The sequence below is a fragment of the Pandoraea pnomenusa genome, from assembly GCF_040391475.1.
Lineage (GTDB): Bacteria > Pseudomonadota > Gammaproteobacteria > Burkholderiales > Burkholderiaceae > Pandoraea > Pandoraea pnomenusa_C.
Map to the genome: position 1 here is coordinate 1 of NZ_JBEBXS010000029.1, position 57,671 is coordinate 57,671.

Here is a 57,671-nt window from a genome sequence, read left to right on the forward strand (position 1 = left end):
CCGAACGCACGATCGGCAGGTTCGCCTCGAAGTCGAGTTCGAACACGCGCAGCGGGGCCTTCACGTAGGTGGCCGGCGTGGCGATGGCGACGAGCGGCAGAATCACATCGCACTTGCGAATGTGGTACTCGACCCATTCCTTGTTGATCGTGATGTCGCCTTCGAAGAAGTGCATGCGCTCATGGTTGACCAGATCGCCGAGGCGATCGGTGAGCATGTCCATGCCATAAACTTCCCAGTCGGTCGTCTCCAGGATGCGCTTCGACAGATGGTGGCCGATGAACCCGTTGACACCGAGAATCAGGACTTTTTTCATATTGCGGTCAGTGATTGAGCTGGGAAAACTGTGCCGGCGTGACAGACTCGCCGTCCAGCGTTAGTTCATGAATGACAATGGCATTTCCGTCGCCGCAAATGCCGAGGAGCGCATTATCCACTACTTGCAGTCCGCAGGGCAAACCTGCGGGCGCGGGCGAGCGCGACAGGCGGGCCTGTTCTACGACCCAGCGGCGGCCGGCGGCGTCGGTGAATGCACCCGGATAGGGCGGGGCGACAGCCCGAATCAGGTTGTAGACGGCCTGTGCCGGCTGTGTCCAGTCGATCCGGCCGTCTTCCGGCTTGCGTCCGCCGAAGTAACTGCCGGCGGCCAGGTCGTTGACATGACGCGGCGCAGTGCCGGCAATCAGGCCCGGCAAGCAGCGCCAGAGCGTCTGTTCGGCCGCGACGGTCACTTTCTCGAACACCATGCCTGCCGTGTCGTCCGGCAGGATCGGGACGACTGTCTGGTCGATGATCGCGCCGGCATCCGGCTTGAGCGCCATTTCGTGCAGGGTAGCGCCCGTTTCCGTTTCGCCTCGCAAAACCGCCCAATTGACCGGCACGCGACCACGGTACTTGGGCAGCAGCGAGCCGTGCATGTTGAACGCGCCTTTCGGGGCGATCTCCAGCACCGGCACCGGAATCATGTGGCGGTAGTAGAACGAGAAGATGTAATCGGGTGCGACCGCGCGAATGCGCTCGGCAAGCGCGGGATCGGCCGGATCGTCGGGCGTGATGACGGGGATGCCGTGCTCGGCGGCCACGCCGGCCACACTGCCGAACCAGATGTTCTCGTTCGGATTGTCCTGATGCGTCACCACGAGCGCGACGTCGACGCCGCGCGCGAGCAGCACCTGGAGGCAACGCACACCGACGTTGTGATAGGCGAAGACGACGGCCTTGGCCGTGGAGGCGCTGGTGCTCATGACGCGTGCGACCCCAGTTCGGTGGCGCCGGTCGCGCGGCTGGCGGACGCGGTATCGGCGCCGGGCTTGCCCGGGTTGCCGGACGTCTGGTCTTCCAGCACGGCCTGCACCAGATAGCGCGGACGCTGACGAACCTGTTGGTAAATACGGCCGATGTACTCGCCGAGCAGGCCCATGCCGAACAGGATCACGCCAAGCAGGCAGAACGTGACGGCGAAGAGGGTGAACACCCCCTGGACTTCCGAGCCGAACAGGAAGCGTCGCGCGATCAGCACGACGAACAGCAGGCCGGACGCCACGGACAACGTGATGCCCACGCCCGAGAGCCATTGCAGCGGCACTACCGAGAAGCCGGTGACGAGGTCGAAATTCAGACGAATCAGGCTATAGAGCGAGTACTTCGACTCGCCGGCAAAGCGTTCTTCGTGCGCGACGTCGACTTCGATCGGGTTTTGCGCGAACGTGAAGGCCAGCGCAGGAATGAACGTATTGATTTCGCGGCACTGATTGACGGTGTCGACGATATGGCGACTATAGCCGCGCAGCATGCAGCCCTGATCGGTCATGCGAATGCGCGTGATGCGCTCGCGCAGGCGGTTCATGGCGCGCGACGCATGGCGGCGGAACCACGTGTCCTGACGGTTCATGCGCACCGTGCCCACGTAGTCATGTCCGGCGGCGAGCTGTTCCACCAGCTTGCCGATCTCTTCGGGCGGGTTCTGCAGGTCGGCGTCGAGCGTGATGACCCACTCGCCACGCGTGTGCTCGAAGCCGGCAAGGATGGCCATGTGCTGGCCATAGTTGCCGTTGAACAGTACGACACGCGTCACATCGGGGCGCGCGCGGAACTGTTCGGCCAGGATGGCGGCCGAGCGGTCGCGGCTGCCGTCGTTGACGAACACCACTTCGTAAGTCACACCCAACTTGTCGAGTGCCGGGTACAGCCGGGCGAACAGGGCGGCGAGGCCGGCCTCTTCGTTATAAACCGGGATGACGACGGAGAGTTGTGGACAATTCATTTTTGATGATCAGCGCAAATGGCGTTAACGGCTTCGCAGACGCGCGCAACGTCGGCATTCGCCATGGCAGGGAAGAGCGGCAGCGTGAGAATGGCGCGGCCGAGACGTTCCGTATGCGGGAACTGCCCCTCATGGAAGCCGAGCGCACGGTACATTGTAAACAGATGGATGGCCGGGTAGTGCACACCGGTGCCGATGCCGCGGGCCTTGAGCTTCTCCATGAAGCCGGCGCGGTCGATCGTGAGCTTGTCCAGCGGCAGTTCGACCTGGAACATGTGCCAGTTCGAATTCGTGAAGTCGGCGCGCGGCAGGCCCATGCCCAGCGCCACGGCAGGACCGCCTGCAAACGTGTCGAAATACAGGCGGGCGAGCTCGGTGCGGCGGCGGTTGAATTCCGCCAGATGGGGCATCTGGCCCAGGCCCACGCGGGCGGCGACGTCCGTCAGGTTGTATTTGCCGCCGAGCACGTCGACATCCATGCCGTCGAAGCCGGTGCGTGTCACGCCCTGCAGACGGTACTTTTCCGCCAGACGCGCTTCGTCTTCGTTGTTGAAGACAAGGGCGCCACCCTCGATCGAGGTCAGATTCTTGTTGGCGTGGAAGCTGAACGACACCAGATCGCCGAAGGCCCCGATGCGCTTGCCACCCCACGTCGAGCCCATCGCCTGCGCAGCGTCTTCGATCACGCGCAGGTTGTGGCGGCGCGCAATGTCGTACAGCCGGTCCATGTCGAGCGGCAAGCCGGCGAGATAGACGGGGATGATCGCGCGCGTCTTGGGCGTGATCGCCTTTTCGAGCAGATCGAGATCGATATTGCGCGTGGCCGGGTCGACATCGACGAACACGGGCGTTGCGCCGACTTCCAGAATGACGTTGGACGTGGCGACCCACGACAGCGGCGTGGTGATGACTTCGTCACCGCCTTGCACGCCGGCGATGCGCAGGCCGATTTCGAGCGTGGCGGTGCCCGAGTTGAAGCATCGCACCGGACGATTGCCGAAATATTCGGACAGTGCCTTCTCGAAGGCCTGCACTTGCGGGCCCGAAGTGATCCAGCCGGAGCGCAACACTTCGGTCACGCCGGCAATGGTGGCGTCGTCGATGCTCGGGCGCGTGAACGGCAGGAACGGTTGGTTCGATTGGGAGGTTGCCGAGTCGCTCATGATGTAGGACAAAGCCTCAGGTAAGCATTGAACAGGGGCGGGCGCCGGGGGAGGCGTCTGCCGTCAGCCAACGACAGCCACGCAGTCTTAGCTGCGGGCCAGAATATAAACACCGACCAGAATGATGCCGATGGCCACGATTCGCTGCATCGACAGCGTTTCGCCGAAGAGGTACCACGCGGCGAACGCGTTCACGACGTAGCCGAGCGAGAGCATCGGATAGGCGATCGAGACCTCGACGCGCGAGAGGGCGAGAATCCACACGACCACACTGATCGCATAGCAGACGAGCCCGCCCATGATCGGCACCTGCGTGGCGAGCTTGATACCGATGGGCACGATATTGGCGCGAGTGAATTCCAGCGCACCGATGGCGTTCGCCCCGGCCTTGAGCAGCAACTGCGCGCAGGCGTTAAGCAGCACGCCCGTGAGAATAAGTGAAAACGTAGCGAGATTCATGGAACGTTTGTGAACGTTTGTGAATAATTATGGACGCGGTAAATTGGATGGCGCTTAGCGCCGTCTGTCGGCGCGGCGCGTTATTTTACGTCGTCTTCGGGCTGAGGCTTCGAGATCACGATCCGTCGCGCGTCACGGGCAATGATGCGCATCGGCAAATGTTCGGCTTCGAGCTTGTCGAACGTTCCCGGATCGACCAGCGCAAGGGCCTTGGGAGCGGCCCGCCATTGTACGTAGAACTCTTCCAGCGTTGGTACCCACTTTTGCGGTTCCTGCTTCACGCCGAACTCGAGCTCGTCCGGGTGCTGCACCATGATCATGGTGTGCCCGAGGTAGAACGGCATGGTGTGGTCGAGCACGTTCACCGAATAGAACGGCACATCCGGACCGAGCCGCGCCATCTCGGCCTTGATGGCCGGCACGAGCAGCACCCCTGAACTCTGGCGGCCGAAGACTTCGTGTCCCATGCCGCCCACGGTCACGAGCAGCAGCATGGCGCCGGAGAACGTCAGCAAGGCGCGCCGCACGCTGTGGCGCGCCAGCCGCCAGGCGATCAATGTCCCCACCAGGCCGAAACCCACGGCGAAGTACAGCCAGATCTGGAAGGCCTTGTAGAGCTCGTTCGGATTTCGCACGCTGCCCGCGCGTCCGACGAAGATGGCCACCATCACCAGCGCGGCAATGAAGAGGATCGCGTAGCCGGCCAGGTGCAGGCGCACCGTATCGCGCCGCAGTTGTGCCAGGTACAGGCCGAAGAGCAGGGCCATCGCCGGCGCAATCGGCAGGATGTACGAGATCAGCTTCGAGTGCGACGCGCTGAAGAACACGAAGATGAACACCGACCAGACCCACAGCATGAGTGCCGGGGCGAAACCATTGGGCTGGCGGGGCATGCGCAGCGTGGTGCGCACCGTGCCCGGCAGAACCGACAGCCAGGGCAGGAAGCCGACGATGAACACGGGCACGAAGTACCAGGGGGCGCCGTCGCGGTTGTGGCCCTCCATCGCAAAGCGGCGGAAGTGCTCGTTGATGAAGAAGAAATCGAAGAATTCCGGGTTGCGCATCTGTACGAGCACGAACCACGGCGCGGCGATGATCAGAAAGACGATCAGCCCGCTGCCCAGATACAGGCGCCGCCACAATGCCCAGTCGCGGGCCACCAGCGTGTAGAGCACGAGCACGGCGCCCGGCAGCACGATGCCGACGAGGCCCTTGCTCAGCACGGCCAGCGCCATCGCCGCCCAGCATAGCCACATCCAGCCGCGCACGGCGGGGCGGGCGAGGCCCGGGCGCTGCGCCAGCAGGAGTGCGCACAGCGACAGCCCCATGAAGAACGACAGGCCCATGTCGAGCACGTTGAAGTGCCCGAGCAGCGACCACAGCGGGGCGCCGGCCAGCGCGGCGGCCGAGAACAGGCCGACACGGGCGTTGAACACCCGCCGCCCGGTGTAGCCGACCATGAGCACGCCCGCAAAGCCGGTCAGCGCTGTCCACAGACGTGCCTGCCACTCGCCCAGCCCGAAGACGGCGAACGTGAGGGCATTCATCCAGGTTTGCAGCGGCGGCTTCTCGAAATACTTGTAGCCGTTGTAGCGCGGGGTGATCCAGTCCCCGGTCATCCACATTTCGCGCGCCATTTCGGCGTAGCGACCTTCGTCGCTTGCGATCAGGTGACGATAGTCGAGCGTGCCGAACCACACCAGCGCGAACGCCAGGAGCAGCAGCCAGAAGGCGGCGGGCGACAGGGGATAGGACGCGTGAGCGCCATCGGGTGTCGACAAGGGGGGAGGTGTGGGGGGCAAAGGGGTAGGCGTGAGCGGATCGGCGCCCGGCAAGCCGGAGGCGAGGACGCGGCGGCTCACTCAGCCGCCTCGGTTTCGATGAGCAGGGCCAGCACGACGCGGCGCCCCTCGCTCATCAGGATGTTGTAGGTCCGGCAGGCGGCCTGGCTGTCCATCGAGTCCACGCCGATGCGCGCGCTCGTGAGCGAGGTCGTCAGGCGGGGATGCGCGAAACGCAGGCGCCCGCCGCTGCCGAAGATCACGACTTCGGGGTCGAGTTCGCGCAGCATTTCGAAGTCGGTCGGACTGAGCGCGTCGAAGCGCGATACCGGCCAGCCTTGTATCTCGCCCTCGGGGGCAATGATCACGCTCTTGTCGTGACGAATCTTGTTGACTTCGACATAGCCCGGGCCGTAGCCGGTGACTGTGTTCAGTGCTTGCGACGGGTCTTGATGCAGTTTCACTATCGAAAGGTTCCCTACCCGGCGATTACCGAGTGGTGGATGAGCGTCGGCGGGGTGTGCAACGGGCGGGCATCTTGCCTCGCGTGGCGCAAACCGTCAATGATGCATTGCCGAACTCTGTCATAATTGGCTAAATTATAGCTTTTTGCCGTACGCAGCACGGCAAAACCGTTGCAGTGCGGCATTTGCCACGCCGAAACCGGGGAAAACGCGGTGTCCTGTGCGCTTCGCGCGCAGTGCCGTGGGGTCGCCGGAACCGTCGTGCGTCCCGCCTGTTCCGCCTGTTGCCGGCCCGACCGGCCCCTGCGTCGCCCGCCAAGACCACAACCGCCGTGAAACCGATCCTCAAATCGCAGAAATTGCAGAATGTCTGCTACGACATTCGTGGGCCCGTGCTCGAACATGCCAAGCGCATGGAAGACGAAGGGCATCGCATCATCAAGCTGAACATCGGCAATCTGGCGCCGTTCGGCTTCGAGCCGCCTGACGAGATCGTACAGGACATGATCCGCAACCTGCCGAACTCGGCCGGTTACTCGGATTCGCGGGGTGTCTTCGCGGCGCGCAAGGCGATCATGCACTACTGCCAGCAAAAGCGCATCAAGGACGTGCAGCTCGACGACATCTACCTCGGCAACGGGGCGTCCGAGCTGATCGTGATGGCCATGCAGGCGCTGCTCAACGACGGCGACGAAGTGCTCGTGCCCGCGCCCGACTACCCGCTCTGGACTGCGGCCGTGAGCCTCTCGGGCGGTACTCCGGTGCACTACGTCTGCGACGAGCAGGCCGACTGGCAGCCGGACCTGGCGGACATCCGCAAGAAGATCACGCCGAACACGCGCGCGATCGTCATCATCAACCCGAACAACCCGACCGGCGCGCTGTACTCCGACGAGCTCCTCAAGGACATCGTCGCCCTCGCGCGCGAGCACAAGCTCATCATCTACGCCGACGAGATCTACGACAAGATCATCTATGACGGCGCCGAGCATACGTCGATCGCCTCGTTGTCCGAGGACGTGCTGACCATCACCTTCAACGGCCTGTCCAAGAGCTACCGCGCGTGCGGCTACCGCGCCGGCTGGATGATCGTGTCCGGCGACAAGCGCCCGGCGCGCGACTACATCGAAGGGCTGAACATTCTGGCTTCGATGCGCCTGTGCCCGAATGTGCCGGGCCAGTACGCGATCCAGACGGCCCTGGGCGGTTACCAGAGCATCAAGGACCTGATCGTGCCGGGCGGACGCCTGTACGAGCAGCGCGAGATCGCGCACCGCATGCTCACCGCCATTCCCGGCGTGACGTGCGTGAAGCCGAAGGCGGCGCTGTACCTGTTCCCGCGTCTGGATCCGGCGATCTATCCCATCGCCAACGACCAGGATTTCATCCTCCAGTTGCTGCTCGAAGAGAAGGTCCTGCTGGTGCAGGGCAGCGGCTTCAACTGGATGCACCCCGACCATTTCCGCGTAGTGTTCCTGCCTCACGAGGGCGACCTGGAAGACGCCATCAGTCGCATTGCCCGCTTCCTTGACGGTTATCGCCGTCGCCACGGCAAGTGATGCGCGCCAACCGATTTCGACTTTTGAGTAAAACTGCATGAATCCGATCAAAGTGGGCCTCCTCGGCCTTGGCACGGTAGGCTTTGGCGCCTTCCAGGTACTGGCTCGCAACCAGGAAGAAATTCAACGTCGTGCCGGCCGGGGTATCGAGATTACGAAGATCGCGGTGCGCAACGTCGAACGCGCACGCGGCCTCGTGGGCGATGCGGCCGTCGTGACGGGCGACCCGTTCGAAGTGGTCAACGATCCGGCCATCGACGTGGTGGTCGAGACCATCGGCGGCTACGACCTCACGAAGGAGCTGGTCCTCAAGGCGATCGAGAACGGCAAGCATGTGGTCACCGCCAACAAGGCGCTGCTCGCCGTGTATGGCAACGAGATCTTCGCCGCCGCCCGCAAGGCCAACGTGATGGTTGCCTTCGAAGCGGCCGTCGCCGGTGGTATCCCCATCATCAAGGCGCTGCGCGAAGGCCTGACGGCCAACCGTATTCAGTGGATCGCCGGCATCATCAACGGCACCACCAACTTCATCCTGTCCGAGATGCGCGACAAGGGCATCGACTTCGACGTGGCGCTCGCCGACGCGCAGCGTCTGGGCTACGCCGAAGCCGATCCGACGTTCGACATCGAAGGCGTCGACGCCGCGCACAAGCTCACGCTCATGAGCGCCATCGCATTCGGCGTGCCGGTGCAGTTCGATCGCGCTTACATCGAAGGCATCACCAAGCTCTCGGCGCTCGACATCAAGTACGCGGAAGAACTCGGCTATCGCATCAAGCTGCTGGGCATCACGCGCCGTGCGGAAGCCGGCATCGAATTGCGCGTTCACCCGACGCTCATTCCGGCCAAGCGCCTGATCGCGAACGTGGAAGGCGCGATGAACGCCGTACTGGTGCAGGGCGATGCCGTGGGTGCCACGCTGTACTACGGCAAGGGCGCGGGCGCCGAGCCGACGGCTTCGGCCGTGGTCGCCGATATCGTGGACGTGACGCGTCTGCAGACGGCCGATCCGGAGCATCGCGTACCGCACCTGGCGTTCCAGCACGATGCACTGTCGAACACGCCGGTGTTGCCGATCGACGAAGTCACGACGAGCTACTACCTGCGCCTGCGCGTGGTCGACCGTGCCGGCGTGATGGCCGAACTCACGCGCATTCTCGCGGACCTCGACATCTCCATCGACGCGCTGCTGCAAAAGGAATCGCGCGAGGGTGAGCATCAGACCGACATCATCATCCTGACGCATCAGACCAAGGAAAAGCACATCAACTCGGCTATCGCGAAGATCGAAGCCATGGGGACGGTGCTCTCGAAGGTCACGCGCATCCGCATGGAGGCGCTGAGCTGAGCCAGCCGTGCAGCGCCCCCGGCGAACCCGCCGGTGAGGCGCGCAGGCGATCCGCTTCACGAACCCATCCGACAGGACACGACCCCATGAAATACATCTCCACGCGCGGCGCGGGCCTGACCTCGGGCGAGCCGCAATCGTTCTCCAGCATTCTGCTCGGTGGCCTGGCCCCGGACGGTGGCCTGTACCTGCCCACGGAATACCCGCAGGTGACGGCTGACGAATTGCGCGCCTGGCGCCAGTTGTCCTACGCCGAACTCGCCGCCAGCGTGCTGGCCAAGTTCGCGGGCGACATTCCGGCCGAGATCCTGGCGGACCTGACCAAGCGCACCTACACCGCCGAGGTGTATCGCAACGTGCGTCCGGGCGAGGACGCCGCCGAGATCACGCCGCTGCTGCCGCTCGGCGTCGAGAAAGACACGCAGCTTTCGTTGCTGGCCCTCTCGAACGGGCCGACGCTGGCGTTCAAGGACATGGCCATGCAGTTGCTCGGCAACCTGTTCGAATACGCCCTCGCGCAGCACGGCGACGCGCTGAACATTCTGGGCGCGACGTCGGGCGACACCGGCAGTGCGGCCGAATACGCCATGCGCGGCAAGGAAGGCATTCGCGTGTTCATGCTCTCGCCGGCCGGCAAGATGAGCGCGTTCCAGACCGCACAGATGTACAGCCTGCAAGACCCGAACATCTTCAACCTCGCGGTCGAAGGCGTGTTCGACGATGCGCAGGATATCGTCAAGGCGGTGTCGAACGACCACGCGTACAAGGCGCGCTACAAGATCGGCACCGTCAACTCGATCAACTGGGCGCGCGTCGTGGCGCAGGTTGTTTACTACTTCAAGGGCTACTTTGCCGCCACGGGCGGCAAGTCGGGCCAGGACGGCGAAGTGTCGTTCACGGTGCCCTCGGGCAACTTCGGCAACGTATGCGCAGGACACATCGCGCGCATGATGGGCCTGCCGATCCGCAAGCTGGTCGTGGCCACCAACGAGAACGACGTGCTCGACGAGTTCTTCCGCACCGGTCGCTACCGCGTGCGCAAGTCCGCGGAGACGTTCCACACGAGCAGCCCGAGCATGGATATTTCGAAGGCGTCGAACTTCGAGCGCTTCCTGTTCGACCTGCTGGGCCGCGATGCGAAGGCGACGGCCGATCTGCTGGCGAAGGTCGAGCGCGAAGGCGGCTTCGACCTGTCCGGCACCGAAGCCTTTGCCCGCGTGGCAGAGTTCGGTTTCGTCTCGGGCCGCAGCACGCACGACGACCGTGTCGCGACGATTCAGGACGTGGCCAAGCGCTATGACGTGGTCATCGATACCCACACGGCCGACGGCGTGAAGGTGGCGCGCGAGGCGCTGGAGCCGGGCGTGCCGATGGTGGTGCTCGAGACTGCGCAGCCGGCGAAGTTCGCGGAGACGATCCGTGAGGCGCTGCATCGCGAGCCGCCGCGTCCGGCCGGTTTCGAGCAACTCGAATCGCTGCCGCAGCGCTTCGAGACCGTGCCGAACGATGTCGCCCGTGTGAAGGCCTATATCGCCGAGCACACCGGCCTGTAAGCCGGGGTGCCCGGTTCTCTGACCTTACCTGCTGCCATGCTGAGTACTCAGGAAGCTCTCGACGCCGTACTGGGCGCCGCGCGTGCGCTCGACCAGCACGAAACCGTCGACACGCTCGCGGCCAACGGCCGTGTGCTGACGGCCGACGTGATCGCCACGCTCGACGTCCCGCCGATGGACACGAGCGCGATGGACGGCTATGCCGTGCGCCGCGCCGATCTGCGGGGCGACGAAACGGTGTTGCCCGTCTCCCAGCGCATTCCCGCCGGTCATGCGCCCGACCCGCTCGCCGCCGGCACGGCGGCACGCATCTTTACCGGTGCGCCGGTGCCTCCGGGCGCCGACGCCATCGTGATGCAGGAGCAATGCGAGGCGCGCGACGACGGCACGGTCGTCATTCGCCATACCCCGACCGAGGGCGAGTTCATCAATCGGCAGGGTGCCGATATTCGTCGTGACAGCGTGGTGCTGGCGGCGGGCACGCGCCTGCGCGCCCCGGCACTGGGGCTGGCGGCGTCGGTCGGCATCGCGAAGTTGCAGGTGGCGCGTCGGCTGCGTGTGGCGGTGTTTTTCACCGGCGACGAGCTCACCATGCCTGGCGAAACGTTGCGTGAGGGCAGCATCTACAACTCCAACCGGTTCGTGCTGCGCGGCCTGCTGGAGAACCTGGGCTGCCAGATGACCGATTACGGCATCGTCCCGGACAACCTGGCCGCCACGCGCGCGATTCTGCGCGACGCCGCACGGGCCAACGACCTGATCATTACGTCGGGCGGCGTGTCGGTGGGCGAGGAAGACCACGTCAAACCCGCCGTGGAAGCCGAGGGGCGTCTGAATCTTTGGCAGATCGCGCTCAAGCCGGGCAAGCCGCTGGCTTACGGCGAGGTGAATCGACCGAACGGCCAGAGCGGCGAGACCGCACACTTCATCGGCCTGCCGGGCAATCCGGTGTCGAGTTTCGTGACGTTCCTGCTGTTCGTGCGGCCGTTCATCCTGCGCTTGCAGGGCGCAGCGAACGTGACACCGCGCCGGATTGCCATGCGTGCCGACTTCACCCAGAAGAAGGCCGACCGTCGCAACGAATTCGTGCGTGCCCGGGTGAACGATCAGGGCGGTCTGGAAGCCTTCCCGAACCAGAGTTCGGCGGTGCTGACGTCGACCGTCTGGGGCGACGGCCTCATCGACAACCCGCCGGGCCATCGCATCGAGGCAGGGCAGACGGTGGCGTTCCTGCCGTTCTCCGACCTTCTATATTGAGAAACGGGTGCGTCGCCCGCGCGGCGCTCCGGCCAGACTATGCACATCGATCTCCGTTTTTTCGCCAGCGTCCGTGAGGCGCTCAACGTTGCCGAGGAACCGAACGTGGAAGTCCCCGACGGGATTGCTACGGTGGGAGACGTGCGCCAATGGCTGTGCACGCGTGGCCCGGTCTGGGCCGAGACGCTCGGCGCGCAGCGCGCGTTGCGCATGGCGCTGAACCACGAGATGGTGCCGGCCAGCAAGCGCCTGACCGAAGGCTGCGAAGTCGCGTTCTTCCCGCCCGTGACGGGCGGTTGAGCGAAGGCCCGACCGAGGAGACCCTATGCCGATCCGCGTACAGACCGAAGATTTCGACCTCTCGACGGAAATCCGCCAGTTGCGGGCGAACGACCTGCGCGTGGGCGCCATCGCCAGTTTCGTGGGCACCGTGCGCGACCTGAACGACGGCAAGGATGTCTCGCGCATGACCCTGGAGCACTATCCGGGCATGACGGAGAAGGCGCTGGAAGCCATCGTTGCGCAGGCTCGCGAGCGTTGGCGCCTGTTCGACGCGCTGGTGATCCACCGTTACGGCGAGCTGGGGCCGGGCGATCAGATCGTGCTGGTGGCTGTGACCTCGGCCCACCGGGGCGACGCATTCGCCGCGTGCGAGTTCATCATGGACTATCTGAAGACCGAAGCGCCGTTCTGGAAGAAGGAAGCGACGCCGCAGGGTGAGCGCTGGGTCGACGCCCGCGAGACCGATACGGCCGCGCGCGAGCGCTGGACGACCGGCGACGGTGCGTCGAAGTAGTCTTTAGACGTCTTTCGGCGTCAAATCCCTTGCATTTTCAGGAAACATTGGCGAATTTTCGATAAATTCGCCGATTTCTTTTGCCTGCTTCGCTGGGTGGCCTCAGTCGCGAGGCCGCGACGGTTTCGCCTGCTTCACGCTGTCGAGCAGCGCCCGTTGCGCCGGTGGCAGCGCGTATTCCCATCCGAACAGATTCAATTGGAGGCTCTCCGCGATCCGGATGGCCGGCTCGGCAAACGCGAATGCGGCCTGCGGTTCGAACAGCTTGTCCAACGTATCGAAGAACAGGGCGAGCCAGCGGCTGAAGTGCTCTCCGCTCAGGTGGCCGAAGGGCTGATGCGCCTGTGTCACATTGCCACGGTAGCGTTTGGCCCCGAGCACGATGCTGGCCCAGAACGACACCATTTTCTCCAGGTGCATGTCCCAGCGGCCTTCGAGCGCGTCGCGGAAGACAGGCCCGAGCAGGTCGTCGTCGCGAATGCGCCCATAGAACGTATGCACGAGCAGGCGCACGGCGTCTTCGTCGATGTCGGCGAGGCGCGTCGCGGGCCATTCGGTGAGGGATTGCGGCGAAACTTCCGCCAGCATGTCCCGCGATGCCCGTTCGGGCGACGTGGTTCCGGCCGACGTTGGCGTGTCAGGATGACTCATGGTGCGGCATGCTAAAAATAGCTATTATGAGCTTCAAACCCGGGCGTGTCCCACACGTTCCCAGCGGTTGTCCTGCGGCCCCGAATGCCTGCGCCGCAAGCCACGAATCCGGCCCTCGTCGGGCCTCGCGCGAAAAGTCAATCGTCGCGCTGTAATGCCCCTTGAAACCACAGGGGATTGTCCGCACATCCGATCCAGAATGATTTCTTACCGGAGCACTAGATGCGACAAGACAAATTCACCACGCAATTCCTGGAAGCGCTGGCTGATGCCCAAAGCATGGCAGTCGGTCGCGACCAGCAATACATCGAGCCGCTGCATCTCCTCGCCGCGCTGATCGCCCAACCCGAAGGCGCCGCGCGTTCGTTGCTGCAACGCGCCGGTGTGCAGGTCCAACCGCTGGCGCATGACCTCGAGACGGCCATCGCGAAGCTCCCGCAGGTGCAGGGCACCGACGGCAACGTGCAGGTCAGCCGCGAACTCGCGGGCCTGCTCAATCAGGCCGACAAGGAAGCGCAGAAGCATGGCGACAGCTATATCGCCAGCGAAATGTTCCTGCTGGCGCTTGCCGACGACAAGAGCGAGACGGGCAAGATCGCCCGCGCCCGAGGCCTCACGCGTAAAGCGCTCGAAGCGGCCATTGAAGGTGTGCGCGGCGGCCAGTCCGTCAACAGCCAGGACGCTGAAGGCCAGCGCGAAGCCCTCAAGAAATACACGCTCGATCTGACCGAACGCGCCGCGCTCGGCAAGCTCGATCCGGTGATCGGGCGCGACGACGAAATTCGCCGCACGATCCAGATCCTGCAACGCCGCACCAAGAACAACCCCGTGTTGATTGGTGAGCCGGGGGTGGGCAAGACCGCCATCGTGGAAGGTCTTGCGCAGCGTATCGTCAACGGCGAAGTGCCTGAGTCGCTCAAGAACAAGCGCGTGCTCGCGCTCGACATGGCCGGGCTGCTGGCCGGTGCGAAGTTCCGCGGCGAGTTCGAAGAGCGTCTGAAGAGCGTGCTCAACGACATTGCCAAGGACGAAGGTCGCACCATCCTGTTCATCGACGAGATTCACACGATGGTCGGTGCGGGCAAGGCCGAAGGGGCGATGGACGCGGGCAACATGCTCAAGCCGGCGCTCGCGCGCGGCGAGCTGCATTGCATCGGCGCGACCACGCTCGACGAATATCGCAAGTACATCGAGAAGGATGCCGCGCTGGAGCGCCGCTTCCAGAAGGTGCTCGTCGACGAGCCGAGCGTCGAGGCGACCATCGCCATCCTGCGTGGCTTGCAGGAAAAGTACGAACTGCACCACGGCGTGGAGATCACCGACCCGGCGATTGTGGCGGCGGCGGAACTCAGCCAGCGCTACATCACCGATCGCTTCCTGCCGGACAAGGCCATCGACCTGATCGATGAAGCCGCGTCGAAGATCAAGATGGAAATCGACTCGAAGCCGGAAGTGATGGACAAGCTCGACCGTCGTCTGATCCAGTTGAAGATCGAGCGCGAAGCCGTCAAGAAGGAAACCGACGAAGCGTCGCAGAAACGCCTGGCACTGATCGAGGAAGAGATCTCGCGTCTGGAGCGCGAGTATGCCGACCTCGAGGAAGTCTGGACGGCCGAAAAAGCCGCCGTGCAGGGCAGCGCACAGGTCAAGGAAGAGATCGACCGCGTACGTGCCGAGATCGCGAAGCTGCAACGCGAAGGCAAGCTCGACAAGGTGGCGGAGTTGCAATACGGCAAGCTGCCGCAACTCGAAGCCCAGTTGAAGGATGCCGACGCGGCCGAAGCGGCCGGTCAGCAGGCGCATCCGCGCTTGTTGCGCACGCAGGTGGGCACGGAAGAGATCGCCGAAGTCGTCTCGCGAGCCACGGGGATTCCGGTCTCGAAGATGATGCAGGGCGAGCGCGAGAAGCTGCTCAACATGGAAGCCAAGCTGCACGAGCGTGTGGTGGGGCAGGACGAGGCGATTACCGCCGTGGCCGACGCCATCCGCCGTTCGCGTGCGGGCCTGTCCGATCCGAACCGTCCGTATGGTTCGTTCCTGTTCCTCGGGCCGACCGGTGTGGGCAAGACCGAGCTGTGCAAGGCGCTCGCGATGTTCCTGTTCGACTCGGAAGAGCATCTCATCCGCATCGACATGAGCGAGTTCATGGAGAAGCACAGCGTGGCGCGTCTGATCGGCGCGCCTCCGGGCTACGTCGGCTATGAGGAAGGCGGTTATCTGACCGAAGCCGTGCGCCGCAAGCCGTATAGCGTGATCCTGCTCGACGAAGTCGAGAAGGCGCACCCGGATGTGTTCAACGTACTGCTGCAAGTGCTCGACGACGGTCGCATGACCGACGGGCAGGGGCGCACCGTGGACTTCAAGAACACGGTGATCGTGATGACGTCGAACCTCGGGTCGTCGATGATCCAGTCGATGGTCGGCGAGCCGCAGGACCGGATCAAGGACGCCGTGTGGTCGGAGATCAAGGAGCATTTCCGTCCGGAATTCCTGAACCGGATCGACGAAGTCGTGGTGTTCCACGGGCTCGATCAGAAGCACATCGAGTCGATTGCCACGATCCAGATCGAGATCCTGCGTCAGCGTCTGGCCAAGCTCGACATGTATCTCGAGGTCACCAAGGCGGCGCTCGGCCATGTGGCGCGCGAGGGCTTCGATCCGATCTACGGCGCGCGTCCGCTCAAGCGGGCCATCCAGCAGGAGATCGAAAACCCGGTCGCCAAGCTGGTGCTGGCAGGCAAGTTCGGGCCGAAGGACACGATCCCGGTCGACTGGCGCAACGGACGCTTCACCTTCGAGGGCGAATCGGCCCAGCAGGTGAGCAAGGAGACCCAGGCGGCGGCCGAGTAAGGATGTGGACGCCGGTGACTGACCCGGGTGGTCGGTCCCCGGTGGCCAGGTCCGACACACGGATCGCGCTGCCGTAGCCGTTCCGGCATCCCCGATCCCCGCGTTTCGAGAGGAACGCGGGGATTTTTTTCGTCGTGTCACAATCGTCGGCGACAATGCGCGACCGCCGCCGGTCGGCGGTGTGCGCGGGGCCGGCGCGCTGACGCACACACCGCTCGCGCCGGACGGCGACCGTTCACGCAGTGCCCACGCCGTTCGTCGCAAGCCGGCTGCGCGCGGCGCGGCAGGTTTTTATCGTAACGCCATGCTTCCATCACGGAGAGGACGTCATGGCGACGATAGTGGCAGTGCATTTGGCCGCAGCATTGGCGGCGGTCGGGCTCGGCATCGGGATTCTGTTCATGCGGCGGGGCACGCCGCGACACCGGTGGCTGGGCCGCGTGTGGGTGGCGGCAATGGCGGTGACCGCCGTCTCCAGCTTCGGTATTCGCGAGCTTGGTGGCGGACATCTGTCGTGGCTGCATGCGCTCTCGGCCTACGTGCTGGTCAGTCTGGTGCTGGCCGTTCTGGCGATCCGGCGGCGACAGGTGAGCCGGCATCGGCGGCTCATGCTGGGTCTGTATGCAGGGCTGGTCATCGCCGGGGCGGCGGCCGTGGCGGTACCCGGACGCACGCTCAGCGATGCGCTCGCGCAAGTGTGGCACCATGACGCCAGACAGGCGTTGGCCGATAACGATTACGACAACCGCCACGACAGGGCCAGCCGCGAAGCGAACGAAAAATTCAGCAAAACAGACAGCGACCGAGGTAGCGACACACCGGGCGATAAGCCAGCTGGCGCACGAGAACAAATGCGAAGGGCACTGCTCGTCATGGCTGGCGGGGAAGGCGCACGATAATGACGTCGACGATGAGACAACCCCAATCCGTTGAAACCGTGCAGACGGCGCCGGTCAAGGCGACGCGCGGCCTGTGGCAGACATTCTGGCGCGAGCTCGTCGGAATCCTGCTGTTCAACACGGCGATTGCGCTCGGCCTGTGGTTCATCGGTTTCGGCGGCACCTTCGTGCAGAACCTCGTGTTCAGCCAATGCATCGGCATCTCGATCACCGTGCTGGTGGACGGCGGGCGCCGCGCGATCTGGCGCGATGGCGCGCCGCCGATGCTCCCGTTTCTCCTGCTCGTGGCGTTCGGCTGTACCGCCGGGCTCGCCGGGGGCATCGCGATCGGGACGGCGTTGCTGGGGCTACCGATGTCGATGTGGCGTCCCGTCGGCGGACACTCGATGTCGATCGTGCTGATCATCGCGCTGGTCGCGACCGCGGCCGGAACGTATCACGGCTGGTCGCGCGCACGACTCTCGCAGTTGCGCGAGGCAGCAGCACAGCAGGCGCTGCGTGAAGCTTCGGTCGAGCGCCAGCTCGTGCGCTCCCAATTGCAGACGCTGCAAGCGCAACTGGAGCCGCACTTCCTGTTCAACGTGCTGGCCAATCTCGATTCGCTCATCGTCAGCGACCCGGCACGCGCGCGCAGCTTGCTCGGGCACCTCAACAAATTCCTGCGGGCCTCGCTGGCAGCTACGCGAGCCGACGTCACCACGCTGGCCGACGAATTCGCGTTGCTCGACGCACTGCTGGCCATTCAGCAGGTGCGCTTTGGCGAACGGCTGCGATATGCCTTCGATTTACCGGCGGACTGCCGCGATGTGGGTGTGCCGCCGATGCTGGTCCAGCCGCTGGTCGAAAACGCCGTCAAGCACGGCGTCGAACCGCTGACCGAGGGGGCCGCCGTCGACATTCGCGCATGGCGCGAGACGTCAGCCCAAGGGGCGTCGCATGTGGTGATCCGCGTGGCCGACGACGGGGCAGGCTTTGCCACCGATGCGGGCGCCGACGGGGTCGGTCTGACGAATATCCGGGAGCGCCTGCGGGTGCTCTATGGCGACGCCGCGCGCCTCACGCTCGCCGAGGGCGTGCCGCACGGTGTCGTTGCCACGTTGCGTTTGCCGGTCCAACGCACGAGCGGCACAGGTTTCTAGTCCCAGAGAGTGGAGTGCATGACATCCCCCGTCGCCTTGATCGCCGAAGACGAACCCTTGCTCGCCGATGCGCTGCGCACCATGCTTGCGCAGACATGGCCGGCGTTGCATGTGCTGCCCGTGGCACCGGACGGCACCTCGGCGATCGCCGCCATCGCACAACATCAACCGGATGTCGTCTTTCTCGACATCGCCATGCCGGGCGCGACGGGGCTCGAAGTGGCACGCGCCTGCACACGGCTCGCCCGCCCGCCGCAGATCGTGTTCGTCACCGCTTTCGACCGGTTCGCGCTCGATGCCTTCGAGGCGGCCGCGGTCGACTACCTGCTCAAGCCGGTGGAGCCCGAGCGTCTCGCACGCACCGTGGCGCGTGTGCGTGAGCGGCTGCGCTCGCCGGACGGGGACACGTTATCCACGCTGTTGGCGACCTTGCGTGAGCGCCTGGATGGCGTGCCGACACCGGAGAAGGGGGAGCGTGCACCGTCTGCCGACGTGGCGAACGGCCACGCACCGACCGACTCGCGCGACTACCTGCGTTTCGTGCGTGCGTCGGTGAAAGACGAGATCCGGATCGTGCCGGTGGAGGAAGTCTGCTTTTTCGAGGCGGCGGACAAGTACGTCGTGGTCGCGACCGTCGACGGCGATCTGCTCATCCGGACCAGCTTGCGCGAACTGCTGCCGCAACTCGATCCGTCACGCTTCTGGCAGGTGCATCGCAGCACCGTGGTCAACGTGGCGGAAGTCGTGAGCGCACAGCACACCCCGCTCGGGCGCCTCACCCTCAAGCTCAAGCGCCGCAAGGATCGCGTGGCGGTCAGTCGTCAGTACGCTCACCTGTTCCGACAGATGTAGCGTCGGGGGCCGTGGCGAAGAACTCGCTCGGCGTGCGCCCGAACGTCCGCTTGAACATTGCGGAAAACGCGCTTTGACTTCGATAACCCAGCTCCCGGGCGATGCGCGCGAGCGGATACCCCTTAGAGGCAAGCGGAATCGCCTGCGCCAGCACGACCTGCTGTCGCCATTGCACGAAACTCATGTTGAGTTCCTGACGGAACAGTCGGCCGATCGTCCGCGGGCTGGCGCCCGCGTAACGCGCCCACTGGTCGAGCGTCCATGCGCGTGCCGGGTCGGCCAGCATGGCGTTGCACAGCGTCAGCAGGCGCTTGTCGCGCGGGAGGGGCACCACCAGCGGCAGCGGCGAGGCGCGTCGCAATTCGTCGAGGATCAGGCTGCCGAGCAACTGCTCGCGTGCGGCGTCGAGCATCGGTTCGGGCACGTCGATGGCGGCGATCAACTCACGCAGCAGCGGCGAGACTTCCACGACCCGGCACTGATCAAGCCCGGAGGGGATGACATCCGGATGCACGTAGAGCGTGCGCAGGTACGACGGTTCATTGACCTGCAGACTGTGCTCGACGTCCGGCGGAATCCAGATCGCGCGCGAGGGCGGTACGATCCAGGCCGCGTTCGAGACGGCAATCTGGATGACACCCCGTGGCGTGTACGCGACCTGCGCCCACGCATGCCGATGGCTGGGCACGACGATACCGTTGTGCAACGGCCTTGCACGCAGGCGCACCGGACGCTCGCGCGACGGCGTGAACGTGTCGGGGACGACGTAGCTTTCGAACTTGCTCTGCGTGGCGGGCGACGGCTCGGGGCGCATCGACTCGGAGGAAGCGGACGGATCGGGCACAGGATTCGTCATGAAGGGAAGCGCGACAATTGGGATTTTTGTAAGTGTAAACTCGTTACCTGTCACTTTCGATCCGGATGCCCGCAATGACGACCGCCGCCCAGATGCTGCCCGACGCAAACGACCCCTTGACTCACCTCGACGCGCCGGTCCACGTGTTCGTCTACGGAACGTTACGTGCGGGCGAGATCAACGACATGATGCGAGCGGCGGCGCGCCACGGTCTGGCGGCGCCTGCCTATGTGGGGACGTCGACGTTGGGCGGGCGACTGTATGACTTCGGCAGCTATCCGGGCATGGTGCTCGATGCGGCGTCGTCGGTGACGGGCGACGTCTATCGCATTCCGGCGGCGCTGATTCCCGTGCTCGACGAAATCGAGGCGGTCTATCCGGGCGAGGCCGGCCTGTTCGTGCGTGAGATGCACGACGTGTTTTGCGAGGGCGCGACATACGCATGCATCATCTATCCCGTTGACGCCTCGGCCGTCGGCCAGTTGCCGCAAATTCCGGGTGGGGACTGGGTCAGCTACCGCCGCGCCCGGGATTCGAGCGAAGCGCTACCGACTCATTGACCCACCGAAGGCGGCACCTTCGCCAGTGCCGGTGAAGACACGCGGAATCCGAAGGGATTCAGCGAGGTGCCAACGTCGAAGTGGTCGATGCCGTCGACCCGCTTGAGCGAGCGGGCAAGGGCGACGGTGAGGGGAAGCAGCAACCACTGCAAGACACATTTGAAGACGAATTCGAGCCCGGCCATACGTGCCATCGCGTCGATATCCAGCACGTAGGCAAACGCCACCCCAACGAAAACGACGGTGTCCAGCAGCGCGGCAAGTGCGCTGCCGGCGAAGAAGCGCAGGCTGGGCAGCCTGCCTCGCATGACCACCTTCATGCGCGAGAGCGTGGCGGCGTTGGCGAACTCCCCCACGAGACAGGCCGATACCGATGCCAGAAACATGTGAGCGATGGATTCGAACCAGTGGCGCTGCACATCGTCCGTGAACCCGGTTTGCGCGGCCCATGCGGCGTCCGTCGGCAACATGGCCGTCAACCACAGGAACGCGAGCATGACCAGATTGGCGCCCAGCCCGCTCCAGATCACGACGCGACTGATGCGGTAGCCATACACCTCCGTGAGCACGGACGAGAACAGATACGCGAACGGAAAGCTGACCAGCGCGGCGGAAAAGGTGAGGCGAAACGGTTCTCCGCCGACGGTCCACGGCAACGTCACTTCGCACACGCGTGCGCCCAGGGCGTTCGAAATCAGGAGAAAGCTGACGAAGCCGATCGCGAGCACGATCACGGACGGGGTGATGTGAGTGGCTTGTCGGGAAAGTGGGGCGACGGGCAAGGCAGTGGCGGTATCGGTCATTGACGAATGGTGCGCAGGTTGGAGATGGCGACGGCGTGCGTCGAGCGAACGGGATTGATGTCGAGCCCATGGCGCCGCGTGAAGCGCGCGCCGACGGCCAGCCGGGTCGGCGAGCATCGCGTGAGGATATCGGAGAACAGCGTCTCGACACACTGCTCGATGTACATCGTGCTATCGCGAAACGACAGGACGTACGCCATGAGCGAGCGTCGGCAAATGGGCGTGCCGACGTAATCGAACCAGACCGTGCCAAAGTCGACGCCGCCGCTGAGCGGACATCGCACGCTGAGCAAATCCGATGTCAGGCATTCGCGGACATGCGCTGACGCCAACGCGTCGGCTTCCCGCCGATGGCGCAAGAGATCGGCCCGCACGCCGCCGCGTTGGACACCCACCGGTTCGGTGTCCAGCGTGTCCGCGCCAGGGCCACACTCGGTGGTGGTTCGCACGGCCTGTCGTACCGGCGTCGTGCGCACGAGAACGTACGCTTGCAGTTGTCGGGACAAGTCGCCGGCGATGTGCGCCTCAAGCGCTTCGGGCGACTCGAATCGATGCTCGCGCAAAGCCAGGAAATAGCGTTGCGCGTCTGCCATCTCCAGGGTGTACGGGGAATCGCAGGGAATCACCAACTCGACGACGGCGATCTGCGGGCGCTCCTGCATGTTCAGCCAACTGACTTCGTAGTCGTTCCACAAGTCGTAGCCGCGTGGCGCGATGGGCGAGGAAGCGCCGGGCATCCGGCGAGGTTGGAGCCGAATTCGCGGGATGGGGTGAAGGAGGACCGGAGGGCACAGGCCGTGCGATTCGCGATTTGTCATGTCGTAGGAAGGCTCGGAAGTGTCGGTTCGAAACCATATCCCGTGGCGTTTGCGCCATTCAATACGACGATTCCGAAAAACGGCTGGGGAATTCACCATTCGGCCTGGGGGGGGCAGAGGACACGGGCCTGCGGGGACGCCGCCATGTCCGATTATGACCAGCAAGTCCGGCGACGATGTGGGACGATGCAGCCGTTCCCATCCTCATGGACGGCCTGCCGCGCCGTCTGATCGACCATGCGTTCGTCCGACATCGCTCGTTTGTTGACGCTCTCCGCCATCTGGGGCGCGAGCTTTCTTTTCATGCGTATCATCGTGCCCGCGCTCGGGCCGCTGCCCACGGCATTCTTCCGCGTGGCGCTGGGGGCCATCGGTCTGGCGGTGATCCTGCTCGCGCTGCGCGTGCGCTGGGAGTTCAAGGGGCTGCTGGGGGCGTCGATGCTGCTCGGCGTCATCAATTCCGGCATTCCGTTCGTCATGTATTGCCTGGCGGCGCGTGTACTGCCCGCCGGCTACTCGGCCATTCTCAATGCGACCACGCCGCTCATGGGGGTGGTGATCGGCGCCTTGTTCTTCCGTGACCGCCTGACAGGCGCCAAGGCGCTCGGTGTGGTGGTCGGGCTGGCGGGCGTGGCGGTGCTCACGCGTACCGGACCGGTGACGATGTCGGGGCCGGTCGTGATGGGCGCGCTGGCGTGTCTGGTTGCCACGTCCTGTTACGGTCTCGCCGGTTATCTGACCAAGCGATGGATTACCGAGCGTGGCGGTCTCGACGCGAAACTCGTCGCCTTCGGCAGCCAACTCGGCGCGACCATCGTGCTGCTACCGTTCTTCGGCTATGTTGCGTCGACCTCGGGAATGCCGGGGCCTGCCACGGGTGGCGTCTGGGCCGCCGTGATCGCGCTCGGGTTCCTGTGCAGCGCCATCGCCTACATGTTGTATTTCCGCCTGATCGCCGACCTCGGGCCGCTGCGCTCGCTGACGGTCACCTTTCTCATTCCGCCGTTCGGCGTGCTCTGGGGGGCATTGTTCCTTAACGAAGCCGTGACGCTCGCGCATCTGGTCGGTGGGTGCTTTATCGCACTGGCCGTCTGGCTGGTGTGCAAGCCGCCCAAGGCGGCAGCAGCGGCGCAGCGCGTGACTTCGTAACGACACTCGGGCCATTGCGTGCCCGATCGAGCGATACCCATCGTGGCCGGTAACGATCGTTACCGGCCATTTTTCATGATGTGGAATGTCTTTGCGGTGCGTAAAAATTTGCGCTGCTTGGCACAACGGCGTGATTTCAGGAAGGAAAATATCGTTTCACATCAAGAAATTATTTTGTTATGTAATTGATTTAATTGAATAAAAAATATTATGTGAGGTGGTAATTCGTTCTGTTGCGTTGCGTGAGAAATCCCTAAACTCTTATACAAGACCTGCCGATCTGACGGCGCCGAAAGCGGTTCACCGCACACCCGGCGACGGTTCGGCAGCAAAGAGTCACCCCTCTTTAATTTGTATCGAGAAACCAGGAGAGATCATCATGACGACGCGTCAGGAACAAGTGAAGCAACTGGAGCAGGACTGGGCGAACAATCCGCGCTGGAAGGGCATCAAGCGTGGCTACACGGCCGAAGACGTGGTGCGTCTGCGTGGTTCGATCCAGCCGGAACAAACGCTTGCCCGCCGTGGCGCGGAGCGCCTGTGGAGCATGATCAACGACGAGCCGTTCGTGAACGCGCTCGGCGCCCTGACCGGTAACCAGGCCATGCAACAGGTCAAGGCCGGTCTGAAGGCCATCTATCTGTCGGGCTGGCAGGTGGCGGGCGACGCCAACCTCGCCGGTGAGATGTACCCGGATCAGTCGCTGTATCCGGCCAACTCGGTGCCGCAGGTCGTGCGTCGCATCAACAACACCTTCACGCGCGCCGACCAGATCCAGTGGTCGGAAGGCAAGAACCCGGGCGACGAAGGCTATATCGATTACTTCGCGCCGATCGTGGCCGATGCGGAAGCCGGCTTCGGCGGCGTGCTCAACGCCTTCGAACTGATGAAGGCGATGGTGGAAGCGGGCGCCGGCGGCGTTCACTTCGAAGATCAGCTCGCCTCGGTCAAGAAGTGCGGCCACATGGGCGGCAAGGTGCTCGTGCCGACGCGCGAAGCGGTTGCCAAGCTGGTCGCGGCGCGTCTGGCGGCCGACGTGCTCGGCGTGCCGACCGTGCTGATTGCCCGTACCGATGCCGAAGCGGCCGACCTGATCACTGCCGACGTCGATCCGCTGGATCAGCCGTTCTGCACCGGTGAGCGCACTGTCGAAGGCTTCTACCGCACGCGCAACGGCCTCGATCAGGCCATCGCTCGTGGTCTGGCCTACGCGCCGTTCGCCGATCTGGTGTGGTGCGAGACCGGCAAGCCGGACCTCGAGTTCGCCAAGCAGTTCGCCGAAGGGATCCACAAGCACTTCCCGGGCAAGATGCTCTCGTACAACTGCTCGCCGTCGTTCAACTGGAAGAAGAACCTCGACGACGCCACCATCGCCAAGTTCCAGAAGGAACTGGGGGCAATGGGCTACAAGTTCCAGTTCATCACGCTGGCCGGCTTCCACAGCCTGAACTACTCGATGTTCAACCTGGCACACGGCTACGCCCGTCGTCAGATGAGCGCCTTCGTGGAGTTGCAGGAAGCCGAATTCGCCGCTGCCGACAAGGGTTTCACGGCAGTCAAGCACCAGCGCGAGGTGGGCACGGGCTACTTCGACGCCGTCACGCAGACGATCGAGCGCGACGCATCGACCACGGCCCTGAAGGGTTCGACGGAGGACGAACAGTTCTTCGACGAGAAGAAGGCACAGGTCAAGGCAGCCTGACAGGGCTGAGGGAGGGCGCGGTGCGCCCGTGGACGGCGATGGGCGTGGGGGCGCATCGCCAACGACGGAACGTCACCTCGCCATGACCGCGCGTCCGGCCTATCCGGCCGGGGCGGCCCTGACCGCGGTCCCGTCGCGGTGAGGGCTGCAATGCACGCCTGAACGAGAAAAGGCTCGTGAGCTTATCCCGCTCACGGGCCTTTTTTCATGGGATATCGAGGCGGTCGGCGCACCCGCACCTTCGGATCAGCGGTAGACGAGCACCGGAATTTTCGAGTGAACGAGCACGCGCTGCGTCTCGCTGCCGAGCAACAGGCTCGTGAGTCCGCGTCGGCCGTGCGACGCCATCAGGATGACGTCGCAGCCGTGGCGTTCGGCGGCGTCGATGATGCCGAGATAGGGCGCCGGAAACGTGGAGCTGCAGCGATCGAACGGCACGCCTGCTGCGGACGCGGCTTCCGCCAGCTTGTCGAGATGCCCGCAGGCTTCCTCGGCGATGCGTTCGCTGAACGTGGCCGGCGCTTCGAGTACGTATTCGCTGAAGGGAGAGTAGGGATACTCCGCGAGACAACAATAGCCGGTCACTCTCGCACCGAGCGCACGCGCCAGTTCGAGTCCGCCGGTCACGGCCTTTTCGGATAGCTCCGAGCCGTCGGTCGGAATGAGGATGTGGGTAAACAGCATATGACCTCCCGCAGTTGGCGTTGCTGAACACGCGTTCACAGGCTCGCGCAGGTATCACGGTCTTGCACCCAGTCCGCGCTCATGATGTTCCCGATGCCGAACCTCCTGCATCGCCTGCGGACCCTTCGCTTCGATTCTATGGTTTTGGCCCGACGCAACAACGGGGGCAAACCCGATGGCGTTCCGACCATGCGCCGTCGCTGTCTTAAGTAAAGCCCAATCCGGGGCGTCGTGGCTATCCGGTATGCCCCAAACGCGTGCGGAACGCACAAATTCGATACGCGAACATGCCCGCCTTTCCCTGTCTTTCCTTCGCGTGAGACGGTTTATACGCAGCAAACGTTCCAAGTGCGCCGCGCGCCAGTTCGAGGTGGGTGGCGCGTGGGTGAGGCATGGGTGCGGCTTCAGACAGGCGGCGTGACGTCGGTGGGCTCATCTCGCCAGTACGCCGAACTGCTGTAGTGATGCTTGAGATGGTCGATGAACAGCCGCACCCGCAACGGCAGATGACGGCGTTGCGGGAAGACGGCGTGGATGCCGATGGGCGGCGCGGCGAAGTCGTCGAGCACGGTCACGAGGCGGCCTGCGCGGATGTCGTCGCCGACCTCCCACCACGAGCGCCACGCCAGGCCGTAGCCGTCCAGGCACCAGTCGTGCAGCACCGCGCCGTCGGTGCATTCCATCGAGCCGTTCACGCGGATCGTCACGACCTTGCCATCTTGCGCGAACGTCCAGCCGCGTTGCTGGTTCGCGGTCGAGCCGAACGCGAGGCAGTTGTGGCGGGCGAGGGCGTCGAGCGATTCGGGGCGGCCGTGCGTCGCGAGATAGTCGGGTGAAGCGACGCATACCCGCCGGTTTTCGCCGAGCCGTAGCGACACGAGGCTCGAGTCCGGTAGCTCACCGAGGCGAATCGCGCAGTCGAAGCCTTCGTTGACCAGATCGACGAGACGATCCGAGAGATCGAGCGTCACTGTCACGTCCGGGTGCGATTCGATGAACACCGGCAGCAGCGGCGCGACATGACGCCGCCCGAATCCCGCCGGTGCCGAGAGCCGGAGATGGCCGCTTGCCTTCACGCCGCCGGCCGACACGGCGGCTTCCGCGTTGTGCATCTCGTTGAGGATACGTTGGCAGTCCTCGAGAAATGCCGAGCCTTCGAACGTCAGCGTCACGCGCCGGGTCGTGCGCAAGAGCAGCTTCACGCCGAGACGGGACTCCAGGGCGTCGATGCGACGTCCGATCACGGCAGGTGCCACGCCTTCCAGGGCGGCGGCCGCCGAAAGGCTGCCCTTGGCGGCGACGGCGACGAACGTCTCGATTTGTTTGAAGCGATCCACGCGGCGGATTATGTATCAAAAAGTCAAAGATAAAGTGATTTTTACGATCTTTTATGCTGATGGGTATCAATAATACAATCGGAACGTAATGACAAGTGATTCCGAGTGACCCCCACGTTATGGCATCGCGTATTCAGGCAGTGATCTTCGACGCTTATGGCACGCTGTTCGACGTGTATTCCGTCGCGGCCGCCGCCGAGCAACAGTTCCCCGGCAAGGGGGCGGCGCTCGCCGAGCTGTGGCGAGCGAAGCAGATCGAGTACACGCACCTGCGCACGCTGTCCGGGCCGCAGGGCGAACGCTATCGCCCGTTCTGGGACATCACTGCCGACGCGCTGCGCTATGCCGCCGCGCGTCTGGATCTCGCGCTGTCCGCCGTTGCGGAAAAGCGGCTGATGGACGAATACACCTGCCTGTCGGTCTTCCCCGAGAACCCGCCGGTATTACGCGCCTTGCGCGCCAGCGGGTTGCGGCTGGGAGTGCTGTCCAACGGCGACCCTCGCATGCTCGACGTCGGCCTGAAGAGCGGCGGCATTCGCGCGTTGTTCGACCACGTGCTGTCGGTCGACACCGTGCGCAAATACAAGACGGCCCCCGAGGCCTATCAACTTGGACCTGACGCGTTCGGCCTGTCGGCCGACGCCATCGTTTTCGTCTCCAGCAACGGCTGGGACGCGGCCGGTGCCACCTGGTTCGGTTACCCGACGTTCTGGGTCAACCGTGCCGGGTTGCCGGTCGAACAACTCGGCGTGACGCCGCAAGGGATGGGGCGCGACATGCGCGACTTGCAGCGTTTCGTCGAGGCATTGACGGGAGCGCGCGCCTGACGCCCGACGCGGCGTGAGGCCTCGTGCAAAGCCCCTGACGTTTTCCCTTGCGGCGCACTCCCTTACATAAATCAAGAGAGTTGGAGATCCCTGATGTCCCTTAGCCTGCCCCCCGGCATGCAATTGCATGTCGACGCTGTCGACGTTCGTCCCGAATACGAAGCCATCCTGACCCCCGAGGCGCTCGCGTTCATTGCCAAACTGCATCGTGCCTTCGAGCCGCGCCGTCAGGCATTGCTCGCGGAGCGAGTCACGCGTGCCGCCCGTCTCGACGCCGGCGAAGTGCCCGACTTCCTGCCCGAGACGCAAGCGGTCCGCGACGCCGACTGGCGCATCGCGCCGCTGCCGCAGGCGTTGCAATGTCGTCGTGTGGAAATTACCGGCCCGGTCGAGCGCAAGATGATCATCAATGCGCTGAACTCGGGAGCGGACAGCTACATGACCGACTTCGAGGATTCGAACGCCCCGAACTGGCACAACCAGATGCAGGGGCACATCAACGTGCGCGACGCCGTGCGCGGTACCATCAGCCTCGAACAGAACGGCAAGCAGTACAAGCTCAACGAGAAGGTCGCCACGCTGATCGTGCGCCCGCGCGGCTGGCATCTCGACGAGAAGCACATGAGCGTGGACGGCGTACGCATGTCGGGCAGCCTGTTCGACTTCGGTCTGCATTTCTTCCATAACGCGAAGGCCTCGCTCGAGCGCGGCTTCGGCCCGTACTACTATCTGCCGAAGCTCGAGAGCCATCTCGAAGCCCGCTTGTGGAACGACGTGTTCGTGCTCGCCCAGAACGAACTCGGCGTGGCGCAGGGCACGATCAAGGCGACGGTGCTGGTCGAGACGATCCTCGCCGCGTTCGAGATGGACGAGATCCTGTACGAGCTGCGCGAACACAGCTCGGGCCTGAACGCCGGCCGCTGGGATTACATCTTCTCGTGCATCAAGAAGTTCAAGGTCGACGCCGACTTCTGTCTGGCCGACCGCAGCCGCATCAACATGACGGTACCGTTCATGCGCGCCTACGCATTGCTGCTGCTCAAGACGTGCCACCATCGCAGTGCCCCGGCCATTGGCGGCATGAGCGCGCTGATTCCGATCAAGAACGACCCGGAAGCCAACGAGAAGGCCATGGCGGGCATTCGCGGCGACAAGGCGCGTGATGCGACCGACGGTTACGACGGTGGCTGGGTGGCGCACCCGGGCCTCGTGCCTGTGGCGATGGAAGAGTTCGTAAAGGTGCTGGGCGATCGTCCGAACCAGATCGACAAGCGTCGCGACGATGTGAACGTGAAGGGCCGCGACCTGCTCGAGTTCAAGCCCGAAGCGCCGATCACCGAAGCGGGCCTGCGCAACAACATCAACGTTGGCATCCACTACCTGGGCGCGTGGCTCGCCGGCAACGGTTGCGTGCCGATCCACAACCTGATGGAGGATGCCGCCACCGCCGAGATTTCGCGCTCGCAAGTGTGGCAATGGATTCGCTCGCCGAAGGGCAAGCTCGAGGACGGCCGAAAGGTCACCGCCGAACTGGTGCGTGCGTTGATTCCGCAGGAACTGGCCAACGTGAAGGAACTGGTCGGTCAGGTGGCCCCGACCTACGACCGCGCGGCGGCGATCTTCGAGCAGATGAGCACGAGTGAGGACTTCGTCGACTTCCTCACATTGCCGCTTTACGAAGAAGTGTGAGGTATCTGGTGTGAGCCTGCGCGGGCGCTGCACGGCGTGCCGCGCAGGTCGCGCAAGCTGACGGGGCGATGTCGACATCGCCCCGTCGCCTCGTTCAGCATGGCCTCTGCTTTGTCTTGTTTGGGACGCCGCGCTACACTGAACCATCCATCGATGGGTCACGAGGAAGCCGATGCCGCCCGATTTTCCCGACGATGCGCCTCGCAGCGCGCATACCGATCCCCACGCATTGCCTCTCGCGTCCAACGCGACGTCTCGCCCGGCTCGTGCGCCGGGCAAGGTCGTGGAAACACGTCCCGACACGCTGCGTGGACTGTATCCGCCCATCGAGCCGTTCGATAGCGGCATGCTCGACGTCGGCAATGGCCACCGAATCTACTGGGAGCGATGCGGCAATCCGCTCGGCAAACCGGCCGTCTTCCTGCACGGCGGTCCCGGTGGCGGCTGTTCGCCGGAGCACCGGCGCGTATTCGATCCGGCGAAGTACTGCATCACACTGTTCGATCAGCGTGGCTGCGGACGCTCGGAGCCGCATGCGAGCCTCGATCACAACACCACGTGGGATCTGGTCGACGACATCGAACGTCTGCGCAAGAAGTTCGGCTACGACAGTTGGCTGGTCTTCGGCGGATCGTGGGGCAGCACGCTGGCGCTCGCGTATGCGCAGGCGCATGTGCCGCACGCGAGCGAACTGGTCATTCGGGGCATCTTCACCGTGCGGCGCGAAGAGTTGCAGTGGTACTACCAGAAGGGCGCTTCATGGCTGTTTCCGGATCGCTGGGAGGCGTTCCTCGCGCCGATTCCGCTCGACGAGCGAGGCGACATGATGCGGGCGTATCGCCAGCGGCTGACGAGTGCCGACGACGCGGTACGGATCGAAGCCGCACGCGCGTGGAGCATGTGGGAGGGCAGCACGATCACGTTGTTGCCGGACGACCGGCTGACCCAGGCGTTCGGTGACCCGCATTACGCCATCGCGTTTGCGCGCATCGAAAATCACTACTTCGTGAACGACGGTTTCCTGGCGCCGAATCAATTGATCGACGGCGCTTCGGCGTTGCGCGATATTCCGGGTGTGATCGTGCAGGGGCGCTACGACATGGCGACGCCTGCGCACACGGCGTGGGAGTTGCACAAGGCGTGGCCCGAGGCCGATTTCTATTGGGCGCCGGACGCCGGACACGCGTTCAACGAACCGACGATTCTCCACTGGCTGATCGAGGCGACGGATCGGTTTGCCTCCGGTGGATAAAGCAAAACCCCGGTGCCGACAAGTCGACACCGGGGTTTTATCGTCCGGCCCGTGACGCGTGCGTCGCGAGCCTCAATGACGTTTCGCTGGCTTAGTCGCCGCGACGCTTGAAGCCGCCGCCGTTACCGTTGCTGCGATTGCCGTAGCCACCGCGGTCCTGACGTGCGCCGTCGAAGCTGCGGGTGCCGCGGTCCTGGCGGTAGCCGCCTTCGAACGAACGGCCGCCACGGTCCTGGCGATTGCCGTCGAACGGGCGCGGCGAGCGACGCTCGAAGCGGTCGGTTGCGCTGCCGTTCGAGAAGCCGTTGCCACCATTGCCGCCATTGCCACCGTTACCGCCTTCGCTCTGATAGCCACCGTGGAAGCCATTGCTTTCACGACGCTCGAACGGGGTGCCGGCCGGCTTGTTGCCGCCGAAGCGCTGGCCGCCTTGATAGCCGCCGCCTTCGCGATTGCCACCGTAGCCGCCGCCATTGCCCTGACGCGGACCGTTGTTGCTCCAACGGCCGCCGCCATTGCCTTGACCATGACGCGGACCGCCACGACCCTGACCCGGGCGCTTGCCGCCTGCACCGGCCTTCGGTGCCGAACGACGCGGCTCGAAGCCGGCCACGACGTTCACCGGCAGCGGCTGGCGCGTATAGCGTTCGATACGGCGCACGGCGCCGATTTCGGCGTGAGCGGCGAGGCTCACGGCCACACCACGGCGACCTGCACGGCCGGTACGGCCAATGCGGTGAACGTAGTCTTCTGCGAACTTCGGCAGATCGTAGTTGAACACGTGCGTGATACCCGGCACGTCGATACCGCGAGCGGCCACGTCGGTGGCGACCAGCACGCGAACACGACGCTCGCGCAGGGCGCGCAGCGTACGGTTGCGCACGCCTTGCGGCATGTCGCCGTGCAGGGCGGCGCTGTCGAAGCCGGCTTGCTCGAGTTGGTCGGCCAGCAGGTCGGCGTCGCGCTTGGTCGACGTGAACACGATGGCCTGGTCGAGCGAATCGTTGCCGAGCAGGTGCGTGAGCAGACGATCCTTGTGTGCACGGTCGTCAACATAGTGGAGCGTTTGCTCGATGTTGGCGTTGGTGCGTTGATCGTTGCCGCGCGTGATCTCGATCGTTTCCGGATCGCGCAGCAGGCGGCGGGTGATTTCGCCCATGCGGCCGTCGATCGTGGCCGAGAACAGCAGCGTCTGGCGCGTTTCCGGCGTGGCATCGACGATGGTCTGGATATCGTCGATGAAGCCCATGTCGAGCATGCGGTCGGCTTCGTCGAGCACGAGCATCATCAACTGCGACAGGTCGATCTTGCCGCTCGAGATGTGATCGAGCAGACGACCCGGCGTTGCCACGATGATCTCGGGCTGCTTGGCCAGCATTTCGAGCTGACGCGGGTAGGGCATGCCGCCCAGAATGCTCACCGTGCGCAGACGGCGCAGTTGCTTGCCGTACGTGTCGGCCGCGGTCGAAACCTGTTGCGCCAGTTCACGCGTCGGCGTGAGCACGAGCAGCAGCGGCTGTGCGGCCACACGGCGCACACGCTGACCCTTGCGGGGCTTCTCGCCCGGCTCGGCCGGCTGGTTGCGCGGATGCGCGGCCGGGGCGCGGCTGTTCAGCTCGCCGCTCGCCTGCATTTCAGCGAAGCGATGGATGGCCGGCAGCATGAAGGCGGCCGTCTTGCCCGAACCGGTCGGGCTCGACACGAGCAGGTCGCGACCGGCGAGCGCGGCGGGAATCGCGCGCTGCTGCACGGGCGTCGGGTTGTTGTAGCCGGCGGTGGCGAGCGCAGCCAGAATGGCCGGGTTCAGGCCGAGTTCGGCAAACGTGGGCTGGCCGTCGTCGCCGGCGGTTGCCGTTTCGACGATAGCGTCAGCATTTTCTTCGGACGAAGGGAAGTACGTCTGCGCGAGCGCAGACAGCTTGGAAGTCTGTTCCATGAATCCTCTTGCGGATTGATAGGGTTATGTCGGGGCGTTGGCGCCAATCGGCAAACCCAATTCGTCGCAAGCAGGAAGCAAATCGCGGATGGGGCAGAAAGCGGATCGAAATCCGTATCGTAAGCCAGGGACGGTGGCGGGTCGTTCCTAGGAACGCCAGTACCGGCAAGAACTACAGCGGCTTATCACAGGATTGGGGCAAAACGCGGTTTTTCGTCGCCTGAAGGGAATTTGCATAATCCCTGCGAGGCGAAGCGCGCATTATACCTGTCTTTTTGAAAAAATGCACGTTCGGATTTGCACGGGGTGGTGAGGCCGTGCGAAGCGGCGCTCGCCGGTGTCGGGCGTCACCGGTGCGTGCGGATTGGCGCGTCCGGCGTCGATCTCGCTAGGTCGCATGACGTGCGCCCGATTACAATAGCGCCATGTCTTCGATTACGCTTCTCGCCCTCGACACCTCGACCGAGTTCTGTTCGGTTGCCGTGTACCGTCACGATCCCGCCAGCGGGGCGCCGGCCCAAGTGGTCGAGCGTCACCTCGATACCGGTCCCGTCTCCAGTACGCATATCCTGCCTGCCGCGCGCGAAGTGCTGCGCGAGGCCGGGCTCACGCTTGCCGAGTGCGATGCCATCGCCTTTGGCGCCGGTCCGGGGTCATTTACCGGTTTGCGGACCGCCTGCGGCGTGGCGCAGGGGCTGGCGTTCGGCGCCAAACGCCCTGTGGTGCCTGTGGGTACGCTGGTCGCGTGTGCCGAAGCCGCTCGCGCAATGCATATCGATACGCAGCGCGTGCTCGTGGCGCTCGATGCCCGCATGAACGAGGCGTACTGGGCCGACTACGCGTGGGATGCCGCTGCCGGTGACTGGCGCGAAGTGCAGGCGCCGTCGCTCGACGCCGCGGAGCAGGTGCGCGCCCCGGAGGCCGATTTCGTCATCGCCGGAAACGCCGTGACGGCATTCGGCGAACGGTTGCTGGCGAGCGTGCAGGCGCAGGCCGTACTGGCCGATGCCATGCCGCGTGCGCGTTACGTCGCCGAACTGGCGGCGCGTGCCTTTGCGCGCGGCGAGGCGATTCCCGCCGATCAGGCCATGCCCGTGTACATTCGCAACAAGGTCGCGCAAACGACGGCCGAACGCGAAGCGATCAAGCAGGCCGCTGCGCAATCCGCCGGCAAGGAGGCGCCCTGATGCGCCAGACCGGGCCGAACCATTTTTCTCCGATGACGCTCGCCGATCTCGATGAGGTCGTGGCCGTCGAGGTGCGCGCATACCCCTTTCCGTGGACGCGCCAGAATTTCTCGGATTCGATCGACGCCGGGCACCAGGGCGTTTGCCTGCGCGCGGTCGACGGTACGTTGCTCGGCTATTTCCTGTTGATGCCGGTCGTCGACGAGTCGCATCTGCTCAATGTCTGCGTGGTGCCGGAGATGCAGGGCAACGGGCTGGGGGTGCAATTGCTCGACGAGGTGGTGCGCGTGTCGCGCGCACAGGGCATGGGCGGCGTGCTGCTGGAAGTGCGTCCGTCCAACATGCGCGCGTTGCGCATTTACGAGCGTTTCGGCTTCGAGCAGATCGGCCGTCGCAAGGGATACTATCCGGCGGGCGGGCGTCGTGAAGACGCCATCGTCATGCGCCTGTCGTGGGAGACCGATCGTGCCGTGGCCTAAAGCAATTCTGGAAGAGTTCGGGCTGTGGCCGGTGTGGATGTCGCACGATGCCGTGACGCGAGCCGCAACTGAAGCGCAGATGGCGTCTGCGGACGAGGGCGACGTGGCAACCCTCACCGCGCCGACCGCCGCGCGTGGCGACGTCGTTGCCGAGGATCTGCCGCCGTGGGATGTGACGCCGTCGACGGTGTCGGCTTCGTCCGTGCCGCCGCTGGTCGCGCGTCCGGTCGTGCGTGCCGAGCGCGACGTGTCGTTTGCCGACGCGCCTGCCGCACAATCCGCGCCGGTGCGTCGCGAGTCGCCCCCGACGCATCGCGGCGAGCCGCGCCGTACGGCGGATATGCCGCCGGACGACATTCCGATGTGGCTCGACAGCGATGGCTATGGCGACGGCGATGCTGCCGCCGACGCCGCGCTGTGGTCGGTCACGGGCGAGGCGGCATCGACGCAAGCCGAATCGCGACCGGCGTTGCCGGGCGTCGAGACGCTGGACTGGGAGGCGCTCACCGAGCGCGTCGCCGGTTGCCGCTTGTGCGGTTTGTGCGAAAAGCGCACTCAGACGGTCTTCGGCGTGGGCGATCGCGAAGCGGACTGGCTGCTCGTGGGCGAAGCGCCGGGCCAGCAGGAGGATTTGCAGGGCGAGCCGTTCGTCGGTCAGGCGGGCAAGCTGCTCGACAACATGCTGCGTGCGGTGACGCTCAAGCGCGGCGAGAATGTGTACATCGCGAACGTGCTCAAGTGCCGTCCGCCGAACAATCGCGATCCCGAGGCGGATGAGGTGGCGAGCTGCGAGCCGTATCTGAAGCGTCAGGTCGCGCTGCTCAAGCCGCGGGTGATCGTGGTGATGGGGCGCTTTGCGGCGCAGAGTATCCTGCGTACGCAGGCGAGCATCGCCAGCTTGCGCGGGCGGGTGCATGAGTATGAAGGCGTGCCGGTGGTGGTGACCTACCATCCGGCCTATCTGTTGCGCAGTCTGCCCGACAAGGCCAAGGCCTGGACGGATTGGTGCCTGGCGCGGGCTACCTACGAGGCAGTGTGCGAATCGACTCCGGCCAACAAGCCTACGGCGAACTGATCGAAACCCTGCGCGAGGCGCCTGTGCGCGACCTCGCGTGGCTGCTGCTGTCCGCCGATTTACTCAGTGCCGCGCGGTTTCCGGCAGCACTCGCGCACTTTGACGATATCCAGGCGGCGACCGACGTGCCGCCTTCTCCGGCGTCGTCACCGGATGCCACATCATCCGCGCCTCCCGGGGCTTCCGAACCCGTCTTTCATTCCCGGCGTCTGCACGACTGGCTCCTCGCGTGCGACGCGAATCCCGAGCCGTTGCGCGAATTCCTCTCCCGTGGCGAGAGTCATCGTCTGGGCCGCTACGCGGAGCAGCTGCTGCATTTCGCGCTATTGCACAGTCCCCGATTCGATCTGCTCGCGGCAGGCTTGCAGGTACGTGACGCGCGGCGCGGCAACATGACGCTCGGCGAGTGCGACTTCCTGCTTGCGCGCCGCGCCGATCATCGATTGCTGCATTGGGAGCTGGCGGTCAAGCTGTATCTGTTCGTACCGCCCACGCATCCTGTCGGCACGCTCGACGAGCGCGACGTCCAGTTTCATTGGCTCGGGCCAAATCTTGCCGACAGTCTGGCGGATAAGGTGGCACGTCTGCTTGGCCATCAACTGCGCCTCACGACGATCGACGCTGCGCGTAGCGCGCTGCCGGCGGCCGGACCGTGGTTGCCTCAGGTGTATCTCAAGGGCTGGTTGTTCCATCCGCTGGCGCAACGCGGGCAACTGCCGCAGGTGGCGTCCGAATCGCATGGCCGGGGGTGGTGGGCCACGCTCGACGAATGGTGGGCGAATGCGCAGTCGGTGCATGCGCTCGACGCGCCGCGCGAACGCGCCTGGGCGATGTTGCAGCGCGCACGCTGGCTGGCACCGGCGCGTGTCGAGGACGCGTCGGCGTTGTCGCTCGCGGCGATGCATGCGCGCATCGAGACGCATTGGCGGGAGCGTGGCGTCGCCGAGCCGCTACTGATCGTCTCGTTGACGCGCCGTTCGGGCGCAGGAGACTGGTTCGAATCGGATCGCGGGTTTATCGTGCCGGACTACTGGGCGCCGCGTGCGCGGCATCGTATCGAGGAATTGAGCGAGCGGGCGAACGCGGCGGCACGTCGTGCACTCGCGCAGAGTGCGGACGACGGCGCGCCATCCATCTGATCGCGGGGCGCGTCAGGCCTTGGGCCAGACCGCATGGAAGTGATGCACCGGCCCGATGCCGTGGCCGATGTGCAGGGCGTCGCTCGCGGCGAGCGCGCCGTTCAGGTACGCCTTGGCGTCACGCACCGTGTCGGACCAGTCTTCGCGACGCGGACGTAGGGCCGCCAGCGCGGCCGACAACGTGCAGCCGGTGCCGTGCGTATTGTGTGCGGCGATGCGAGGCGCGTTGAAACGCTCGACGCCATTGGCGCTGACCAGCCAGTCCGGACTCAGATCCCCCGCGAGATGCCCGCCCTTGACGAGCACGTTGCGCGCGCCCAGCGCACGCAGTGCCTGCGCCTGCTGTTCCATCTCGCTTTCGTCAGTCGCGGGGTCGACGCCGAGCAACGCGGCGGCCTCCGGCAGATTGGGCGTGATGAGATCGGCCAGCGGCAGGAGTTCGTCGCGCAGGGCGGCTACGGCGTCCGGTTGCAGCAGGGCGTGACCGCTCTTCGAAATCATCACCGTATCGAGCACGACGAAGCGCGGCTTGTAGGTGCGCAGGCCGGCGGCTACGGCACGCACGACATCGGCGTTGGCCAGCATGCCCAGCTTGACGGCGTCGACGTCGAGATCCTCGAACACGGCGTCCATTTGCGCCGTCACGAAGCTCGCCGGCGGCGTATGGATGCCCGTCACGCCGCGCGTGTTCTGCGCGGTGAGGGCTGTGATCACGCTGGCGCCATAGGCGCCGAGCGCGGAAAACGTCTTCAGATCGGCCTGGATGCCCGCACCGCCGCTCGAATCGGAGCCGGCGATGGTGAGGGCGATGGGAATGCCGGAAGTGCTGCGGGTAGACGACAGATGCGAATTCATATCAATGCTTGACTTCGCCAATGAGCGCGACCGAATCGAATTCGCGCTGATTGGCCTGGTGACGCTTCATGACGAGCCACATCGTGCCCGAAACAAACACACCGAACAGAACGATGACGACCCCGACCGGCACGTTGCACCAGATCAGCAGGGCGTAGAGGCACAGCATGATGAGCACCGAAAGGTTCTCATTGAAGTTCTGGACCGCGATGGAGTGACCGGCCGAGAGCAGCACGTGACCGCGATGCTGGAGCAGGGCGTTCATCGGCACCACGAAGAAGCCCGCGAGTGCGCCGACGATGATCAGGAAGATGTACGAGATGATCAGATACAACGGCACCTTCCACTCGGTGCCCCACGGCAGCAGATCTTTCGAGAAGAATGCCATCGCCATGACGGCAATGCCCATCGCAATACCGACGGGCAGCACGGAGAGCGAGCGCTTGAGCGGAATGCGCGAGGCTGCCACGATGGCGCCGATCGCCACGCCGACGGCCGACACGGCTTGCAGGATGGCGCCTTCGGACAGTGTCATGCCGAGCGCCTTTTCGGCCCAGCGCAACACGATGAACTGCAGTGTGGCGCCTGCACCCCAGAACAGCGTGGTGACGGCCAGCGAGATCTGGCCCAGCTTGTCGCGCCACAGCGTGACGAAGCAGTCGGCGAAATCGGAAACGAGCTTGATCGGGTTGCGTTCCTGGCGGGCATAACGCGCGCCGGTGTCGGGAATGCGCAGATTGAACAGCGCCGCGACCACGTAGATCCCCATGATGACGACCATCGCGGCCATCGCCGGCGAGCTGATCGCTTCGGGGGTGCGTTGCAGCACCCATTCCGAGATATGGGGGCTGATGAGTGTGCCGCCCAGCACGGTGCCCAGAATAATCGAGCTGACGGTCAGCCCTTCGATCCAGCCGTTGGCGGCGACCAGTCTCTCGGCAGGGAGCAGTTCCGTGAGAATGCCGTACTTCGCCGGTGAGTATGCGGCGGCACCGAAGCCGACCACGCCATACGCGATCAATGGATGCGAGCCGAACAGCATCATCAGGCAGCCCGCGACCTTGATCGAGTTGCTGATGAACATGACCTTGCCCTTGGGCATGGAGTCGGCGAAAGCCCCGACGTAGGCGGCGAGAATGACGTACGAGAGAACGAAGAAGAGTTTCAGCAGCGGTGTCATCCACTGCGGGGAATGCAGATCTTTCAGGAGTGCGATTGCAGCAATGAGCAATGCATTGTCGGCCAGCGACGAAAAAAACTGCGCGGCCATGATGGTGTAAAAGCCTTTCTTCATCGGTACTTGAGTCGATCCCGTGCGGCGTAAAACTTGCGTGTCTCGGTTGTCGGAATCCGTGGAGCCCGCGAGAGGCTCCCATACGGGAAGAAACCGCACTTAAACACAGGGGTATCTGCGCTCATCGGCCATGCAAATAACGTCATCCGACCGTATGTTCGGCCTTGATGCCCCCGTGCCGGGCGCCCGGTCGCCCTCGGTCTGAGACCGATATTGTTATCGGGATAAAGATTTCGGCAAAACAAGTTGTGCGCACGGCTTTATAACACGAAAATATCCCCATGCGTTATGCCGTGAGCCTGTCCCGGTAAGCTTCTCCTCGATTCCGTACCTACCCATGCCCCGTCCGATCAAAGTCTCGATTCATACCGCCGCTCTCGCCCACAATCTCGATGTCGCACGCCGCCATGCGCCCAATGCCAAGGTGTGGGCGGTGGTCAAGGCCAATGCCTATGGGCATGGCATCGAAAACGCCTACCCCGGATTGCGCGACGCCGACGGCTTCGGCCTGCTCGACCTCGACGAAGCCGTGCGTCTGCGCGAGCTTGGCTGGGCCGGTCCCATTCTGTTGCTCGAAGGTTTCTTCAAGCCGGAAGACCTCGCCATCGTCGACAAGTATGGCCTGACGACCACCGTGCATAGCGACGAGCAGTTGCGCATGCTCGAGATGACGCGACTGACCAAGCCGCTCAACGTGCAACTCAAGATGAACTCCGGCATGAACCGGCTGGGCTTCGCCCCCGAGCGTTTTCGTGCCGCGTGGGAACGCGCGCGCGCGATTCCCGGCGTGAGCCAGATCGTGCTGATGACGCACTTCTCCGATGCCGACGGCCCGCGTGGCATCGCGCATCAGATGGAAGCGTTCGAACGCGGCGCGTGCGACGTGCCGGGCGAGCGCAGTCTGGCCAATTCGGCGGCGACGCTGTTCCATCCCAACACGCATGGCGCCTGGGTACGTCCCGGCATCATGCTCTACGGGTCGTCGCCCAAGGGGCTCGAAGTGCCGGCCGCCGAGCTGGACCTCCAGCCGACCATGACGCTCGAGGCCGAGGTGATCGGCATTCAGGACGTGCCGGCGGGCGGCACGGTCGGCTATGGCAGCCTGTTCCGCACCGAAGCGCCAATGCGGGTCGGCACGGTCGCGTGCGGTTATGCCGACGGTTATCCGCGTGTCGCGCCGTCGGGCACGCCGGTGCTGGTCGATGGCGTGCGCACCAAGACCATCGGACGCGTGTCGATGGACATGCTCGCCGTCGATCTGACGCCCGTGCCGCAGGCGCGAGTGGGCTCGACCGTGACGCTGTGGGGCCGCGGGCTGTGCATCGACGAGGTCGCGGCTTCGGCGGGCACGCTGGGCTATGAGTTGATGTGTGCCGTGGCGCGTCGTGTGCCGGTGCACGCGCACTGAGCCGCTAGGCAACGACGACGGGATCGCCTCGCATGGCCAAAGCCAAGACTGTCTACATCTGTACCGAGTGCGGCGGGCAGACGCCCAAGTGGGCGGGTCAGTGCCCCAACTGCAACGGTTGGAATACGCTCGTGGAGTCGGTGGCGGAGACGTCGACCGGCCATCGCTATCAATCGCTCGCGAAGAGCACGCCGGTGCGAAAGCTGGCGCAAATCGAAGCGGCCGACGTGCCGCGCTTCTCCAGTGGCGTCAGCGAATTCGACCGCGTGCTGGGCGGTGGCCTGGTCGCGGGCGGTGTGGTGCTGATCGGCGGCGACCCCGGCATCGGCAAGTCGACACTCCTGCTTCAGTCGCTGGCGCATCTGGCGCGCGAGCGTCGTGCGCTGTATGTCAGCGGCGAAGAGTCGGGCGCCCAGATCGCGTTGCGAGCGCAGCGTCTCGGGCTTGGCGCCGCGGGTGAGGGCGGTGGTGAGCTCGATCTGCTCGCCGAGATCCAGCTGGAGAAGATTCTCGGTGCGATCGAGTCCGAGAAGCCCGACGTCGTGGTGATCGACTCGATTCAGACGGTCTACTCCGAAGCGCTGACGTCGGCGCCGGGGTCCGTGGCGCAGGTGCGCGAGTGCGCGGCGCAACTGACCCGAAGCGCGAAACAAAGCGGCGTGACGGTCATCATGGTCGGTCACGTCACGAAGGAAGGCAGCCTTGCCGGGCCGCGCGTGCTCGAACACATCGTCGACACCGTGCTGTATTTCGAAGGTGACACGCATTCGTCGTACCGGCTGGTGCGCGCATTCAAGAATCGCTTCGGTGCGGTCAACGAGTTGGGCGTGTTCGCCATGACGGAGAAGGGGCTGCGTGGCGTGGCCAACCCGTCGGCGCTCTTCCTCTCCCAGCACGAACAGAGTGTGCCCGGCTCGTGTGTGCTGGTCACGCAGGAGGGCACGCGTCCGTTGCTGGTGGAGGTGCAGGCGCTGGTAGACACGGCGCAGGTGCCCAATCCGCGGCGTCTTGCCGTGGGGCTGGAGCAGAACCGCCTGGCGATGCTGCTCGCTGTCATGCATCGCCACGCCGGTATTGCGTGCTTCGATCAGGACGTCTTCCTGAACGCTGTGGGCGGCGTGAAGATTTCGGAGCCCGCCGCCGATCTGGCGGTCTTGCTCGCCATTCATTCGTCGTTGCGCAACAAGCCGCTGCCGCGCGGCATCGTGGCGTTTGGCGAGGTCGGGTTGGCGGGCGAGATCCGACCAAGTCCGCGAGGGCAGGATCGTCTCAAGGAAGCGGCGAAACTCGGTTTTTCGATTGCGATCATCCCGAAGGCGAATGCCCCGAAGCAACCGATCGACGGACTCGAAGTCCATGCCGTTGATCGTCTGGAGCAGGCCATCTCGGTGGTGGCGGGGTTGTGAGGGCGTGAGGGTGGTGCTTCGTGCGACATGAAAAAGCCCGGTCATTGTGACCGGGCTTTTTCATTGTCTGGCGAGCCGACGAATACGGACTGCAGCGTGAAATGCCCCGGGTTCTGCGATTGCGCTCGCCTGTCCCGATGACGCTGCCGTCGACGCGTCAAACGATCTGTTCGAGCGCTTCCTGCGCTTCGAGCCATTGCGCCTCGACATCGGAGAGTTGATTCGTGACGTCGACCTGCTGTTTGAGGCTGTCGGTAAGCAACGTCTTCTTCGCTTCCTCGTACGTGCTGCTGTCGGCGAGGATCGCGTCGAGCCGGGCCTTCTCGTCGGAGAGCTTCGCCATCGACTGTTCCAGCTTCTCGATCTTGCGCTGCAACGGCTTGCGCAATTGCGACAGTCGCTGACGCTCCTGCGCCTCTGCGCGCTTCTGATCCTTGCGGTTGCCGCCGTCACCGGCGTCGCCTCCCGTGCCCGCCTCACGCGCCGCCGCGCGTTGATCGGCGGCGTGTTGCAGCAACCAGTCGCGATAGTCGTCGAGGTCGCCGTCGAACGGCTGCACTTCGCCGCCGGCCACGAGCAGGAACTGATCGGTGGTTGCGCGCAGCAGGTGCCGGTCGTGCGAGACGAGAATCAGCGTGCCGTCGAATTGGGCGAGGGCCATCGTGAGCGCATGGCGCGTTTCGAGGTCCAGGTGGTTCGTCGGCTCGTCGAGCAGCAGCAAATTCGGCTTCTGCCAGATGATGAGCGCGAGCGCGAGACGTGCCTTTTCGCCGCCGGAGAACGGCGCAATCGACGAGGTCGCCATGTCCCCGCGGAAGTTGAAGCCGCCGAGGAAGTCGCGCAGCTCCTGTTCGCGGGTGTCAGGCGCCAGACGCTGCAAGTGCTGCAACGGCGAGTCGTCGTGGCGCAACGTTTCGACCTGATGCTGGGCGAAATAGCCGATCTGCAAGCCCTTGCCCGTCTTCACGACACCTGCGAGCGGGGCCAGCGTGCCCGCAAGCGTCTTGATGAGTGTCGATTTCCCCTGGCCGTTGGCGCCGAGCAGGCCGATGCGTTGCTCGTTCTGCACGGACATCGTCACGTGCGGGAGGATGACCTTCTCGCTGTCGTCGGCAAGCGGGTAGCCGCATCGCACGGCCTCGAGCACGAGCATCGGGTTCGGGGCGGAGTCGGCCGGGCGGAATTCGAACGTAAACGGCGACGCGATGTGCGCGGGCACGATGCGCTCCATCTTTTCGAGCGCCTTCACGCGACTCTGGGCCTGACGGGCTTTCGACGCCTTCGCCTTGAAGCGCGTGATGTACGACTCCAGGTGCGCAATCGTCTTCTGCTGCTTCTCGAAGGCGCTTTGTTGCAGCGCCAGCTGCTGGGAGCGCAGGATTTCGAACTGGCTGTAGTTGCCGCCGTAGCGCTTGATCTGCTGGTTCTCGATGTGCAGCGTGACGTTGCAGACCTCGTCGAGGAATTCGCGGTCGTGCGAAATCACGATGAGCGTGCCCGGGTAGCGCTTGAGCCAGTCTTCGAGCCAGACGATGGCGTCCAGATCCAGGTGGTTGGTCGGTTCGTCGAGCAACAACAGATCGGACGGGCACATCAGCGCTTGCGCCAGATTCAGGCGCATGCGCCAGCCGCCGGAGAAGCTCGCTACGGGCAACTGCGTCTGCGCGAGCGTGAAGCCGAGGCCGAGCAGCAGTGCCTCGCCGCGCGCCGGTGCCGTGTAGCCGTCGGCGTCTGCGAAGGCGGTGTGCGCCTCGGCCTGCGCGTGACCGTCGTGTGCGGCCTCGGCGGCAGCGATGGCAGCCTCGATCTCGCGCAGGCGCGTGTCGCCATCGAGCACGTAGTCGAGGGCGGTACGTTCGACGGCGGGCGTCTCCTGCATCACATGGGCAACACGCCAGTGACCGGGCACGAAGGCGTCGCCGCCATCGGCGTGCAACTGGCCGCGCAGCAGGGCAAACAGGGTGGACTTACCGGCGCCGTTGGCGCCGACGAGACCGACGCGCTCGCCAGGATTGAGCGTGACGGAGGTGTCCTCGAAGAGCGGTTTGGTACCGCGTGCGAGGGTGAGGTGTTCGAATCGGATCACGGGAAAGCGGTAGGAATGCGAGTCAGGCCGCAATCGGGCGGCCAAACGCGCATTTTACCGGGTGCAGCGGCAACGGCGGAAATCTATTGTCCCGGATGTCGGGCGAGACGTGGTCGGGTATCGCGGCTGTGGACCGGGAATCGTTCAGAGGATCGGCGCAAACAGACGCGCGATACGCATGACGAGCTGCCGCCATCTCGGGATTTGGCGGAAGTCGTCCTTGTTGAGGAGTACGGCACTCTCGAAGTCGTGCGTCAGCATGAAGGCAACGTCGTCGGCGAAGGCGCGGTCGACGGTGAGCAACATGATCTCGAAATTCAGCCGGAACGAGCGATTGTCGAGGTTGGCGCTGCCGACGGCGGCGGCACTGTCGTCGATGAGCACGACCTTCTGGTGAATGAAGCCATGCTGATACCGATAGACGCCGATGCCGCTGCGCGCGGCTTCGAAGGCATACGAGGTGGTCGCTTCGAACACCACGTAATGATCGGCGCGATCGGGGATCAGCAGGCGCACGTCGACCCCGCGCAAGACGGCGAGGCGCAGCGCGGAAAACACCGCTTCGTCGGGCACGAAGTAGGGCGTGGTGAGCCACACGCGCTTCTGTGCCGCGTTGATCGCGTTGACGAAGAACAGCGACGACGTCTCCAGGCGGTCCGCCGGGCCGCTGGGCACGACCTGGCAATGCATGTCCTCGCCCGACGCGGCGGGCTGCCGGTTGAGCTCCGGCACCAGCCCCGTGCTCCAGTGCCAGTCTTCGGCGAACGCGCGCTGAATGCCGACCACGGCCGGGCCGCGCACCGAAATGTGGGTGTCGCGCCAGGGCGCGAGCGGCGGCTTTTCGCCGAGGTATTCGACGCCGACGTTGTGACCGCCGATGAAGGCCTCGTTGCCGTCGATCACTACGATCTTGCGGTGATTGCGGAAGTTGAGCTGGAAGCGATTGACGAAGATGCCGCGCTTGGCCGCAGCGAATTCATGGATCAGTACGCCGCCCTGACGCAGCTTGTCGCAGTAGCTGCGCGGCAAGTCGTGGCTGCCAATCCGGTCGTAGAGGAAGTAGACCTTCACGCCGGTGGCGGCGCGCGCGAGCAGGTGTGCGGCCAGTGCGCGCCCGAGGGCGTCGTCCTTGACGATGAAGAACTGGACGATGATGTAGTCGCGTGCCCGGTCGATGGCGGCGAAGATCGCATCGAACGTCGCCCGGCCGTTGACCAGCAGACGCACACGGTTGCCCGCAACAAACGACATGCCGGTCATGGCGGTGAGCGCGGCGAATTCGGGGTGCGCCTCCACGGCAACGGGAGGCTCACCGCTCCATTGCGTCTCGCCCATGCGCGATTGCAACACCTGATTGCGCGCGCGACGGGCTTCGACGTACCCGATGAACTTCGAGCGGCCGAGGAACAGATAGGGAATCAGCGTGAGGTACGGCATCGTCACGAGCGAAACCGCCCAGGCGACGGCCCCCTGTGACGTGCGCACGGTCAGCACGGCATGGATCGCCGCCGCGATCCCGAGGGCATGGATACAGGCGACAGCAAAACCGACGTCGAGCCAATTGAACACCATGACGGACAACCTTCCTCCATGCCGTGGGTCGCGCAGACCCGGGAACCCGAGTGTAACCGGGCAGCGTGAACTTGGGCGAGGCGTCGGTGTGCTGCGGAGCGCCGGATCGGTCGCGCGCGGCCTAGGACGGCCGGACGCGACCGGAAGCGGGATCAGGGCAGGTCGGCGGCCTGCACGAGGAAGACCATGTCGTCGCCCGCACTCGTGGCGAGCCAGGTCATCGGGAGGTCGGGGAACGCGGCTTCGACGAAGTGGCGTTCGTTGCCGATTTCCACAACGAGCACGCCGTCGTCGGTGAGATGCTCCCGCGCCCCGGCGATGATGCGTCGCACGACATCCATGCCGTCGTCGCCGCCTGCCAGTGCGAGGCGCGGCTCATGGCGGTACTCGGCCGGCAGCACCTGCATCGAACCTTCGTTCACGTAGGGCGGGTTGGTGAGGATGACCTCGTAGCGCTTGCCCTTCGGCAGCGGCGCATAGAGATCGCCGAGATGCAGTGCGATGCGCGTGTCGAGGTCATAGTCCGCGACGTTGATCTGCGCGACGGCCAGCGCATCGGGCGAGATGTCGACGGCATCGATCTGTGCCGACGGGAACGTTTCTGCGGCCAGGATCGCGAGGCAGCCGGAACCGGTGCACAGTTCGAGCACCTCGGTGACGTCGTCCGGATGGTTGACCCACGGCTGCAGTGCGTCTTCGAGCAGTTCGCCGACGAACGAGCGCGGCACGATCACGCGTTCGTCCACGTAGAAACGGTGGCCGTGCATCCACGCTTCGTTCGTGATGTACGACGCCGGCACGCGCTCGCCGGCGCGGCGATTGATGACGGACAGCGCACGCTCGATTTCCTCGGGGAGCAGGCGTGCATCGAGGAACGGATCGAGCGTATCGATGGGCAGATGCAGCGTATGCAGCAACAGATACGCGGCCTCGTCATACGCCGTGGCGGTGCCGTGACCGAAGGCCAGTTCGGCCTCGGTGAAGCGCGAGACGGCGTAGCGCAGCAGGTCGCGCAGGGTCCGGAACGGGTGCTGGGTAGCTTGGGTGGTCATGAGATTTGCCTTGCGCCGATGTGTGTTTCAGGCCACCAGACGCGACAACACGCCACGATAGATGTTCTTGAGCGGCTCGATGTCGGCCACCGCAATGTGCTCGTCGATCTTGTGGATGCTGGCGTTGCACGGCCCGAATTCGATCACCTGCGGGCAGATGCGCGCGATGAAGCGACCGTCCGACGTGCCGCCGGTGGTCGAGAGCTCGGTCTCGAGGCCGGTTTCTTCGTGGATGGCGTGCGACAGCGCGTCCGACAGGTCGCCGCGCGGCGTGAGGAACGGCTGGCCGCTGATCGACCAGTCGAGCGTGTACGTGAGGCCGTGGCGGTCCAGCAGCGCATGTACGCGTTGCTGCAGACCGTCCGAGGTGCTGGCCGTCGAGAAGCGGAAATTGAACAGGACAGTGAGCTCACCCGGAATGACGTTGGTCGCACCGGTGCCGGCATGAATGTTCGAAATCTGCCACGTCGTGGGCGGGAAGTACTCGTTGCCGTTGTCCCACACCGTTTGCGTAAGCTCGGCCAGTGCCGGGGCGAACAGATGCGTCGGGTTCTTGGCGAGATGCGGATAGGCGATGTGGCCCTGCACGCCCTTGACGACGAGCTTGCCGGACATCGACCCGCGGCGGCCGTTCTTGACCATGTCGCCCAGTCGCTGGCTCGACGTCGGTTCCCCGACCACGCAGTAATCCAGTCGTTCACCGCGGGCAGTGAGCGCTTCGACGACCTTCACGGTGCCGTCGGTTGCCGGGCCTTCCTCGTCGCTGGTGAGCAGGAAGCCGATGCTGCCGGTGTGATCCGGGTGATCGGCGACGAATTCCTCGGAGGCGACCACGAACGCGGCGAGCGACGTCTTCATGTCGGCGGCGCCCCGACCGTAGAGCATGCCGTCTCGATGCGTGGGCGCGAACGGATCGGAGTGCCATTGCTCGAGCGGGCCGGTCGGTACGACGTCCGTATGGCCGGCGAAGACGAGCAGCTTGCCGTCGGTGCCGCGCGTGCCGCGCTTGACTGCCCACAGGTTGGTCACGCCGTTCGACGCGAGGGTCTCGCACGCGAAGCCGATCGCTTCGAGGCGGCGAGCCAGGATCGTCTGGCAATCGCGATCTTCGGGCGTCACCGAGTGACGGGCGATCAGTTGCTCGGTAAGCGCCAGCGTGGCGCCTTGGGAGGAGGTCATGAAATCAGAATCGTGAAGCGTAACTGTCGGGCGTGAAGCCCACGGAAACCTTGCCGTCGGCCACCAGCACGGGCCGCTTGATGAGCGACGGGTTCTCGATCATCAGTGTGCGCGCGACGGATTCGTCGGCGGCGGCCGTCTGTTGTTCCGGCGTGAGCTTGCGCCAGGTGGTGCCCTTGCGGTTGAGCAGCGTGGCGAGCGGCACCTGAGCCAGCCAGGTGCCCAGCAGCGCGTCGTTCACGCCCGCCTTCTTGAAGTCGTGAAAGTCATACGCTACGCCGTGCTCGTCGAGCCACGTGCGCGCCTTCTTCACGGTATCGCAGTTGGGAATGCCGTACAGCACCGCCGTCATTGGCTGAACTCCTGATGTCGCAATTGCAAAGTAGCGAGGGACCGGCGCCGCTTGCGCGGCAGCGATCCCCCGTGAGGCTACAACAGCTTATTCGCCGCGCAGCAGATCGTTGATGGCCGTCTTGGCGCGCGTTTGCGCGTCGACCTTCTTCACGATTACGGCGCAATACAGGCTGTACTTGCCGTCCTTCGAGGGCAGGTTGCCCGGCACGACGACCGAACCGGCCGGCACGCGACCGTAGTGCACTTCACCGGTTTCGCGGTCGTAGATCTTGGTCGACTGACCCAGATACACGCCCATCGAGATGACCGAGTTCTCTTCCACGATCACGCCTTCGACCACTTCCGAGCGCGCGCCGATGAAGCAGTTGTCTTCAATGATGACCGGGTTGGCCTGCAGCGGCTCGAGCACGCCACCGATGCCGACGCCACCCGAGAGGTGGACGTTCTTGCCGATCTGGGCGCACGAACCGACCGTGGCCCACGTGTCGACCATCGTGCCTTCGTCGACGTACGCGCCGATGTTGGTGTACGACGGCATCAGCACGACATTCTTGCCGATGAACGAGCCGCGACGGGCCACCGCCGGCGGCACCACGCGGAAACCGCCGCGGGCGAAGTCTTCGGCGGTGTAGTTCGCGAACTTGCTCGGCACCTTGTCGTAGAACTGGCTGAAACCGCCGGCGGGCATCACGGCGTTGTCTTCGAGGCGGAACGACAGCAGCACGGCCTTCTTGATCCACTGGTTCACGATCCACTGGCCGTCTTGCTTCTGGGCCACGCGCAGGGCGCCCTTGTCCAGTTCGGCGATGACGTGGGCGACGGCCTCACGCACCTCGGCGGGTGCCGACTTGGCCGAAATCTCGGCACGGTTTTCCCAGGCTTGATCGATGGTGGTTTGCAGTTGTTGCGACATGGCGAGAATCAGTTGCAGTTGAAATTAAAGGGATTGGCAGAACTGCACGATGCGCTGGGCGCCTTCGGTGCATTCGTTCTCATCGGCCACGAGGGCGATGCGGACGTAGTTCTCCGCAGGATTGGCACCGTGCGCCTCACGGCCCAGATACGAGCCGGGCAGTACGGCCACATTGTATTGCGCCAGCAGTTGGCGCGTGAATTCCGTGTCGGACAGTCCGGTTTTCCCGTCGACCTTGGCCCACAGGTAGAAGCCGGCATCCGGCAGACGCACGTCGAGCACTTCCGCCAGCATCGGCGTGACCATCTGGAACTTGCGCAGGTACTTGCCGCGATTCAGGCGCACGTGGGCCTCGTCGTTCCATGCGGCCACGCTGGCGGCCTGTACCGCCGGGCTCATGGCGCAGCCGTGGTACGTGCGGTACAGCAGGAATTGCTTGAGGATCTTCGCGTCGCCGGCCACGAAGCCCGAGCGCATGCCCGGCACGTTCGAGCGTTTCGACAGACTCGAGAAGACCACCAGGCGCTCGAAGGTGCGGCCCAGTTGATGGGCAGCCGCCAGACCGCCGAGCGGTGCGCTGTCTTCGTCGAAGTAGATTTCGGAGTAGCACTCGTCCGAGGCGATCACGAAACCGTACTGGTCCGACAGTTCGAACAGGCGCTTCCAGTCGGCCAGGCCGAGCACCGCGCCCGTCGGGTTGCCCGGCGAGCAAAGGTAGACGAGCTGGACATCACGCCAGACTTCCGCCGGCACGGCGTCGTAATCCGGCGCGAAATTGCGTGCCGGGTCGCTGTTGGCATAGTAGGGCGTGGCGCCGGCGAGCAGCGTGGCGCCTTCGTAGATCTGGTAGAACGGGTTCGGGCACAGTACCCGGGCGCCGGGCTTGCTGCCGTCGACGACCGCCTGTGCGAACGAGAAGAGCGCTTCGCGCGAGCCGGTGACCGGCAGCACTTCGGTCGCGGGATTCACGCTGGGCAGCGCATAGCGGCGCTGCAGCCACTGGGCGATCGCCACACGCAGCGGCTCGCCGCCGGCAGTGGCCGGATAGTTCGATAGACCACCCAGCCCTTCGATCAGGGCTTCCTTGATGAATTGCGGCGTGGGGTGCTTGGGCTCCCCGATGCCGAAGCTGATGGCCTTGTAGGCGGCCGCGGGCGTGACATCCGCCACGAGCGACTTCAGGCGTTCAAAGGGGTAGGGCTGGAGCTTGTCGAGTAATGGGTTCACGAGAATTCAAACAGACTCAAGGCTTAGGGTTCGCGATGCCACTCACGGCAACGTTCTAGACAATTCCGGGCCGCGCACGGCGACGCCGCCGGCGGGGCGAGATTTGCAAGGGTCCGGCGCACGGTAGGCGCGCCAGCGCAGTTGCCGGGGCCGGGCCGGCGAATGGCGCGCCATCTATGGCGTTGCGCTTATTCGGCCTATCACGTCAAGGGGTTCCCGGACGCGCCCAAGAATGGCAAGATCGGCAAAGCGAAAATTATACCGTTACGGCGCACACAAAGCGCGACCGCCGCGTAATTCAGCATATTCCGAGGCGCCAATGGGGCAAGTCTGCGGAGTATCTCAGGTTTTTCAGGAGAGAGCAGTATGACCGTAGCCGGCAACGGCGCGCACGGCCCGGAATCGACTTCCGGCGTTTCGTTGCGCACCCGGGCGGCGCCCGCCTTGGCCATTCTCATCGGTTCGTCGGTGTGGGGCCTGGCCTGGTTTCCTTATCGCGTGCTTGCCCAGTGGGGCGTAGCGGCGGTTCCCGCACAAATCTGTACCGCGACCGTAGCCCTGCTGTTGCTTACGCTCGTCTACCGCCGCTCGCTCGGCACGCTGCGCTGGTCGTGGCTGCTCGTCGGCGTGGCGTTCGCCGGGGGTACGACCAACGTCGCGTTCGTCTGGGGCACCACGCACGGCCATGTGATGCGGGTCTTGCTGCTTTTCTATCTGACCCCGGTGTGGACGGCGCTGTTCGCGCATTGGCTGCTCGGCGAACGGGTTGGCCTGCGGGGCGTGGGATTGATCGCACTGGCGCTTGGCGGCGCCGGGCTGATGCTTTGGTCGCCCGAGCTGGGCTGGCCCGTGCCGAACAACCCCGGCGAGTGGGCCGGGGCTATTGCGGGGGCGGCGTTCGCGCTCAACAACGTGCTTCTTCGTCGGGTGAGCCAGGCATTGCCCGACGTGCGGGCCGAAATGCGCAGTTGGACGCTGTATCTCGGCTGCGTGGTGGGCGGGTTGCTGGTCATGCCGTTCGACGGCGGGGTAGCGGGCGGCCAGGCGGCGGTCTCGGCGCTGACGTCGAGCGCAGCCGTGGCGGCCGTGGCGCTGGCGCTCGGTTGCACGATTGCCGTGACCAACGTCATCGTCCAGTTCGGTCTGGCGCGGGTGCCGGCGAACCAGGCGGCGCTCATCATGCTTTTCGAGATCGTAGTGGCGGCGATTTCGTCCTGGTGGCTCGCCAGCGAGGGTATGGGCGTGCGGGAAATTGCCGGCGGGCTGTGTATCGTGGCGGCGGGCGTCCTGTCCGGAATTTTGCCCGATTCAGGGCGTTGTAAATCCGCGACGGCAGGGGATGCGATGGTATGATGCGTACCGTCGTGAAATCGGTGTGGTCCGTGAGAAATTGCGGACGGCTGCAGCCCGCGCGCCAGCGTGCGCGAGGCTCGACAGGACGAGTCTTTCCTTTCATTCAATGACCGAAAAAGCGAACCTGCCGTGCGTCTGACCTCTATCAAACTCGCTGGCTTCAAGTCTTTCGTCGACCCGACGAACTTCGCGGTGCCCGGCCAGTTGGTCGGGATCGTCGGCCCGAACGGGTGCGGCAAATCCAACATTATCGACGCCGTGCGCTGGGTGCTCGGCGAGTCGCGCGCCTCGGAGCTGCGCGGCGAATCGATGCAGGACGTGATTTTCAACGGGTCGACCGCCCGCAAGCAGGCGAGCCGCGCCAGTGTCGAACTCGTGTTCGACAACAGCGCCGGGCGCGCCGCCGGGCAGTGGAGCCAGTACGCCGAAATCGCCGTCAAGCGCGTGCTCACGCGCGATGGCACCTCCAGCTACTACATCAACAATCTTCCGGCGCGTCGCCGCGACATTCAGGACATCTTCCTCGGTACCGGCCTCGGGCCGCGCGCCTACGCCATCATCGGGCAGGGGATGATCTCGCGCATCATCGAAGCCAAGCCGGAAGAGCTGCGCGTGTTCCTCGAAGAGGCTGCGGGCGTGTCCAAGTACAAGGAACGCCGCCGCGAGACGGAAAACCGTCTGCAGGACACGCGCGAGAACCTCACTCGCGTGGAAGACATCCTGCGCGAACTCGGCACGAACCTCGAAAAACTCGAATCGCAGGCGGTCGTCGCCAATCGCTTCAAGGACTTGCAGCGCGACGGCGAAGAGAAGCAGCAGTTGCTCTGGCTGCTTCGCAAGAACGAAGCGCAAAACGAACAGGAACGCCAGCAGCGGGCCATCGAATCGGCGCAGGTCGATCTCGAGGCGCAGACGGCGCGTTTGCGCGGTTCGGAATCCGATCTCGAAACGCTGCGCGCCGCGCATTACACGGCCACTGACGCCGTGCAGGCCGCGCAGAGCGCGATGTACGAAGCGAACTCGGAAGTCAGCCGTCTCGAAGCCGAGATCCGCTACGTAGTCGAGTCGCGCAATCGCGTGCAGGCCCAACTGGCGGCGCTGACCTCGCAGCGCGAGCAATGGCAGGCACGCTCCGCGCAGTCGGAAGAAGAACTCGCGATCGCCGAAGAAGAACTCATCATCGCCGAAGAGCGGGCTGCGACCGCGCAGGATCAGGCTGCCGACCAGAACGAGGCACTGCCTGCCCTGGAATCCGGCTGGCGCGACGCCCAGAACCTGCTCAACGAGCAGCGTAGCGAGATCGCGCAGGTTGAGCAGAGTCTGAAACTGGAAGCGGCGCATCAGCGCAATGCCGATCAGGCTTTGCAGCAGTTGCAGCAGCGTCAGGAGCGTTTGCAGGGTGAGGCGCGCGGGCTCGACAAGCCCGACGAGGCCGAACTGGAGATGCAGCGCGCCGACCTCGCCGAACACCAGGCAATGCTCGAAGACGCACAGGCCGAGCTGGCCGAAGCGCAGGAACGGTTGCCGCGTCTGGAGGCCGAGCGTGCCGAGGCGCAGGCCCGCGTGCAGTCCGAAGCCGCGACCATCGCCCAGCTCGAAGCGCGTTTGAGCGCACTCAAGCAGTTGCAGGAAAGCGTGCAGACCGAAGGCAAGGTGCAGCCTTGGCTCGACAAGCACGAGCTTGGACAACTGCCGCGCCTGTGGAAGAAACTGCATATCGAGCCGGGCTGGGAAAACGCGCTCGAATCGGTGCTGCGCGAACGTCTTGCGGCACTGGAAATCAGCAATCTCGATTGGGTCAAGGCCTTCGCGAGCGATGCGCCGCCGGCCAAGCTCGCCTTCTATTCACCGCCCCCGGCCGCCCGTCCGCTCGACGCACCGGCGTCGCTGCGTCCGCTGCTCTCGTTGCTGCGTATCGACGATCCCGGCCTTCGCGCCGTGCTGCAGGAGTGGCTGGGTCACGTCTTCGTGGCCGACGATCTCGCGCAGGCGATGACCGTGCGGGCGGAGTTGCCCGAAGGTTCGTCGATCGTCGTCAAGGCAGGCCATCAGGTCACGCGTGTGGGCGTGCAGCTCTACGCGGCCGACTCGGAGCAAGCGGGTCTGCTGGCCCGTCAGCAGGAAATCGAGAATCTGGGCAAGCAACTGCGCGCGCAGGCATTGCTGTCGGACGAAGCCAAGTCGGCTGCCGTGCGTTCGGAGGCGGCCTACAGCCAGGCAGCGCAGACGCTGACCGAGGTCCGTGGCCGCACCGAGCGCGCCACGCAGCGCGTGCACGCGTTGCAGATGGACGTGCTCAAGCTCACACAAGCCTACGAACGCTACAACGCGCGCAGTACGCAGATCGATGAAGAGCTGCGCGAAATCGCGGCGCAGATCGAAGAGCAGTTGGCGATGCGCGCCGAATCGGAAGCGAACTTCGAGCAAAGCGATTCGCGTCTGGCCGAGTTGCAGGCGACGTTCGAAGACGGTCAGCTCGAATTCGAGTCGCTCGACAGCCAGTTGTCCGACGCGCGCAATCGTGCGCGCGAACTCGAGCGCCTCGCGCAGGAAGCGTCCTACGGCCAGAAGGGCATTTCCAGCAAGATCAACGAGCATCGCCGCAACATCCAGACGGCGCTGGAACAGGCCGAGCGTCTGGTCGTCTCGATCGAGCAGGCGCAGGCCGAACTCGCGCAGATTACGGAGCAAACCGCCGAAAACGGTCTGCAGGACGCGCTCGAGCTGCGCGCCGAGAAGGAGGAGATTCTCGGGGCGGCGCGCATGGAACTCGAAGCGCTCACGCAAAAGCTGCGTCAGAGCGACGAGGAACGTCTCGCGGCAGAGCGCGGGCTGCAGCCGCTGCGCGACCGCATTACCGAATTGCAGTTGAAGGAACAGGCCGCGCGCCTGAACCGTGAGCAGTTCGCCGAACAGCTCACGACCGCCGAAGTCGACGAGGAGGCGCTGTCCGCCAAACTCACGGGCGACATGAAGCCGTCGTATCTGCAAGGCGAAGTCACGCGTATCAATAACGCGATCAACGCGCTTGGTCCGGTGAACATGGCGGCGCTCGAAGAGCTCGAGACGGCGCGCGAGCGCAAGGTGTTCCTCGACGCGCAGTCGGCCGACCTGAACGACGCCATCGAAACGCTCGAAGGCGCCATTCGCAAGATCGACGAAGAAACGCGCGTGCTGCTCCAGGGCACGTTCGACGAGGTGAACAAACATTTCGGCGAGCTGTTCCCGATGCTGTTCGGCGGCGGTCAGGCGAAGCTCATCATGACCGGCGACGAAATTCTCGACGCCGGCGTGCAGGTCATGGCACAACCGCCGGGCAAGAAGAACTCCACGATTCACCTGCTGTCAGGTGGAGAGAAGGCGCTCACCGCGATTGCGCTGGTGTTCGGCATGTTCCAGCTCAATCCGGCGCCGTTCTGCTTGCTTGACGAGGTGGACGCGCCGCTCGACGACGCCAACACCGAGCGCTACGCCAAGATGGTGGCGCGCATGTCGGACCGTACCCAATTCGTATTTATTTCGCATAACAAAATCGCGATGGAAATGGCCAATCAGCTCATCGGCGTCACCATGCAGGAACAAGGGGTGTCGCGGATCGTGGCAGTGGACATGGAGTCTGCGATCAATCTGGCCGAGATCGCCTGACCCCGCGCCCACGATGGAGAAGAGAGAGGAACGCCGCGCATGAATGAACTGCAGCTGAGCCTGATTGCCGCAGGGGTAGTGGTACTGCTGGGAGTGGTGGCTTATAACGCCTGGCAAGGCAGCAAGGCAAAGGCGCGTATCCCGCGTCGCATGCCGGTCGACGGCGCTGGAATCGACGCGACCGCCGGGACACCCGACGATGACGACGAACGCCCGTTTATCGAACCGACGTTGTCGCCGCCGCGCGTACCGGCACAGTCCGGCGAGCGCCGTGAACCGACGCTGGGGCCGGCAACGGCGGCCGGCACGTCGGTGCAGGACGCCTTCGCCATCAATGAAGACGCCTGGGACGCACCGCCTGCAGCACGCAAGCGCGCGGCGCAGGAGGCGGCCGCGCAAGCAGCTGCCGAGGCGTCTGCAGATGTCTCCGGGGCGTCGGACACGGCAACTGCCGAACCGGCGCACGTGTCGGCCCGTGACGACGACGCCGCGCGCGATGCGGAGCAAGCCGCTGCCGCGAGCATGGTCGCGCGTGTCGACGCCGAACTTGCCGCCGACGACACGGTCGATGCGGCTGCGGCCGGCGCTGTAGCTACGGCTGCCGGGGCTGCCGACGCGGAACCTGTCCCCAGGGCGGCAGATGGCGTTGCGGCCGAACCGGCGCCTGCCGCTCCGGCTGTGCCGGCTGCACCGGCCGCGCCGGTCGCGCCTGCTGCCCCCGTGGCGGCAGCACGCCCGGCAACGCCGAGCGGCCCGCCGGCGGTCATCGACGAGCGCATCGACTGCATCGTCGAGTTGCCGCTCGCGAACGTCGTTGCGGCCGAGCGTCTGATGCCGCTCACGGTGCGCATGCGTCGCGCGGGCAGCAAGCCGGTCAACATCGAAGGCCGGGCCGATGAGCATTCGCCGTGGGAGTTGATTCGCACCGGCGGCCGGTATCACCAGCTGCGCGTGGCCGTGCAACTGGCCAACCGCGCGGGTGCACTGAACGAAGTCGAGTTCTCCGAGTTTTCGAACCTCGTCCAGACACTCGCCGACGCTGTCGATGCCTTGCCTGAACTGCCGGACATGATGGAGACCGTTTCGCGCGGCCGTGACCTGGACAGCTTCGCGGCGCAATGCGACGCGCAACTGTCCGTGAACGTGCTGTCGGACGGCGCCCCTTGGTCCGCCAATTACGTGCAGGCCGTGGCGACGCAGGACGGTTTGCTGCTCTCGCGCGACGGCATGCGCTTCGTCAAGCTCGATGCGCGCCAGAACCCGGTGTTCATGCTGCAGTTCGGCGACACCAATTTCTTGCGCGATGACCTGACGTACAAGGGCGGTGACCTGATCACGATGCTGCTCGACGTGCCGGTGGCCGACGAGGATCTGCTGCCGTTCCGCCTGATGTGCGATTACGCGCGTTCGATCGGGCAGCGCATTGGCGGGCGTGTGGTCGACGACCAGCGTCGTCCGTTGTCGGATGTTGCACTGCAAAACGTCGACAAGCAACTGCTCAAGCTCTACGAACGCCTTGAGGCGCGCGGACTGCCGGCGGGTTCGCCCGTCACGCGTCGTCTGTTCAGCCAGTAATTTCGAGTCTTTCCAAGGCGGCGAACGGCGTGTGAAGCGCTGTCCGGTGCCAGCGGTTCGATGCACGCCGTTCACCGTCGGGTGAGCGGCGTTTTTGTTCCGATTGATTACCGCTATCGACGGCGCGCAGGTGTGCATGTCGAAGGCATAATGTTCTGATCTCTCGTACCCCGAGTCTCCACGCATGTCCCAAACTTCCGTTCCGGGTCCGGGCGCGAACGCCCATACGGCCGCCGATGCGACGGCTGCTGCGCAGCGCGCCGACGAACTGCGTATCGAATTGGCGCGCCACAATCGCGCCTACTACGAAGACGATGCGCCGCTGATCCCCGATGCCGAGTACGACCGCCTCTTCGGCGAACTCGTCACGCTCGAAACCAATTTCCCGGAATTGCAGCGTCCCGATTCACCGACGCAGCGCGTTGGCGGCAAGCCGGTGGAGGGCTTCGCATCGGTCGTGCACCGGGTGCCGATGCTCTCGCTGAACAACGGTTTTGCCGACGAGGACGTCGAAGCGTTCGATCGCCGTGTGTCCGATGGCCTGCGCGACGCGAACATCGCCGGTGCGGCATCCGGTGACTTGTTCGGCGCGCCGGTCGAGTACGCAGCCGAATTGAAATTCGACGGTCTGGCCATTGCGCTGCGTTACGAGCACGGCGTGCTGGTGCAGGCGGCCACGCGTGGCGACGGCACGACAGGCGAGGACGTTACCGCCAACATTCGCACCGTCAAGAAGATTCCGCTGAAGCTGAACGCGGATCACCCGCCCGAAGTGCTCGAAGTGCGCGGTGAAGTGCTGATGTTCCGTGCCGATTTCGACAAGCTCAACCAGACACAGGAAGCGGCGGGCGAAAAGGTCTTCGTCAATCCGCGCAATGCTGCAGCGGGTAGCCTGCGCCAGCTCGATTCGAAGATCACGGCGAAGCGTCCGTTGTCATTCTTTGCTTACGGCGTGGGGGAGTTGGTTGGTGCGCCCATGCCGGAAACCCACTCGGCATTGCTCGATTGGTACGTCACGCTGGGTATTCCGGTCAATGACCGCCGCGAAGTGGTGCAGGGAGCGCAGGGACTGCTTGCGTTCTATCGGGCGGTGGGCGAAGCGCGGCCGTCGCTGCCCTATGACATCGATGGCGTGGTCTACAAGGTCAATCGCCGCGACGAGCAGGACCGTCTCGGCTTCGTGTCGCGTGCCCCGCGCTTCGCATTGGCGCACAAATTCCCCGCG

General features: G+C 64.7%; 49 protein-coding genes (1 of these 49 running past the window's edge). 26 read left to right on the forward strand and 23 right to left on the reverse strand.

The features are described from left to right. The 7 genes from ABWO90_RS21930 to ABWO90_RS21960 form a co-directional block, all read right to left on the reverse strand. A partial coding sequence (locus ABWO90_RS21930; RefSeq protein WP_353193341.1) for an NAD-dependent epimerase/dehydratase family protein occupies window positions 1–316 on the reverse strand: 316 nt, incomplete at its 3' end. A 7-nt stretch (window positions 317–323) separates the two neighbouring features. Beyond that, window positions 324–1,244 (reverse strand): formyltransferase, encoded by a 921-nt coding sequence (locus ABWO90_RS21935; protein ID WP_353193342.1) that lies wholly within the window; start codon window positions 1,242–1,244, stop codon window positions 324–326. Then, window positions 1,241–2,263, reverse strand: a complete 1,023-nt coding sequence (locus ABWO90_RS21940; RefSeq protein WP_353193343.1) for a glycosyltransferase — start codon at window positions 2,261–2,263, stop codon at window positions 1,241–1,243. The genes ABWO90_RS21935 and ABWO90_RS21940 overlap by 4 nt, the downstream gene beginning before the upstream one ends. Beyond that, on the reverse strand, window positions 2,260–3,426 hold the full coding sequence (locus ABWO90_RS21945; protein WP_353193344.1) for a DegT/DnrJ/EryC1/StrS family aminotransferase: 1,167 nt from the start codon (window positions 3,424–3,426) through the stop codon (window positions 2,260–2,262). Before ABWO90_RS21945 ends, ABWO90_RS21940 begins: the two co-directional genes overlap by 4 nt. A gap of 87 nt (window positions 3,427–3,513) precedes the next feature. Further along, window positions 3,514–3,885 carry an SMR family transporter gene (locus tag ABWO90_RS21950; protein ID WP_353193345.1) on the reverse strand — a complete coding sequence of 124 codons (372 nt, stop codon included), beginning with the start codon at window positions 3,883–3,885 and terminating at the stop codon, window positions 3,514–3,516. 80 nt (window positions 3,886–3,965) lie between these two features. Next, window positions 3,966–5,687, reverse strand: a complete 1,722-nt coding sequence (locus ABWO90_RS21955) for a glycosyltransferase family 39 protein (RefSeq protein WP_502922679.1) — start codon at window positions 5,685–5,687, stop codon at window positions 3,966–3,968. Window positions 5,688–5,743: 56 nt separating this feature from the next. Beyond that, complete coding sequence (locus ABWO90_RS21960; RefSeq protein WP_353193346.1) at window positions 5,744–6,130, reverse strand: Mth938-like domain-containing protein; 387 nt, start codon at window positions 6,128–6,130, stop codon at window positions 5,744–5,746. Between the two features lie 332 nt (window positions 6,131–6,462). Between ABWO90_RS21960 and ABWO90_RS21965 the strand changes: the two genes are divergently transcribed. The 6 genes from ABWO90_RS21965 to moaE all read left to right on the forward strand — a co-directional run bounded on the left by ABWO90_RS21965 (window position 6,463) and on the right by moaE (window position 12,643). After that, a complete protein-coding gene (locus ABWO90_RS21965) occupies window positions 6,463–7,689 on the forward strand; it encodes a pyridoxal phosphate-dependent aminotransferase (RefSeq protein ID WP_353193347.1) in 1,227 nt (408 codons plus the stop codon). Between the two features lie 37 nt (window positions 7,690–7,726). Then, window positions 7,727–9,037, forward strand: a complete 1,311-nt coding sequence (locus ABWO90_RS21970; protein WP_353193348.1) for a homoserine dehydrogenase — start codon at window positions 7,727–7,729, stop codon at window positions 9,035–9,037. An 86-nt stretch (window positions 9,038–9,123) separates the two neighbouring features. Continuing rightward, window positions 9,124–10,590: a threonine synthase gene (gene thrC / locus ABWO90_RS21975; protein WP_353193349.1), complete on the forward strand. Its 1,467-nt coding sequence runs from the start codon at window positions 9,124–9,126 to the stop codon at window positions 10,588–10,590. Between the two features lie 36 nt (window positions 10,591–10,626). Beyond that, window positions 10,627–11,847, forward strand: a complete 1,221-nt coding sequence (locus ABWO90_RS21980) for a molybdopterin molybdotransferase MoeA (protein ID WP_353193350.1) — start codon at window positions 10,627–10,629, stop codon at window positions 11,845–11,847. Window positions 11,848–11,886: 39 nt separating this feature from the next. Continuing rightward, window positions 11,887–12,147, forward strand: a complete 261-nt coding sequence (gene moaD / locus ABWO90_RS21985) for a molybdopterin converting factor subunit 1 (RefSeq protein WP_353193351.1) — start codon at window positions 11,887–11,889, stop codon at window positions 12,145–12,147. A gap of 25 nt (window positions 12,148–12,172) precedes the next feature. Then, window positions 12,173–12,643: a molybdopterin synthase catalytic subunit MoaE gene (gene moaE, locus ABWO90_RS21990; RefSeq protein WP_353193352.1), complete on the forward strand. Its 471-nt coding sequence runs from the start codon at window positions 12,173–12,175 to the stop codon at window positions 12,641–12,643. Between the two features lie 102 nt (window positions 12,644–12,745). On the opposite strand, the gene ABWO90_RS21995 is transcribed toward moaE, so the two are convergent. Further along, entirely contained in the window at window positions 12,746–13,294 is a 549-nt protein-coding gene (locus ABWO90_RS21995; protein ID WP_502922678.1) for a group III truncated hemoglobin, read from the reverse strand. Between the two features lie 222 nt (window positions 13,295–13,516). Between ABWO90_RS21995 and clpB the strand changes: the two genes are divergently transcribed. The 4 genes from clpB (at window position 13,517) to ABWO90_RS22015 (ending at window position 19,034) form a co-directional block, all read left to right on the forward strand. After that, on the forward strand, window positions 13,517–16,144 hold the full coding sequence (clpB, locus tag ABWO90_RS22000; RefSeq protein WP_353193353.1) for an ATP-dependent chaperone ClpB: 2,628 nt from the start codon (window positions 13,517–13,519) through the stop codon (window positions 16,142–16,144). Window positions 16,145–16,386: 242 nt separating this feature from the next. After that, window positions 16,387–17,043 carry a DUF2306 domain-containing protein gene (locus tag ABWO90_RS22005; RefSeq protein WP_353193354.1) on the forward strand — a complete coding sequence of 219 codons (657 nt, stop codon included), beginning with the start codon at window positions 16,387–16,389 and terminating at the stop codon, window positions 17,041–17,043. 11 nt (window positions 17,044–17,054) lie between these two features. After that, window positions 17,055–18,182, forward strand: coding sequence for a sensor histidine kinase (locus tag ABWO90_RS22010; protein WP_353193355.1), 1,128 nt, complete (start codon window positions 17,055–17,057; stop codon window positions 18,180–18,182). A gap of 18 nt (window positions 18,183–18,200) precedes the next feature. Further along, on the forward strand, window positions 18,201–19,034 hold the full coding sequence (locus ABWO90_RS22015) for a LytR/AlgR family response regulator transcription factor (RefSeq protein WP_353193356.1): 834 nt from the start codon (window positions 18,201–18,203) through the stop codon (window positions 19,032–19,034). Here the strand turns inward: ABWO90_RS22015 and ABWO90_RS22020 are convergent. Then, window positions 18,997–19,890, reverse strand: a complete 894-nt coding sequence (locus ABWO90_RS22020) for an AraC family transcriptional regulator (protein WP_353193357.1) — start codon at window positions 19,888–19,890, stop codon at window positions 18,997–18,999. The two genes, ABWO90_RS22015 and ABWO90_RS22020, sit on opposite strands and share 38 nt — an antisense overlap. Window positions 19,891–19,982: 92 nt before the next feature. Here ABWO90_RS22020 and ABWO90_RS22025 point away from each other — a divergent pair, with 92 nt between their 5' ends. Beyond that, window positions 19,983–20,450, forward strand: coding sequence for a gamma-glutamylcyclotransferase family protein (locus ABWO90_RS22025; protein ID WP_353193386.1), 468 nt, complete (start codon window positions 19,983–19,985; stop codon window positions 20,448–20,450). Here the strand turns inward: ABWO90_RS22025 and ABWO90_RS22030 are convergent. Together ABWO90_RS22030 and ABWO90_RS22035 are read right to left on the reverse strand one after the other, a co-directional pair. Continuing rightward, on the reverse strand, window positions 20,444–21,253 hold the full coding sequence (locus ABWO90_RS22030; RefSeq protein ID WP_353193358.1) for a queuosine precursor transporter: 810 nt from the start codon (window positions 21,251–21,253) through the stop codon (window positions 20,444–20,446). The two genes, ABWO90_RS22025 and ABWO90_RS22030, sit on opposite strands and share 7 nt — an antisense overlap. Beyond that, window positions 21,250–22,170 carry a hypothetical protein gene (locus tag ABWO90_RS22035; RefSeq protein WP_353193387.1) on the reverse strand — a complete coding sequence of 307 codons (921 nt, stop codon included), beginning with the start codon at window positions 22,168–22,170 and terminating at the stop codon, window positions 21,250–21,252. Before ABWO90_RS22035 ends, ABWO90_RS22030 begins: the two co-directional genes overlap by 4 nt. Before the next feature lie 138 nt (window positions 22,171–22,308). On the opposite strand from ABWO90_RS22035, the gene ABWO90_RS22040 reads away from it, so the two are divergent. Together ABWO90_RS22040 and aceA are read left to right on the forward strand one after the other, a co-directional pair. Beyond that, window positions 22,309–23,220, forward strand: a complete 912-nt coding sequence (locus tag ABWO90_RS22040) for a DMT family transporter (RefSeq protein WP_353193359.1) — start codon at window positions 22,309–22,311, stop codon at window positions 23,218–23,220. A gap of 379 nt (window positions 23,221–23,599) precedes the next feature. Then, on the forward strand, window positions 23,600–24,922 hold the full coding sequence (gene aceA, locus ABWO90_RS22045) for an isocitrate lyase (protein WP_353193360.1): 1,323 nt from the start codon (window positions 23,600–23,602) through the stop codon (window positions 24,920–24,922). A 246-nt stretch (window positions 24,923–25,168) separates the two neighbouring features. Here the strand turns inward: aceA and ABWO90_RS22050 are convergent, their stop codons facing one another. Both ABWO90_RS22050 and ABWO90_RS22055 read right to left on the reverse strand, forming a co-directional pair. Beyond that, window positions 25,169–25,603: a universal stress protein gene (locus ABWO90_RS22050; protein WP_353193388.1), complete on the reverse strand. Its 435-nt coding sequence runs from the start codon at window positions 25,601–25,603 to the stop codon at window positions 25,169–25,171. A gap of 407 nt (window positions 25,604–26,010) precedes the next feature. Then, a complete protein-coding gene (locus tag ABWO90_RS22055; RefSeq protein WP_353193361.1) occupies window positions 26,011–26,943 on the reverse strand; it encodes a LysR family transcriptional regulator in 933 nt (310 codons plus the stop codon). Between the two features lie 119 nt (window positions 26,944–27,062). On the opposite strand from ABWO90_RS22055, the gene ABWO90_RS22060 reads away from it, so the two are divergent. The 3 genes from ABWO90_RS22060 to pip all read left to right on the forward strand — a co-directional run bounded on the left by ABWO90_RS22060 (window position 27,063) and on the right by pip (window position 30,711). Continuing rightward, window positions 27,063–27,770: a haloacid dehalogenase type II gene (locus ABWO90_RS22060; RefSeq protein WP_353193362.1), complete on the forward strand. Its 708-nt coding sequence runs from the start codon at window positions 27,063–27,065 to the stop codon at window positions 27,768–27,770. A gap of 93 nt (window positions 27,771–27,863) precedes the next feature. Continuing rightward, entirely contained in the window at window positions 27,864–29,459 is a 1,596-nt protein-coding gene (aceB, locus tag ABWO90_RS22065) for a malate synthase A (protein ID WP_353193363.1), read from the forward strand. Window positions 29,460–29,772: 313 nt separating this feature from the next. After that, window positions 29,773–30,711 (forward strand): prolyl aminopeptidase, encoded by a 939-nt coding sequence (pip, locus tag ABWO90_RS22070; RefSeq protein WP_353193389.1) that lies wholly within the window; start codon window positions 29,773–29,775, stop codon window positions 30,709–30,711. Between the two features lie 91 nt (window positions 30,712–30,802). Here the strand turns inward: pip and ABWO90_RS22075 are convergent, their stop codons facing one another. Continuing rightward, window positions 30,803–32,647 (reverse strand): DEAD/DEAH box helicase, encoded by a 1,845-nt coding sequence (locus ABWO90_RS22075; RefSeq protein WP_353193364.1) that lies wholly within the window; start codon window positions 32,645–32,647, stop codon window positions 30,803–30,805. A gap of 425 nt (window positions 32,648–33,072) precedes the next feature. Between ABWO90_RS22075 and tsaB the strand changes: the two genes are divergently transcribed. Genes tsaB through ABWO90_RS22095 form a run of 4 tightly spaced genes read left to right on the forward strand, consistent with a single transcriptional unit; the run spans window position 33,073 to window position 36,527 of the window. After that, a complete protein-coding gene (gene tsaB, locus ABWO90_RS22080; RefSeq protein WP_353193365.1) occupies window positions 33,073–33,834 on the forward strand; it encodes a tRNA (adenosine(37)-N6)-threonylcarbamoyltransferase complex dimerization subunit type 1 TsaB in 762 nt (253 codons plus the stop codon). Next, window positions 33,834–34,313, forward strand: coding sequence for a ribosomal protein S18-alanine N-acetyltransferase (gene rimI / locus ABWO90_RS22085; RefSeq protein WP_353193366.1), 480 nt, complete (start codon window positions 33,834–33,836; stop codon window positions 34,311–34,313). Before tsaB ends, rimI begins: the two co-directional genes overlap by 1 nt. Further along, window positions 34,300–35,388 carry a uracil-DNA glycosylase family protein gene (locus tag ABWO90_RS22090; protein ID WP_353193367.1) on the forward strand — a complete coding sequence of 363 codons (1,089 nt, stop codon included), beginning with the start codon at window positions 34,300–34,302 and terminating at the stop codon, window positions 35,386–35,388. Before rimI ends, ABWO90_RS22090 begins: the two co-directional genes overlap by 14 nt. Beyond that, a complete protein-coding gene (locus ABWO90_RS22095; RefSeq protein ID WP_353193368.1) occupies window positions 35,349–36,527 on the forward strand; it encodes a DUF1853 family protein in 1,179 nt (392 codons plus the stop codon). Before ABWO90_RS22090 ends, ABWO90_RS22095 begins: the two co-directional genes overlap by 40 nt. A 12-nt stretch (window positions 36,528–36,539) precedes the next feature. Here the strand turns inward: ABWO90_RS22095 and thiD are convergent, their stop codons facing one another. Next, a complete protein-coding gene (gene thiD / locus ABWO90_RS22100; protein ID WP_353193369.1) occupies window positions 36,540–37,382 on the reverse strand; it encodes a bifunctional hydroxymethylpyrimidine kinase/phosphomethylpyrimidine kinase in 843 nt (280 codons plus the stop codon). A 1-nt stretch (window position 37,383) separates the two neighbouring features. Continuing rightward, window positions 37,384–38,676, reverse strand: coding sequence for a lysophospholipid transporter LplT (gene lplT / locus ABWO90_RS22105; RefSeq protein ID WP_353193370.1), 1,293 nt, complete (start codon window positions 38,674–38,676; stop codon window positions 37,384–37,386). Window positions 38,677–39,013: 337 nt separating this feature from the next. Between lplT and alr the strand changes: the two genes are divergently transcribed. Beyond that, window positions 39,014–40,084: an alanine racemase gene (gene alr, locus ABWO90_RS22110; protein ID WP_353193371.1), complete on the forward strand. Its 1,071-nt coding sequence runs from the start codon at window positions 39,014–39,016 to the stop codon at window positions 40,082–40,084. Between the two features lie 32 nt (window positions 40,085–40,116). Next, on the forward strand, window positions 40,117–41,490 hold the full coding sequence (gene radA, locus ABWO90_RS22115) for a DNA repair protein RadA (protein ID WP_353193372.1): 1,374 nt from the start codon (window positions 40,117–40,119) through the stop codon (window positions 41,488–41,490). 157 nt (window positions 41,491–41,647) lie between these two features. Here radA and ABWO90_RS22120 read toward each other — a convergent pair whose 3' ends face one another. The 7 genes from ABWO90_RS22120 to dapC all read right to left on the reverse strand — a co-directional run bounded on the left by ABWO90_RS22120 (window position 41,648) and on the right by dapC (window position 49,873). Then, on the reverse strand, window positions 41,648–43,576 hold the full coding sequence (locus ABWO90_RS22120; RefSeq protein ID WP_353193373.1) for an ATP-binding cassette domain-containing protein: 1,929 nt from the start codon (window positions 43,574–43,576) through the stop codon (window positions 41,648–41,650). A 144-nt stretch (window positions 43,577–43,720) separates the two neighbouring features. Beyond that, a complete protein-coding gene (cls, locus tag ABWO90_RS22125; protein ID WP_353193374.1) occupies window positions 43,721–45,148 on the reverse strand; it encodes a cardiolipin synthase in 1,428 nt (475 codons plus the stop codon). 152 nt (window positions 45,149–45,300) lie between these two features. After that, window positions 45,301–46,200: a 50S ribosomal protein L3 N(5)-glutamine methyltransferase gene (gene prmB / locus ABWO90_RS22130; RefSeq protein WP_353193375.1), complete on the reverse strand. Its 900-nt coding sequence runs from the start codon at window positions 46,198–46,200 to the stop codon at window positions 45,301–45,303. Between the two features lie 27 nt (window positions 46,201–46,227). Continuing rightward, on the reverse strand, window positions 46,228–47,379 hold the full coding sequence (gene dapE / locus ABWO90_RS22135; RefSeq protein ID WP_353193376.1) for a succinyl-diaminopimelate desuccinylase: 1,152 nt from the start codon (window positions 47,377–47,379) through the stop codon (window positions 46,228–46,230). Window positions 47,380–47,383: 4 nt separating this feature from the next. Next, the gene (locus ABWO90_RS22140) at window positions 47,384–47,731 is read right to left on the reverse strand and encodes an ArsC family reductase (RefSeq protein ID WP_353193377.1); all 348 of its coding nucleotides are present in this window, start codon (window positions 47,729–47,731) and stop codon (window positions 47,384–47,386) included. Window positions 47,732–47,818: 87 nt separating this feature from the next. Continuing rightward, a complete protein-coding gene (dapD, locus tag ABWO90_RS22145) occupies window positions 47,819–48,646 on the reverse strand; it encodes a 2,3,4,5-tetrahydropyridine-2,6-dicarboxylate N-succinyltransferase (RefSeq protein WP_044455575.1) in 828 nt (275 codons plus the stop codon). Window positions 48,647–48,670: 24 nt separating this feature from the next. After that, window positions 48,671–49,873, reverse strand: coding sequence for a succinyldiaminopimelate transaminase (gene dapC / locus ABWO90_RS22150; RefSeq protein ID WP_353193378.1), 1,203 nt, complete (start codon window positions 49,871–49,873; stop codon window positions 48,671–48,673). Window positions 49,874–50,239: 366 nt separating this feature from the next. Between dapC and ABWO90_RS22155 the strand changes: the two genes are divergently transcribed. The 4 genes from ABWO90_RS22155 to ligA all read left to right on the forward strand — a co-directional run. Then, a complete protein-coding gene (locus ABWO90_RS22155; RefSeq protein ID WP_353193379.1) occupies window positions 50,240–51,226 on the forward strand; it encodes a DMT family transporter in 987 nt (328 codons plus the stop codon). 129 nt (window positions 51,227–51,355) lie between these two features. Continuing rightward, window positions 51,356–54,871 (forward strand): chromosome segregation protein SMC, encoded by a 3,516-nt coding sequence (smc, locus tag ABWO90_RS22160; RefSeq protein ID WP_353193380.1) that lies wholly within the window; start codon window positions 51,356–51,358, stop codon window positions 54,869–54,871. Between the two features lie 39 nt (window positions 54,872–54,910). After that, entirely contained in the window at window positions 54,911–56,446 is a 1,536-nt protein-coding gene (locus ABWO90_RS22165) for a cell division protein ZipA C-terminal FtsZ-binding domain-containing protein (RefSeq protein WP_353193381.1), read from the forward strand. 184 nt (window positions 56,447–56,630) lie between these two features. Further along, window positions 56,631–57,671, forward strand: the 5' portion of a protein-coding gene (gene ligA, locus ABWO90_RS22170; protein ID WP_353193382.1) for an NAD-dependent DNA ligase LigA. 1,062 nt of this gene lie beyond the right edge of the window; only the first 1,041 of its 2,103 coding nucleotides appear in the window; it begins with the start codon at window positions 56,631–56,633; its stop codon lies off the right edge, out of view.

Excerpts from the sequence above, each read along its gene's own strand:
- ABWO90_RS21980 (WP_353193350.1), top strand. The coding sequence starts at position 10,627 with ATGCTGAGTACTCAGGAAGCTCTCGACGCCGTACTGGGCGCCGCGCGT.
- ABWO90_RS22040 (WP_353193359.1), top strand. The coding sequence starts at position 22,309 with ATGCGTTCGTCCGACATCGCTCGTTTGTTGACGCTCTCCGCCATCTGG.
- alr (WP_353193371.1), top strand. The coding sequence starts at position 39,014 with ATGCCCCGTCCGATCAAAGTCTCGATTCATACCGCCGCTCTCGCCCAC.
- dapD (WP_044455575.1), bottom strand. The coding sequence starts at position 48,646 with ATGTCGCAACAACTGCAAACCACCATCGATCAAGCCTGGGAAAACCGT.
- ABWO90_RS21950 (WP_353193345.1), bottom strand. The coding sequence starts at position 3,885 with ATGAATCTCGCTACGTTTTCACTTATTCTCACGGGCGTGCTGCTTAAC.
- ABWO90_RS22030 (WP_353193358.1), bottom strand. The coding sequence starts at position 21,253 with ATGACCGATACCGCCACTGCCTTGCCCGTCGCCCCACTTTCCCGACAA.
- ABWO90_RS21945 (WP_353193344.1), bottom strand. The coding sequence starts at position 3,426 with ATGAGCGACTCGGCAACCTCCCAATCGAACCAACCGTTCCTGCCGTTC.
- ABWO90_RS22020 (WP_353193357.1), bottom strand. The coding sequence starts at position 19,890 with ATGACGAATCCTGTGCCCGATCCGTCCGCTTCCTCCGAGTCGATGCGC.
- ABWO90_RS21995 (WP_502922678.1), bottom strand. The coding sequence starts at position 13,294 with ATGAGTCATCCTGACACGCCAACGTCGGCCGGAACCACGTCGCCCGAA.
- thrC (WP_353193349.1), top strand. The coding sequence starts at position 9,124 with ATGAAATACATCTCCACGCGCGGCGCGGGCCTGACCTCGGGCGAGCCG.
- ABWO90_RS22155 (WP_353193379.1), top strand. The coding sequence starts at position 50,240 with ATGACCGTAGCCGGCAACGGCGCGCACGGCCCGGAATCGACTTCCGGC.
- ABWO90_RS22010 (WP_353193355.1), top strand. The coding sequence starts at position 17,055 with ATGAGACAACCCCAATCCGTTGAAACCGTGCAGACGGCGCCGGTCAAG.
- prmB (WP_353193375.1), bottom strand. The coding sequence starts at position 46,200 with ATGACCACCCAAGCTACCCAGCACCCGTTCCGGACCCTGCGCGACCTG.
- aceB (WP_353193363.1), top strand. The coding sequence starts at position 27,864 with ATGTCCCTTAGCCTGCCCCCCGGCATGCAATTGCATGTCGACGCTGTC.
- cls (WP_353193374.1), bottom strand. The coding sequence starts at position 45,148 with ATGGTGTTCAATTGGCTCGACGTCGGTTTTGCTGTCGCCTGTATCCAT.
- ABWO90_RS21940 (WP_353193343.1), bottom strand. The coding sequence starts at position 2,263 with ATGAATTGTCCACAACTCTCCGTCGTCATCCCGGTTTATAACGAAGAG.
- ABWO90_RS22025 (WP_353193386.1), top strand. The coding sequence starts at position 19,983 with ATGCTGCCCGACGCAAACGACCCCTTGACTCACCTCGACGCGCCGGTC.
- moaE (WP_353193352.1), top strand. The coding sequence starts at position 12,173 with ATGCCGATCCGCGTACAGACCGAAGATTTCGACCTCTCGACGGAAATC.
- ABWO90_RS22140 (WP_353193377.1), bottom strand. The coding sequence starts at position 47,731 with ATGACGGCGGTGCTGTACGGCATTCCCAACTGCGATACCGTGAAGAAG.
- lplT (WP_353193370.1), bottom strand. The coding sequence starts at position 38,676 with ATGAAGAAAGGCTTTTACACCATCATGGCCGCGCAGTTTTTTTCGTCG.
- ABWO90_RS22060 (WP_353193362.1), top strand. The coding sequence starts at position 27,063 with ATGGCATCGCGTATTCAGGCAGTGATCTTCGACGCTTATGGCACGCTG.
- ABWO90_RS22075 (WP_353193364.1), bottom strand. The coding sequence starts at position 32,647 with ATGGAACAGACTTCCAAGCTGTCTGCGCTCGCGCAGACGTACTTCCCT.
- clpB (WP_353193353.1), top strand. The coding sequence starts at position 13,517 with ATGCGACAAGACAAATTCACCACGCAATTCCTGGAAGCGCTGGCTGAT.
- ABWO90_RS21935 (WP_353193342.1), bottom strand. The coding sequence starts at position 1,244 with ATGAGCACCAGCGCCTCCACGGCCAAGGCCGTCGTCTTCGCCTATCAC.
- moaD (WP_353193351.1), top strand. The coding sequence starts at position 11,887 with ATGCACATCGATCTCCGTTTTTTCGCCAGCGTCCGTGAGGCGCTCAAC.
- ABWO90_RS21970 (WP_353193348.1), top strand. The coding sequence starts at position 7,727 with ATGAATCCGATCAAAGTGGGCCTCCTCGGCCTTGGCACGGTAGGCTTT.
- ABWO90_RS22015 (WP_353193356.1), top strand. The coding sequence starts at position 18,201 with ATGACATCCCCCGTCGCCTTGATCGCCGAAGACGAACCCTTGCTCGCC.
- rimI (WP_353193366.1), top strand. The coding sequence starts at position 33,834 with ATGCGCCAGACCGGGCCGAACCATTTTTCTCCGATGACGCTCGCCGAT.
- tsaB (WP_353193365.1), top strand. The coding sequence starts at position 33,073 with ATGTCTTCGATTACGCTTCTCGCCCTCGACACCTCGACCGAGTTCTGT.
- thiD (WP_353193369.1), bottom strand. The coding sequence starts at position 37,382 with ATGAATTCGCATCTGTCGTCTACCCGCAGCACTTCCGGCATTCCCATC.
- radA (WP_353193372.1), top strand. The coding sequence starts at position 40,117 with ATGGCCAAAGCCAAGACTGTCTACATCTGTACCGAGTGCGGCGGGCAG.
- ABWO90_RS22035 (WP_353193387.1), bottom strand. The coding sequence starts at position 22,170 with ATGGTGAATTCCCCAGCCGTTTTTCGGAATCGTCGTATTGAATGGCGC.
- aceA (WP_353193360.1), top strand. The coding sequence starts at position 23,600 with ATGACGACGCGTCAGGAACAAGTGAAGCAACTGGAGCAGGACTGGGCG.
- ABWO90_RS22165 (WP_353193381.1), top strand. The coding sequence starts at position 54,911 with ATGAATGAACTGCAGCTGAGCCTGATTGCCGCAGGGGTAGTGGTACTG.
- dapE (WP_353193376.1), bottom strand. The coding sequence starts at position 47,379 with ATGACCTCCTCCCAAGGCGCCACGCTGGCGCTTACCGAGCAACTGATC.